General features: G+C 44.5%; 38 protein-coding genes and 1 tRNA gene. 21 read left to right on the top strand and 18 right to left on the bottom strand.

All coding sequences use genetic code 11. The annotated features are described in order from the left end of the window. Nucleotides 1–103: 103 nt before the first annotated feature. Complete coding sequence (locus QUA58_RS24050) at nt 104–415, top strand: transposase (RefSeq protein ID WP_333396394.1); 312 nt, start codon at nt 104–106, stop codon at nt 413–415. A gap of 28 nt (nt 416–443) precedes the next feature. Here the strand turns inward: QUA58_RS24050 and QUA58_RS24045 are convergent, their stop codons facing one another. Continuing rightward, complete coding sequence (locus tag QUA58_RS24045; RefSeq protein WP_333396392.1) at nt 444–1,727, bottom strand: lipid-A-disaccharide synthase; 1,284 nt, start codon at nt 1,725–1,727, stop codon at nt 444–446. A 36-nt stretch (nt 1,728–1,763) separates the two neighbouring features. Between QUA58_RS24045 and QUA58_RS24040 the strand changes: the two genes are divergently transcribed. After that, nucleotides 1,764–2,240 (top strand): ankyrin repeat domain-containing protein, encoded by a 477-nt coding sequence (locus QUA58_RS24040; protein ID WP_333256575.1) that lies wholly within the window; start codon nt 1,764–1,766, stop codon nt 2,238–2,240. A gap of 67 nt (nt 2,241–2,307) precedes the next feature. Here QUA58_RS24040 and QUA58_RS24035 read toward each other — a convergent pair whose 3' ends face one another. The 3 genes from QUA58_RS24035 to QUA58_RS24025 all read right to left on the bottom strand — a co-directional run bounded on the left by QUA58_RS24035 (nt 2,308) and on the right by QUA58_RS24025 (nt 6,737). Further along, complete coding sequence (locus QUA58_RS24035; protein WP_333396390.1) at nt 2,308–3,909, bottom strand: hypothetical protein; 1,602 nt, start codon at nt 3,907–3,909, stop codon at nt 2,308–2,310. A gap of 172 nt (nt 3,910–4,081) precedes the next feature. Next, nucleotides 4,082–5,143, bottom strand: a complete 1,062-nt coding sequence (locus QUA58_RS24030; protein ID WP_333396387.1) for a calcium-binding protein — start codon at nt 5,141–5,143, stop codon at nt 4,082–4,084. 610 nt (nt 5,144–5,753) lie between these two features. After that, nucleotides 5,754–6,737 carry a calcium-binding protein gene (locus tag QUA58_RS24025; RefSeq protein ID WP_333256582.1) on the bottom strand — a complete coding sequence of 328 codons (984 nt, stop codon included), beginning with the start codon at nt 6,735–6,737 and terminating at the stop codon, nt 5,754–5,756. Between the two features lie 533 nt (nt 6,738–7,270). Between QUA58_RS24025 and QUA58_RS24020 the strand changes: the two genes are divergently transcribed. Next, nucleotides 7,271–11,266 carry a magnesium chelatase subunit H gene (locus QUA58_RS24020; protein WP_333396385.1) on the top strand — a complete coding sequence of 1,332 codons (3,996 nt, stop codon included), beginning with the start codon at nt 7,271–7,273 and terminating at the stop codon, nt 11,264–11,266. Nucleotides 11,267–11,437: 171 nt separating this feature from the next. Further along, nucleotides 11,438–12,097, top strand: coding sequence for a Uma2 family endonuclease (locus tag QUA58_RS24015; RefSeq protein ID WP_333396383.1), 660 nt, complete (start codon nt 11,438–11,440; stop codon nt 12,095–12,097). Nucleotides 12,098–12,318: 221 nt separating this feature from the next. Here QUA58_RS24015 and QUA58_RS24010 read toward each other — a convergent pair whose 3' ends face one another. After that, entirely contained in the window at nt 12,319–13,836 is a 1,518-nt protein-coding gene (locus tag QUA58_RS24010; RefSeq protein WP_333396380.1) for an ATP-binding protein, read from the bottom strand. A 42-nt stretch (nt 13,837–13,878) separates the two neighbouring features. On the opposite strand from QUA58_RS24010, the gene QUA58_RS24005 reads away from it, so the two are divergent. From QUA58_RS24005 to QUA58_RS23995, 3 genes are all read left to right on the top strand, one after another. Continuing rightward, nucleotides 13,879–14,139, top strand: a complete 261-nt coding sequence (locus tag QUA58_RS24005) for a hypothetical protein (protein WP_333396378.1) — start codon at nt 13,879–13,881, stop codon at nt 14,137–14,139. 191 nt (nt 14,140–14,330) lie between these two features. Next, nucleotides 14,331–14,513, top strand: coding sequence for a hypothetical protein (locus QUA58_RS24000; RefSeq protein WP_333396376.1), 183 nt, complete (start codon nt 14,331–14,333; stop codon nt 14,511–14,513). 157 nt (nt 14,514–14,670) lie between these two features. Then, complete coding sequence (locus QUA58_RS23995) at nt 14,671–15,477, top strand: YqaE/Pmp3 family membrane protein (protein WP_333396375.1); 807 nt, start codon at nt 14,671–14,673, stop codon at nt 15,475–15,477. Nucleotides 15,478–15,578: 101 nt separating this feature from the next. Here QUA58_RS23995 and QUA58_RS23990 read toward each other — a convergent pair whose 3' ends face one another. The 5 genes from QUA58_RS23990 to QUA58_RS23970 form a co-directional block, all read right to left on the bottom strand. Further along, on the bottom strand, nt 15,579–15,806 hold the full coding sequence (locus QUA58_RS23990; protein WP_333396374.1) for a hypothetical protein: 228 nt from the start codon (nt 15,804–15,806) through the stop codon (nt 15,579–15,581). Nucleotides 15,807–15,907: 101 nt separating this feature from the next. Beyond that, nucleotides 15,908–16,168, bottom strand: coding sequence for a type II toxin-antitoxin system RelE family toxin (locus QUA58_RS23985; RefSeq protein ID WP_333196609.1), 261 nt, complete (start codon nt 16,166–16,168; stop codon nt 15,908–15,910). Between the two features lie 7 nt (nt 16,169–16,175). Beyond that, the gene (locus tag QUA58_RS23980) at nt 16,176–16,379 is read right to left on the bottom strand and encodes a hypothetical protein (RefSeq protein ID WP_333396372.1); all 204 of its coding nucleotides are present in this window, start codon (nt 16,377–16,379) and stop codon (nt 16,176–16,178) included. A 171-nt stretch (nt 16,380–16,550) separates the two neighbouring features. Then, nucleotides 16,551–16,802, bottom strand: a complete 252-nt coding sequence (locus QUA58_RS23975) for a type II toxin-antitoxin system RelE/ParE family toxin (RefSeq protein ID WP_333255826.1) — start codon at nt 16,800–16,802, stop codon at nt 16,551–16,553. Next, the gene (locus QUA58_RS23970) at nt 16,795–17,214 is read right to left on the bottom strand and encodes a hypothetical protein (RefSeq protein WP_333396371.1); all 420 of its coding nucleotides are present in this window, start codon (nt 17,212–17,214) and stop codon (nt 16,795–16,797) included. The genes QUA58_RS23975 and QUA58_RS23970 overlap by 8 nt, the downstream gene beginning before the upstream one ends. Before the next feature lie 70 nt (nt 17,215–17,284). Here QUA58_RS23970 and QUA58_RS23965 point away from each other — a divergent pair, with 70 nt between their 5' ends. Continuing rightward, the gene (locus QUA58_RS23965; protein WP_333255822.1) at nt 17,285–17,860 is read left to right on the top strand and encodes a Uma2 family endonuclease; all 576 of its coding nucleotides are present in this window, start codon (nt 17,285–17,287) and stop codon (nt 17,858–17,860) included. A 38-nt stretch (nt 17,861–17,898) separates the two neighbouring features. Here the strand turns inward: QUA58_RS23965 and QUA58_RS23960 are convergent, their stop codons facing one another. The 3 genes from QUA58_RS23960 to QUA58_RS23950 form a co-directional block, all read right to left on the bottom strand. Further along, a complete protein-coding gene (locus QUA58_RS23960; RefSeq protein ID WP_333255820.1) occupies nt 17,899–18,282 on the bottom strand; it encodes a type II toxin-antitoxin system VapC family toxin in 384 nt (127 codons plus the stop codon). Then, the gene (locus QUA58_RS23955; RefSeq protein WP_333255818.1) at nt 18,275–18,538 is read right to left on the bottom strand and encodes a hypothetical protein; all 264 of its coding nucleotides are present in this window, start codon (nt 18,536–18,538) and stop codon (nt 18,275–18,277) included. Before QUA58_RS23955 ends, QUA58_RS23960 begins: the two co-directional genes overlap by 8 nt. 326 nt (nt 18,539–18,864) lie before the next feature. Beyond that, the gene (locus QUA58_RS23950) at nt 18,865–20,043 is read right to left on the bottom strand and encodes a glycosyltransferase family 2 protein (protein WP_333396370.1); all 1,179 of its coding nucleotides are present in this window, start codon (nt 20,041–20,043) and stop codon (nt 18,865–18,867) included. A 160-nt stretch (nt 20,044–20,203) separates the two neighbouring features. Here QUA58_RS23950 and QUA58_RS23945 point away from each other — a divergent pair, with 160 nt between their 5' ends. The 4 genes from QUA58_RS23945 to glcD all read left to right on the top strand — a co-directional run bounded on the left by QUA58_RS23945 (nt 20,204) and on the right by glcD (nt 25,052). Further along, nucleotides 20,204–20,596 (top strand): transporter, encoded by a 393-nt coding sequence (locus QUA58_RS23945; RefSeq protein WP_333255815.1) that lies wholly within the window; start codon nt 20,204–20,206, stop codon nt 20,594–20,596. A gap of 310 nt (nt 20,597–20,906) precedes the next feature. After that, on the top strand, nt 20,907–22,613 hold the full coding sequence (locus QUA58_RS23940; RefSeq protein WP_333396366.1) for a hypothetical protein: 1,707 nt from the start codon (nt 20,907–20,909) through the stop codon (nt 22,611–22,613). A 9-nt stretch (nt 22,614–22,622) separates the two neighbouring features. Then, nucleotides 22,623–23,507 carry a DUF6671 family protein gene (locus QUA58_RS23935; protein ID WP_333255811.1) on the top strand — a complete coding sequence of 295 codons (885 nt, stop codon included), beginning with the start codon at nt 22,623–22,625 and terminating at the stop codon, nt 23,505–23,507. A gap of 69 nt (nt 23,508–23,576) precedes the next feature. Next, nucleotides 23,577–25,052, top strand: a complete 1,476-nt coding sequence (gene glcD / locus QUA58_RS23930) for a glycolate oxidase subunit GlcD (protein WP_333255809.1) — start codon at nt 23,577–23,579, stop codon at nt 25,050–25,052. Nucleotides 25,053–25,248: 196 nt separating this feature from the next. On the opposite strand, the gene QUA58_RS23925 is transcribed toward glcD, so the two are convergent. Beyond that, nucleotides 25,249–27,066, bottom strand: coding sequence for a PAS domain S-box protein (locus QUA58_RS23925; protein WP_333396364.1), 1,818 nt, complete (start codon nt 27,064–27,066; stop codon nt 25,249–25,251). Nucleotides 27,067–27,620: 554 nt separating this feature from the next. On the opposite strand from QUA58_RS23925, the gene purH reads away from it, so the two are divergent. Together purH and QUA58_RS23915 are read left to right on the top strand one after the other, a co-directional pair. After that, nucleotides 27,621–29,165, top strand: coding sequence for a bifunctional phosphoribosylaminoimidazolecarboxamide formyltransferase/IMP cyclohydrolase (gene purH, locus QUA58_RS23920; protein WP_333396362.1), 1,545 nt, complete (start codon nt 27,621–27,623; stop codon nt 29,163–29,165). Nucleotides 29,166–29,497: 332 nt separating this feature from the next. After that, nucleotides 29,498–30,439 carry a 2OG-Fe(II) oxygenase gene (locus tag QUA58_RS23915; protein WP_333396361.1) on the top strand — a complete coding sequence of 314 codons (942 nt, stop codon included), beginning with the start codon at nt 29,498–29,500 and terminating at the stop codon, nt 30,437–30,439. Nucleotides 30,440–30,698: 259 nt separating this feature from the next. Here the strand turns inward: QUA58_RS23915 and QUA58_RS23910 are convergent, their stop codons facing one another. Next, entirely contained in the window at nt 30,699–32,180 is a 1,482-nt protein-coding gene (locus QUA58_RS23910) for an ankyrin repeat domain-containing protein (protein WP_333396359.1), read from the bottom strand. Between the two features lie 96 nt (nt 32,181–32,276). Between QUA58_RS23910 and QUA58_RS23905 the strand changes: the two genes are divergently transcribed. The 3 genes from QUA58_RS23905 (at nt 32,277) to QUA58_RS23895 (ending at nt 34,034) form a co-directional block, all read left to right on the top strand. Further along, on the top strand, nt 32,277–32,747 hold the full coding sequence (locus QUA58_RS23905; protein ID WP_333255837.1) for a DUF4079 domain-containing protein: 471 nt from the start codon (nt 32,277–32,279) through the stop codon (nt 32,745–32,747). A gap of 188 nt (nt 32,748–32,935) precedes the next feature. After that, complete coding sequence (locus tag QUA58_RS23900) at nt 32,936–33,418, top strand: type II toxin-antitoxin system antitoxin SocA domain-containing protein (protein ID WP_333396356.1); 483 nt, start codon at nt 32,936–32,938, stop codon at nt 33,416–33,418. Next, on the top strand, nt 33,405–34,034 hold the full coding sequence (locus QUA58_RS23895; RefSeq protein WP_333396354.1) for a type II toxin-antitoxin system PemK/MazF family toxin: 630 nt from the start codon (nt 33,405–33,407) through the stop codon (nt 34,032–34,034). Before QUA58_RS23900 ends, QUA58_RS23895 begins: the two co-directional genes overlap by 14 nt. Nucleotides 34,035–34,256: 222 nt before the next feature. On the opposite strand, the gene QUA58_RS23890 is transcribed toward QUA58_RS23895, so the two are convergent. Both QUA58_RS23890 and QUA58_RS23885 read right to left on the bottom strand, forming a co-directional pair. Beyond that, entirely contained in the window at nt 34,257–35,453 is a 1,197-nt protein-coding gene (locus QUA58_RS23890) for a GUN4 domain-containing protein (RefSeq protein ID WP_333396352.1), read from the bottom strand. A 228-nt stretch (nt 35,454–35,681) separates the two neighbouring features. Next, a tRNA-Cys gene (locus QUA58_RS23885) sits at nt 35,682–35,752 on the bottom strand. Between the two features lie 176 nt (nt 35,753–35,928). Between QUA58_RS23885 and cpdA the strand changes: the two genes are divergently transcribed. The 3 genes from cpdA (at nt 35,929) to QUA58_RS23870 (ending at nt 39,593) form a co-directional block, all read left to right on the top strand. After that, the gene (cpdA, locus tag QUA58_RS23880) at nt 35,929–36,708 is read left to right on the top strand and encodes a 3',5'-cyclic-AMP phosphodiesterase (protein WP_333396351.1); all 780 of its coding nucleotides are present in this window, start codon (nt 35,929–35,931) and stop codon (nt 36,706–36,708) included. A gap of 431 nt (nt 36,709–37,139) precedes the next feature. Beyond that, nucleotides 37,140–38,618, top strand: a complete 1,479-nt coding sequence (locus tag QUA58_RS23875; RefSeq protein WP_333255790.1) for an alpha-amylase — start codon at nt 37,140–37,142, stop codon at nt 38,616–38,618. Nucleotides 38,619–38,816: 198 nt separating this feature from the next. After that, on the top strand, nt 38,817–39,593 hold the full coding sequence (locus QUA58_RS23870; protein ID WP_333396350.1) for an SDR family NAD(P)-dependent oxidoreductase: 777 nt from the start codon (nt 38,817–38,819) through the stop codon (nt 39,591–39,593). 163 nt (nt 39,594–39,756) lie between these two features. Here QUA58_RS23870 and cofG read toward each other — a convergent pair whose 3' ends face one another. Beyond that, nucleotides 39,757–40,707, bottom strand: coding sequence for a 7,8-didemethyl-8-hydroxy-5-deazariboflavin synthase subunit CofG (gene cofG / locus QUA58_RS23865; RefSeq protein ID WP_333396347.1), 951 nt, complete (start codon nt 40,705–40,707; stop codon nt 39,757–39,759). Here cofG and QUA58_RS23860 point away from each other — a divergent pair. Continuing rightward, on the top strand, nt 40,691–40,918 hold the full coding sequence (locus QUA58_RS23860; protein ID WP_333255785.1) for a hypothetical protein: 228 nt from the start codon (nt 40,691–40,693) through the stop codon (nt 40,916–40,918). The two genes, cofG and QUA58_RS23860, sit on opposite strands and share 17 nt — an antisense overlap. The last annotated feature ends 224 nt before the right edge of the window (nt 40,919–41,142 follow it).

The following is a 41,142-nucleotide window of genomic DNA, read 5'->3' as shown; positions in this document are numbered from 1 at the left end:
TGTTAGCTGAAGTTGGTCAGATTGAAGATTACAAAAATGCTCGTCAACTGGCAGAGAGATGCAGGTTTGACTCCCTGGGAGCGTAGTTCAGGAACTTCTGTGCGTGGCAAAACTCGGAGAGTCTTGTACAGGAAATGTCCGACTGCGAAAGGCATTGTATATGCCTGCCGTGGTGGCGATGCGTTGTAATCCTTTGCTCACAGCCGTGAGTGAGCGATTATTGGGTCGTGGCTGGCGTCAAAATGCAGGTGATTGGTGCTCTGATGAGGAAGTTGGTGCATTTGGCTTTTGGGATTTTAAAGTCCCAAAAGCCTTTCGATCCAACTTATTTGCTCGCTACCCCTTGACAGATCAAGACAGTATCTACGATATTTGGCTAATTAGGAAATTTGGATTGATTTTGATGTGGATTTGATATTATTTGTGGGGTGGGGCGGGTTTATTTAAATTGTTGGTTGGTGTTCGATATCGATAAAATTGATTTCTTCACAAACCAATTCAGCAATTTTTTTCGCCGCCCCTGATTCTCCTCGAACCGCACGCAAACGATCGCCCATTTGTGCTAATTTTTCAGGATGGATCAAATAGTCGATCGCCAATTGGGCTACAACATCCGGTTCCAGCTTACCAATCAACTCCGGCACAATCTCCTCGCCCGCCCAGATATTCGGCCAAGCATAAAGCTTTCCCTTCCCCAATTGCAAGATTAGCCAATTAATCCCAGTTGCAAAAACAGAACCAACTAACGGCAAATTTGCCAGCAATCCCGGCAAACCATCCCAAGCCTTCATCGCATCCAACTGCTGCGTCGGAATCAACACAATCATCGGTACAGCTAAGGAACCCAATTCCGCAGTATTCGCCCCCACAGTAGTCAAACACAGGCTGCATTCTGATAGCAAATCGTAAGCGGGTGTCTGCGTCCAAAGTTCGACTTGCAAGTTATTTGCTGTCTGCAAAAACGGCGGTTCTGTTAAATGTAGTTCCGCGCTAGCGTTGTCAAATAAATGCAGGCAAGGATTTTGTTTTGGGTCGGCAAAACGTGCTATAGTTTGCACGTCTATGGTAGGCGCAACCGGAATTACAAAGCGAGTTTCAGGGCGGATGCGATGGATCGATTGGGCGATCGCCAAACATAACGGTACACCTAATGCTAATTTGGCGGCTTTAGAACCGGGCAACAATCCAATTAATTCTATTTTCCGTAGGGGCGCTGCCCCATCTTTGGCGTCCGATTTTCGATTACCTACTTCCGCAATCAAATCTCCGACAACTGTAAATTTATTAGCATATTTTTGGGGGACTTTAGCAAAAACTTCTGGTTTCATCGCCGCAAATTTATCAATCCAGCGATACCACCGCGCGTCCCATTCCGCATAAGTAACAGTGCGATATTTTAGCCTTTTGCCAATCACAACCGTAAAAAATTGATCGCCGCCTAAAAATAAAACAACTCCTGTTTCATACCAATCCCAATTTTCAGCAGTTTTGCCCGATAATAAGAATGGAAAAAAATGCTCCGGTGCTTGCACTCTGTCCACTTCTGGGTAGGAAGATGCGATTTGTGCTTCTTTCCCGGTGGCGTGCGGACAAGGGGACAGCACCACAGAGATTCGTGCTTGAGTACCTGCGTTCCCCAATTGTTGGCGCAAAGCTTGCACGGCGGGACGCACCCAAGTTGCCAATTCTCCGGGGCCGTTGGAGAGGATTAAAATATCTACTTCCATAGGATTTAAGATTTGAAAGGATGCAAGGGAGATTTTATGACAGATTTAATTGATGCCGTCAAGACGGGTGATGTTGCGGCTGTAGAAAGTGCGATCGAACAGCGTGCAGATATCAATGCCAAAGATGAGGAAGGCGCGACGGCTTTGACGACTGCGGCTGAGGCTGGCAATTCTGCGATCGTCAAAAAATTGCTGGCTGCAGGTGCGGGGGCCAACAGTCAGGATAAAGACGGGTGGACGCCGTTAATGAGTGCCGCTGCTGCCGGACATAGCGAGATTGTACAGCTTTTGCTGGAGGCGGGGGTGGATGTGAATGCTAAAACTAATTTTGGTTTGACGGCTTTGATGAGTGCTGCAGGTAGCGGGCGCACTCAAGTTGTGGAATTTTTAATCGAAAAGGGTGCTGATATCAAAGCTAAGGATAATAATACTTGGACTGCGTTAATTTGGGCGTCTTCGGAGGGTCACAAAGATGCGGTTGAGGTTTTGAAGCTAGCGCGCGATCGCCATTAAAGACTTAGCAAATTGAGAAACCCGGTTGCTTGGAGCGATCGGGTTTCTCGTTGGTATTAATTGCTTTCTAACCTAGCAGGAAAGGACTAGGCCCAAAGTCGGTGCTAGGAAATGTCTGTTGTTTCAAATTTAATCCAGCACCTCCCTCAAGAATTGCAATTCTATCTCCTGCTTTTGAGATAACTAAATCTGCACCCACTGGAGATATTTGATAGTCACTGAGTGTGCCTGATAGCTGGAGTGCATCTCCCTGACTGGGATTGAAGCCGCGAATGCGCGCCTCCCCCGGGCCTAAATACAATTCTTGAGTGGTGTTGCGGAAGCTGCTACCAGGAGAACCCGAATTATTGTCATAAGCCAAAATAACAGTATCAGCACCTTCGCTACCAATCAACGTATCAAATTCGTTGCTACCGTCGCTCGAATAACTGCCATCAAAAGCAACTCCAATAATTGTCGTTTTTCCCTTACCAAAAGCAGTAACAATATCATTCCCCGAACCCCCCACAAAAGTTGCCGATCGATTGGTTTCAAATTGCCCAACTTTTGTATACTGGTCGATACCTGAATCAAAATTTCCTGCTTGAACCGCCGCAGCAACATCGGGATTGTTTGCTAAATATCCAGCTTCCAAAAAGTTATTCACTACAATAACAGAAATTCGATCAAAAGAAATTAGGCGATCGAGCCCCTGATTTACCAGAAACGGCATATTCGCACCGCCCTCGACTATACCTACCGGTGCAAAAGCCCTAATCGGCACCACGCTAATCCTAAAATCTCCATTAGGAGTATTGTTAAACAGATAGTTGCCTCTCGTTCCCGCTAGGTTGATCTTATCGGCTTGCGGGTTAAAGTTTTTAATCGTAGCGTAGTTGCTGTTGCTAACCCCTCCGTAAAAATTCCCCCCATTCACATCGGCAAAATCCCCAACACCGAGCAAGAAAGTATCAGTACCTTGACCGCCAATTAGGGTGTCATTTACAGGGGGAGAAGGAAAACCGGAAGGTTTTTCATAAACTCGATCGCCCGCTGCATTCAAAGATACTTGAATGCCAATGATTTCAACTTGTCCTACACCAAATCCCGTCACAATGTCAGTGCCTTTAGTGCCGACAAATGTAGCCGGTCGCGTTTGCTCAAATTGTCCAAATTTTCGGTAGTGTTCTCCGCCAGTTTTAAAAACTCCCTCCTTGACTGCTGCTGCTATATCGGGGTTTTTTAGTAAGTATTCTGGTTCAAAAAAGGTGTTCGCGTAAAGGTTTTGTTTTGATCCGAATTGGACAAAATGATCTAATCCTGATTTGAAAGTGCCGTTCTGTACAAACGGCACAAGTACGGGGTATCGTTTTAAATAAATCGCTTCGTCGTAGTCAGGCGATACTTGGGTGCGACCTTCTTCGTAACCAAACTGGATAAAGTGGTCTAAACCAGAGGCAAAAGGCGCGTTTGGATTGTTTGCGGTACGGACAAGGGGAGCAATATCTGGATTTTGAGCTAGATAGGTTTCTTCATCAAAGTAACGCGATACTGCGGTGAGCCCACCAGCTTGACCGTATTTTTCAAAGTGTTCTTTCCCGGAGTTGATAACTCCTGCATCAATGGCTGATTTCAGCCACGGATACTGTGAAAGGTAGTATTGTTCGTCAAAAATTGCGTAGTTACCCACGTTTTTATTCTGCGGATTTAAATAGGTGTTTGTGCAATTTATCAATCATCTGGAACTGAGAAAATCACCCGATCGGGTGATTTTCTTTTTCATTGTCTAATCTCATTTAAGCTCAATTAGCGATCGCACTCCCCAGCAACAATCAGCCAAATCCCCAATAGCTTCGAGATTTCTAGCCAAGTAAAAATCTAAAAACAGTAGATTCTGGTAATACATTCAAATTGAGATTTCCGCCACCTTCAATAACAGCGATCGTGTCAAAGCTACTAATTCCCGGACTTCCATCTGGACGGGAGACGAACAAGCCGTTCGTTTGGATAGCTAAATCTCGATTGTTGTTGATGGGCAATATCAAGAATTGATCTGAGAAAGGTGATAAATTATCTCCTAGCAGGATGCTATCCTCACCTTTCGTAAAGTTCCGAATTGTCGCAAAACCCGGCCCGATATAGAATATTTTGGTTCCGGCCGGATTCCCCTTACTGCCTTCTATAAGGTCTCCGAGTACGAATTTATCGCGGCCGCTACCGCCAGTGAGAGTATCGAATTCATTGCTGCCGTCACCTTCATACACTCGGCCCTCGCCAAAGCCATTACCTGTACCTAAACCTACTTCAGTTCCAATTAATTCGGTATTTCCCACCCCAGCACCGGCAATCGTGTCATTCCCGGAACTTCCGATAAAAGTCGCAGAGCGGCTTGGATCGCTTTTGCCGAAATTGAAGTAGTGTTCCCGACCAGTTTTCAATGCTCCCGATTCGACAAGCGGCCGAATGTCGGGGTTTTTTCCTAAGTATTCCGGTTCCAAGAAAGAAGTCCCAAACTGACCGTCTTTGATGCCGAATTGAATGAAATGCTGGTAGCCGTTTTTCAAAGTTCCATTCTGAATAAACGGCTGCAACTGTCGGTTATTTGCGATATAAAACGCTTCGTTATACTCAGGCGATACGCGAGTGCGACCTTCTTCGTAACCGTATTGGATAAAGTGATCTAGCCCGGTCGCAAAAGGAGCGTTTGGGTTGTTGGGGGTGCGGACTAAGGCAGCGATGTCTGGGTTGCCAGCCAGGTAGGTAGCTTCGTCAAAATACCGCGATACTTTAGTTAAGCCGCCGGCTTGACCGTATTTTTCAAAGTGTTCTTGTCCAGATTTTATAACTCCTGTGTCGATCGCTGGTTTGACCCAAGGATACTGCGAAAGGTAGTATTTTTCGTCAAAAATTGCGTAGTTACCCATGTTTTTATTCTGCGGATTTAAATAGCTGTTTATGCAATTTATCAATCATCTGGAATTGAGACAATCACCCGATCGGGTGATTTTTTTTTCAGTGTCTAATCTCATTTAAGCTCAATTAGCGATCGCACTCCCCAGCAACAATCAGCCAAATCCCCAATAGCTTCGAGATTTCTACCCAAGTAGAAGTAGAGAAGCATTAAGTTGTGGTAATACATTCAACTTGAGATTTGCGCCGCCTTCAATAACAGCGATCGTGTCAAAGCGACGGGTAGTATTGTTCGTCAAAGATATCGTAATTCATTTTTGCTTTTTTAAGTAAGAATAAAAAGTGCGATCGATCAAACTATTTTACGGCACAATTGCCCAACCAATCAAAAGTCATCAATCATCAGCATTAGCTAGTGACTGATGACTGATGACTGATGACTAATGACCAGGGCTGTTTCATTCTCAGGTAAATCATCGTTTTGTAGGGGCGGTGCCCCCGTGCCCGCCCTCCCCGTTCAGGATTTTGTAGGTGTTTCAGAGATTGGGGCAGCCACGGGGGGCGGCCCCTACTGACTAATGACTAATGACTAATGACTAATGACTAATGACCAATGATTAATGACTATCCAATCAAGAAAGTACCGTTACCGTTAGATTCTTGGAAAGTCAAACCCAAGCTTGCTCCTCCTTCAATCACGCCCAGCACATCTCCAAAACGTTGGATTGACAAATTGCTACCAATGGGAGTTAGGCTGTAGCCGTTTAAAGAAGTTCCTTGCAGTTGGATAAAATCGCTTTCTATGTCGAAGTTGCGAATAGTAGCTTGACCGTTAGCCAAATACAGCGGTGTCGGGGTGACATTCCCGGCTGTAGCAGGAACTCCGAGTACGAATGTATTAGTTCCCGGAGCACCAATCAAGACATCGAATTCATTGGTGCCAAAGCTTTCATACTGGCGGTTGCCTTGGGGATCTATACCTACTTCCACTCCTACAATTTCGACATCGCCCACGCCAACACCAGTTAAAACATCGTTGGTACGGGTGCCGACAAAAGTCGCGTCGCGGGCAGGCTCAAATTGTCCAAAATTGAAGAAGTGTTCCCGGCCGGTTCTCAAGTTTCCAGAGTTGACAAACGGCACGATGTCGGGGTTTTCTTTTAAGTATTCCGGTTCAAAAAATGAAGTCCCAAACCGACCTTCTTTGGCCCCGAATTGAACGAAATGCTGGAACCCTGATTTGAAAGTTCCGTTCTGAACGAACGGTTGGAGTTCAGAGTTGTTTGCTAAATAAAAGTTTTCGTTGTATTCGGGTGATACTTGGGTGCGGCGCTGTCCTTCATCGTAACCGAACTGGATAAAGTGATCGAGGCCGGTTGCAAAAGGCGCGTTTGGGTTGACTGTGCGGACGAAAGGTGCGAGATCTGGATTCCCAGCAAGGTAAGCATTTTCGTCAAAATAACGCGATACTTTAGTTAGACCGCCTTCTCGCCCGAATTTTTCAAAGTGTTCTCTCCCAGATGAGATGACTCCTGCGTCAATGGCTGGTTTGACCCAAGGATATGAGGCGAGGTAGAATTGTTCGTCGAAAATTGCGTAGTTAGCCATGTTTTCCCCCTAAGGTTTTGATGAGTTTGAGAGTTTATAGCAATTAGCTTTCCATGAACTCGATCGCCAATCAGGAATTTACACAAAACAGACGTTATGAAATGGTTTTAAATTCCTGGTAAAATATCAATCTTTGTGACTCAGCAATTATCTAAGTCTTGATTCTGCCTTCAGAAGTTATGCCTTTTTTCCTCAGTTAATTGCTCTATCGCAAGTTTAATCAATTCTACAAAACTTGGAACTTTTTTCAGGATTTCTTTCTCAATCCTTGGTTAATTTTTAATTATTTTAATCCAAATCATGATCTGTATACACATACATAAATTTTTGTCAAGTAAATTTTTGTAAAGTAAATTTGGAGTAGTTGCTCAACGAATTTGTCAAATAATGTAACGAAAAATCGCAATAAATTTGTCGAATTGTGTCATGTGCAAGCTCAAATCGCCCAATGGCCAGCGTTTTCTGGTAAAAATGCTTAGGGGATAAAAAAATTCCCGATTGCCGAAAACAGCATCTTAAAGGAGCCTAACCGGATGTTCACTCACGTCAAGCCCACCATTCGCCACATCGCGCCGGAAAACTTGCAGGGGCGATCGCTCATGAAGGTGGTCTATGTCGTACTGGAACCGCAGTATCAAAGCGCCCTGTCCGCAGCGGTTCGAGCGATAAATAACAAAAATCCGAATCTGGCAATAGAAATCAGCGGCTACCTGATCGAAGAACTCCGCAGCCCGGAAAATTACGAGGCCTTCAAGCGGGATGTGGCCGATGCCAACGTATTTATTGCTTCTCTAATTTTTATCGAAGATTTGGCCGAAAAAGTGGTAGCGGCTGTAGAACCGCTGCGCGACAGCTTGGATGTCGCCGTTGTCTTCCCGTCGATGCCGGGGGTGATGCGCCTGAATAAAATGGGCAGTTTCTCGATGGCGCAGTTGGGACAAAGCAAAAGCGCGATCGGCGAATTCATGAAAAAACGGAAGGAAAAATCCGGGAGTTCCTTCCAAGACGGAATGCTGAAACTGCTGCAAACTTTGCCGAAAGTGCTGAAATATTTGCCTCTTGACAAAGCCCAAGATGCCCGCAATTTTATGCTGAGTTTCCAGTATTGGCTGGGCGGTTCCCAAGAAAACTTGGAGAACTTCCTGCTGATGCTGTCACATAAATATGTCTTCAAAGGCCAGTCACAGCCAACTTTCCAAGAACCTGTTGTCTACCCAGACATGGGAATTTGGCATCCTTTGGCATCGTCCATGTTTGAAGATGTAAAAGCATATCTGACCTGGTTTAATGCCCGTACAGATATTTCTGCCGATCTTAAAGATCCCCTCGCACCTTGCATTGGTTTAGTGTTGCAACGCACTCACTTAGTCACAGGAGATGACGCGCACTATGTAGCAATGGTGCAGGAATTGGAGGCAATGGGCGCGCGGGTTGTGCCGATTTTTGCCGGCGGTTTGGACTTCTCTAAACCTGTTGAGACTTTTTTCTTGGAAGTCGGGGCAAAAGGTGTTACACCTCTGCCGATCGTTGATGCGGTGGTTTCTCTGACTGGTTTTGCTTTGGTGGGTGGCCCGGCGAAACAAGATCACCCGAAGGCGATCGAATCTTTGAAAAAATTAAATTGCCCTTACATGGTGGCTTTGCCGCTGGTTTTCCAAACGACAGAAGAGTGGGAAAATAGCGATTTAGGTTTGCACCCGATTCAAGTTGCTTTGCAGGTTGCGATTCCTGAGTTGGATGGTGCGATCGAACCGATTATTGTGTCGGGACGCGATGGTGCAACTGGCAAGGCGATCGCCCTGCAAGATCGAATTGAAGCAATTTCCCAGCGCGCCATGAAATGGGCAATGCTGCGCCGCAAACCAAAATTAGATAAGAAAGTTGCGATCACAGTTTTCAGTTTTCCTCCCGATAAAGGCAACGTCGGAACAGCCGCTTATTTGGACGTTTTCGGCTCGATTTACGAAGTATTGAAAGCCTTAAAAGGTAACGGTTACGACTTGCCAGAATTGCCGGATTCCGCCGAAAAACTGATGCAGGAAGTCATTCATGACGCAACAGCCCAATACCAAAGTCCCGAATTAAATATTGCTTACCGGATGTCCGTAGCCGAGTATGAGGAATTCACTCCTTACTCGGAACGCTTGCAAGAAAATTGGGGCCCGCCTCCGGGACATTTGAACAGCGACGGACAAAATTTGCTGATTTTCGGCAAACATTTCGGCAACGTGTTTATCGGAGTGCAACCTACTTTTGGATACGAAGGCGATCCGATGCGGTTGTTATTCTCTCGTTCCGCCAGCCCGCACCACGGTTTTGCTGCTTACTACACATATTTGGAGCGCATTTGGGGTGCGGATGCGGTGCTGCACTTCGGCACTCACGGTTCCCTAGAATTCATGCCCGGTAAGCAGATGGGAATGTCTGTGGATTGTTATCCCGACAGTTTGATCGGCAAAATTCCCAACCTCTATTATTACGCCGCCAACAATCCCAGCGAGGCAACAATTGCCAAGCGCCGCAGTTATGCTGAAACAATTTCTTACTTGACTCCTCCGGCGGAAAATGCTGGTTTGTACAAAGGTTTGCAGGAACTCAGCGAGTTGATTGCTTCTTATCAAACTTTGAAGGATACGGGCCGGGGCGTGCCGATTGTGGATGCGATCGTGGAAAAATGCCGTTTGGTAAATTTAGACAAAGATATCGCCTTACCTCCCGAACAGGAAAGAGGCGTTGCTGCGGGGATGACTGCGGAGGAACGGGACAATTTAGTTGGCTTGGTTTACCGCAAGTTGATGGAGATTGAATCGCGGTTGTTACCTTGCGGTTTGCACGTTATCGGTAAGCCGCCGACTGCGGTCGAGGCGATCGCAACTTTGGTAAATATCGCCAATTTAGACCGCGAAGAAGACAACCTGCTAAGCTTGCCGCGAATTATCGCTAACAGTCTGGGACGCGAGATCGAGGAAATTTACACAAATAGCGATCGAGGCATTTTAGTTGATGTCGAATTGCTGCAAAACATCACCCTAGCCTGTCGGGATGCAGTCAGCGCTTTGGTGAAGGAACAAACCGACGCTGAAGGCCGAGTTTCCCTAGTTTCCAAGTTGAATTTCTTCAACATGGGCAAGAAAACACCTTGGATTGATGCCTTGCACGCCGCCGGTTACAAAAAAGTCGATCCAGAACCGATTAAACCGCTGTTTGAGTATCTGGAATTCTGTTTGCAGCAAGTTTGCGCCGACAACGAATTGGGCGCTTTGTTGCGCGCCCTAGAAGGCGAATACATTATCCCCGGGCCCGGCGGCGATCCGATTCGCAACCCAGATGTTTTGCCGACTGGCAAGAATATGCACGCTTTAGATCCGCAGTCAATCCCGACGACAGGGGCGGTCAAGTCTGCTAAAGTTGTCGTTGACAGACTATTAGAAAGACAGCGCACCGATAACGGCGGAAACTATCCCGAAACCATCGCCGTTGTACTCTGGGGAACCGACAACATCAAGACTTACGGCGAATCCCTCGCCCAAGTAATGTGGATGGTGGGAGTGAAGCCAGTACCCGATGCTTTGGGCCGGGTAAACAAACTGGAATTGCTGTCTTTAGAAGAGTTGGGACGGCCTCGAATCGACGTAGTAATTAACTGTTCCGGCGTATTCCGCGACTTGTTCATCAACCAAATGAATTTGTTAGATAAAGCCGTGAAAATGGCAGCGGAAGCAGACGAACCTTTAGAAATGAACTTCGTCCGCAAACACGCATTGAAGCAAGCGGAAGAAATGGGAATCAACCTGCGACAAGCAGCAACCCGCGTTTTTTCCAACGCTTCCGGTTCCTATTCATCTAACGTCAACTTGGCGGTGGAAAACAGCACTTGGGAAACCGAAGCCGAGTTGCAGGAAATGTATTTAACCCGCAAATCCTTCGCCTTTTCTTCCGACAATCCGGGAACTATGGAACAAGACAGGCAGATTTTTGAGTCATCCTTAAAAACTGCTGATGTCACCTTCCAAAACTTAGATTCTGCGGAGATTTCGCTAACCGACGTGTCGCACTATTTCGACTCCGATCCGACTAAATTGATCGGCAGTTTGCGCGCCGACGGGAAGCAACCAACATCCTTTGTTGCTGATACGACGACAGCCAACGCGCAGGTGCGGACGCTATCGGAAACCGTGCGTTTAGATTCGCGGACTAAGCTGCTGAATCCGAAGTGGTACGAGGGGATGTTGTCCCACGGTTATGAGGGCGTGCGGGAGATTTCTAAGCGTCTGGTGAACACGACTGGATGGAGTGCGACTGCGGGTGCGGTGGATAATTGGGTGTATGAGGATGTGAACGGTACGTTTATCCAAGATGAGGAGATGCAGAAGCGTTTGCTTAACTTAAATCCTCATTCGTTCCGCAAGATTGTCAGCACTTTGCTTGAGGTGAATGGCCGGGGTTATTGGGAAACTTCGGAGAGTAATTTGGATCGCTTGCGCGAACTTTATCAGGAGGTGGAAGACCGGATTGAGGGGGTAGAATAGTTCTAAGATTTATGGGGCTGGCAGAAATGTCAGCCTCAACAACTTCTGTAACTAACTGTCTATCTTAGGACTTAGGGAATGTAAACAGGTTTTGGATACGGTCAAGGGCGATCGATCTAATTAAATTAGATCCATTTATAATAGGGTTAAAGTTCTCGTGGAGTATTTACAATGGTTCAAACCCTGGCATACAGTAAAGAAGAGCTTGCAGGTTCTCACCTGGTTTTACAGGATATCAGTTGGGAAACCTACGAACAGTTGTTAGAAATATTTGCGGAACGTTCAACGCCGCGCATGACTTACTATCAGGGAACTTTAGAACTCATGGTACCTTTACCAGAACATGAGAGGTATAGCTGGACTCTCGGTCGGCTAATTGTAGCGCTGTCTGAGGAAATTGGGATTGAAATTATCGGATTAAAATCATCTACTTGGCGTTCGGAACCCAAAAAAGCTGGAAAAGAAGCTGATGAATGTTTTTATATCCAAAATGAAGCTTTAATGCGGGGAAAGTTAACTATCGATCTCAAGAAAGACCCGCCACCAGACTTAGTTGTAGAAATGGATTTGACTAGCTCATCTATCAATAAAATGGCAGTTTATGGGGAACTTAAAGTGCCGGAAGTTTGGATTTGGAAGAAAGGAAAACTAATAATTAACATTTTAACTGATGCGGGTTATGTCGAGTCCGAAACCAGTTTGGCATTTGCCTCGTTTCCTGTCAAAGAACTGGCACAGTTTATGCACCTAGACTCAGAAAAGGGAGAGAATGCGAGAATTAGAGAGTTTCGGGAATGGGTGCGATCGCACTTACAGAACCAGCGACGGTAGGGAAACGGCAGTGCCATTTCCTAGGGATACGGAAACGGCAGTGCCCTTTCCCTACGGATATCGCGTTTATCAACCTGATTTGATATCAATACGGACACGGACACGGCAGTGCCCTTTCCCTACGGATATCGCGTTTATCAACCTGATTTGATATCAATACGGACACGGACACGGCAGCGCCCTTTCCCTACGGATATCGCGTTTATCAACCTAATTTGATATCAGTTAGAAAGATACTGAGTTTTCACATACTGTTTCAGCACCGGATTTAAACTAAACAAAGTTATCTGTTCCTGTTCCTGCGTATCCAATAAAAACCGATTTCCAAGAGATCGCACTGCATTGACTATTTCTGACGGCGAAAAAGGTATTTTGTTGAAAATTTGCGACACAGCAACGGGTTCAGGTTGATTAGCCAGGTGAACCATCACTGCCAATTCCGGCGGAGTCAAACGCCCAAAAGGTTGAGATAACTGAGATTGCAACCCTTCATCTAAAATCGGCATCTCGCACTGCAAAAACTCAGAAACTCTTCCCCCAAACAACTCTTGAATCAGCGTTGCAGTCAACTCCAACCACAGAGGATTTCCTTGATAAATATCAATCAAAGTTGACCATGTTTCCTGATCGGATAACTTTTGTGAGTTCAAAATCTCTTTAGCTGCTACTCCTAAGCTTCCCAATACAAAACATCGCACGGGATGATTATCTTTTGATAATCTGGCAATTTCTCTGGGTTTTTCCCAACTATTCAATATCAAACAACTTTGATGACAAACTTCGGCAATTAGTTTAAAAAATAACTGATAATCTTCATATCCAGTTTTATATGGTCCCGCTAGTTGTCCGCTGCCCAAAAGCATCTGCACGTCATCGAGGACAATCAGACATCGGTATTTTCGCAGGTAATCGAGGATGTGGGAAATTTTTGTTTCGATGTTTTGGGGAATTTCTGATGGTTGGGAAAAGATTTGCAGCAGGTTGGTGAGGGTTGCATCGAGGGTTGGGGAAAAGCGGAGGCTGCGATAGAGGACGTAATCGAATTGGGTTTTGATGCGATCGATCAGGCTTAGGGAGAGGGTTGTTTTGCCGATTCCGCTGATTCCGAGGAGTGCGATCAGGCGTGTGTGTTCCTGTGTTATCCAGTTTTCGAGGGTGGAGAGTTCAGAAGTGCGATCGAAAAAGGTGAATATTTCCGGTGCGTCGCCTAAGTCAATTTGGGGTTGTTTAGAAGTTGGTTGGGGGTTTTGGGGTTCTGTTGGACTTCTCGCCCTTTCTTGACAAATGTTGAGGTTGTTAATCGCTACATAATCTCTACCTACTCTACCGATAGCTGATGAAAAGTTATCAAATTTCGCTTTTTCTAATATTGCTCTAAAATTTCTTTTAGTAATATCTTCTCCCAATCCCTCTGAGAATATTTGCCATAATTCCGAACCGATATCTCTTGTATGGCCTTCACTGGAATGAGTCGCTTCAGCAATTTCTGGGTATGTTCGACCTTGGAATGTCCCTTCAAGGATAGCTTTTTGCAGATAGTCTATATGTTCTCCCGTCTTGGCGAAGATTAGCTCGTCTGCGAGTTTTAATACTTCTGCGATTTCCATAGGTCTGTCGTGTGCGGGGATTTGTCGTATTATATCCGATCTTTCCGACATTTCCGACAAGATTCCGACATTTCCGATCTGCTTGTCTGGTGAAAGTGCCGACATTTCCGATTTTACCAAATCTTTTGGCATAGTACACTGATGTATCAGATGAGTAAAAAGTAATCAAAAAATATGAGCCAAACGTGGGAACCGGCGGGAGATGGTGTGCATGAGTACCAGCAAGCAAATAATCCAAAACCGGATGGTACTTACACAATTGTAGTACGTCCAATCGATCAATCAACTAGATATCCCCACGTCACCTTTGAATATAATCCAACAACTGGTGACATAACTTATGACCATTTTTCTTTGAGTAAGAAAAAGCGTAGTGGAACAGAAGAAAATGTACAAATTGCAATAGCCTACTTAAAAAATGAAGGCATTTTATAAAGGTGCGTTAGTTATATTCTCTATAAATAGCTAGTAGATATCTAACAGGATGCGATCACACTTTCGAATCTACTATTCGGTAATGGGAAGAATGGGAGAGGGTGCAGGGGTGATGCTTCACCAAACCTGCTAGTCAGAGTTCAGTTAATACTGAGATTGAGTTGAATATTACAAATATCAATGGAGTAGTTATGGCTAGAAAACACATGGGTACAGTTAAAACGCCGACAGATTCTTCTTACGATTATTATTGGGACGAGGATACTGGGGAAGTATATGTTAGCAATGAATCTGCTGGTAGAGCCTCATCCGCTGAGGAAGCTTGGCGTAAAGCGAATTTCTACGCAACTACGCTTCAGAAATTCAAGGATTGATTGAGAAAAGTTGCGATCGCCCACATTTACAGGAAAAGTTAAAGGTTGGGCGATCGCTCCCTCGAATCTACTATGCGGTAGTGGAAAGGATGGGAGAGGGTGTAGGGGGCGATGCTTCATCTCAGTATTATTAATAATTTAAAATTGGAGTATAAACATGAGCGATCTTAAGAAAAGACCCGTTCAGACTAGCCACGTAGTCGCTGCGATTTTTTTCCCCCCGCTGGCCGTATATTTGACGGTTGGGCTTGGCACTCAGTTTTGGATAAACCTGGTGCTCACATTCTTTTTTACATGGATTCCCGGAGTTATCCACGCTGTTTGGCTGATTTTTAATCACAATGCCTTAGTTAATAAAAATGAAAATGAAACTTCTAGTCTTCCTAATCGTAATGAAATAAGATACCCGACTATTGATGAAAGTCAACTGAATGACGATCTGAGTTCAGCAGTAGGGATAGATTATCGAAACCTGCGGAATTGTCTAGCAGTTAAAGATTTTGAATCCGCTAATAAGGAAACTAAATCTATTTTTGAAAAAATTTCCTATACAGACCTTAACCTACGCGATCCCGATCCTGAAAAAACGAAAATACCAAGAATTCCTTGCACAGATATATGTACTATAGACAGGCTGTGGGTCAAATACAGCGAAGGACGTTTTGGTTTTAGTGTTCAATTTATAATTTGGAATGATATTTATCTTCGTCTTTACAATGAGAAAGAAGAATTTAACAGGCGAGAAAAAATTGAAAGTAGCGACGGCGAACTTAACTTCTTAGCTCAGTTCGATGCCTTGCGTAAATTCTATGACATAATAGGATGGGAATCAGACAATTATCGTCTAATTTATCAAGAGTCAGCACCAAAGGGTCATTTACCCGCCATATTCTGGCATAGTAATACAAATCATTACTATACTATGGTAGGCTTGTTTATTCGACTTATGAGCTGTCTTGAGTAGAAAAAAAGATACCTAGGCTCACTCAACACATCGCCCAACTTAATCAAATGGAGTCAACATTCTTAACCCATCAACGCGCTTAAAATCCTCAGCATTGCGAGTTACCAAGACGCTTCTCTAAGTTGCAACTGGAATTCCAAAGCATCCACACGATACGGCAAAAAACCTCGCCATCTCTTTAAATTTTTCCTGGGCAATCTTTCACTGCTACCCTGAGTCTGGGTTGTTACCCGATCGCGCATCAAAGCTGACAATACTTCTAAAAGCTGCTGTTGCTCGTCAGGAGTGAGACTTTGAGCCTGACTCAGTACCTCGTTATAAGTAGACATAGGCTTTATGTTGAGATTTTTTGGCTGATTGTTATTATAGCAATTTAGGATCGAAGGAAGCGCGATCGCCCTTTTCGTCATAAAGTGCGATCGCCCTTCAGTTAATCATAAATTTCTCTCCGGTGTCCAATCTGGTGAATAGTAATCACATTTAAATCATCATCAAAAGAATAAATTACCCGATAATCACCCACTCTTAACTTAAAGAAACCTGCCAGATTAGCCGACAACGGCATAGGAGTAATTTGTTCAAAATTTTCAGCCAACCAATTGATTTTATTACCTATACGCTCCCGCACAGGCTGAGTCAATCTTTCTTGGTTAACCAGAGCTTCTGCTGTCAACTCAACCAAATAGCTCATTACGCCTTCATGCCGAGTTTTTGATAAACTTCCCCAGCTTCGATGCTGCTTTCTCTTGCTTGCGCTTCATTGACTCTAACAATTTCAGCTTGACTTCTTCCTTAACTTCTAAACCTGCATCAGGATCGCCCAAATATTCTTCTAAGCATTGTTCAACGGTATGCCGAATCAAGTCCCGCAGTTGCTCAACTGTCATATCTTTGACTTGCATATTAATCTCCTAGTCTGTGGGATTATCGATAAATTATAGCAACTTTAGGAGCGCCAAACCCAATCAAACTGATTTTGGCTCAAAGAAAGTGCGATCGACCATTTCTTACCAAAGTGCGCCCATGTCTTGCCAAAGCGCGATCGCCCTTATCGTCCTAAAGTGCGATCGCCCTTATTTATAGATATCACCGCGAGAACCAATCAGAGTCACAATATATACCTCATTATCCGTATCTTCTACAAAAAGTATCCGATATTTACCCACTCGCAGCCAGAACTCAAGACGACCTTTGAGAGGCTTAATGTCAAGTCCTGTCGAGTCTGTCACCAGCGCATCTAAAGCCTTAACAATACGGACTCGATCGTCCAGTTGCATCAGTTGTAAATACCGCTGTGCTGATTTTAGGAGAATGTAGTCAGTCACTTTTTTCTCCGAACAGCTTCAACTTAAGTTCTTTTGATGAGATTCCCCGATCGCGCCCCGCGAAATAATCTGCCAATGCTGCTTGACTTTCCGCTATTTCTTCTGCTGAAATCACATCATCATCGCCTTCAACTTCAACCCCCTGATGAATGATCTTTCTCAATTCCTCTAATAATCGGAGTTGGTCAGTCAGTGCGAGGCGTTGAACTTGAGTTAGTACCTCATTATAAGTCGGCATAGACTTTTTGCTGGTATTTTTTAGCTCTAATTCTAATATAGACTGATTTTGGCTGGAAGTGCGATGGTCTTTTCTTCCCAAAGTGCGACCTTTTCTTCCCAAAGTGCGAGCGCCCTTTTCTTCCCAAAGTGCTCGCGCCCAAACCGACCGCTCAATTTTGATTAGATAGAACATCGCCCTCAAGACTTACTTGATATGCTACAATCCTTAATAAAGGTCGTTTAGCCCACGATAAAATACCGCTATGACTACCCTCACCCTCAACCTCAACCCCATCATTAAGCTGACAGACGAACAGTTTTTTCAGCTTTGTCAGGAAAATGAGAATATTAGACTGGAACGAACAGCGAAAGGAGAACTAATTATCATGTCACCAGCAGGAGGAGAGACTGGAAACAGCAATGCAGGATTAACAGCACAGACTTGGATTTGGAACGAGCAAAATAAACTCGGTAAAGTGTTTGATTCCTCAACTGGATTCAAACTCCCTAATGGTGCAAATAGAGCGCCTGACGCTGCATGGGTCACATTAGAACGCTGGAATGCTCTTACTGCCGAACAAAAAAATAAATTTCCTCCCATTTGTCCTGATTTTGTAGTCGAGTTAATGTCTCCGAGCGATAGTTTGAAAGAAACTCAGGATAAGATGAAAGAGTATCGAGATAATGGTGCGCGTTTGGGTTGGTTAATTAACCGCAAGTCTCGACAAGTTGAAATTTATCGTCAGGGCGCAGAAGTTGAATTGCTGTCGTCGCCTGCTACTTTATCAGGTGAAGATATTCTTCCCGGATTTATGCTGAGTCTTGAGTCGATTTGGTAAAGGGCGATCGCCCTTATCTTCCTAAAGTGCGATCGCGCTTAACTACCTAATTCAGCCTCAAACGGGTTAATCAGAGTCAGTTCAGCAATCCATTGAAAATCCTCTATATTTCGCGTCACTAGAGTCAAACCGTACACCAAAGCGGTTGCTGCAATAATAGCATCGCCAAGTGTCATCTTCCTCATTTGTCGCAGTGTCACAGCGCGATCGAGTACAGCTTGGGAAATAGGTAAAACCTCAACCACCCCAAAAAATTCCTCAAAGTATAGGCGAGACTCTTGAGTTAGTCGGTGATAGCCGAGAACTTCAACATAACTAACTGCTGATAATGCTATTTCGATCTCGCGAATAAACTGCCGAATCTGGGTGTGTTCTGGTTGAGAAGCGTAGATAATAATGTTACTATCAGTAGCATCATTCATCCCTACCAGGAAGCGGACGATCTTGACGCATCTCTCGCGGCCACGCAACCGGAGCTGTGACTTCAGCAAAAGTCTGACTCGCCGCCAGTTTTTCCAATATTTCAACTATTTTTTGACGGCGACATTCTGCACTTATACTAGACTTTTCCTTTAACAAAGTCACATAAACTTTCAGCGGGCGATCGCTCTGTTGCGGAGCATCGTTCGTCCACTCTAACAGCTTTCCTTTCAGTAGAGCCTCAAATGTGCGTAGCATAATCGATACCAGCTTCTCTCTGACTTTTATATCATAGCTCTCTGACGGAATTTTTCGCAAATCTCAGTCTGTGTGGCGCGTGAAGCGAAGCTATCCCCTAGGGAATCGCCCTTTTCTCCCAAACAGCCTGAAGCGCTGCTATCCCGTAAGGAATCGCCCTGCCATCAATCCTAAATATTCCCTAGCCTTCAACTCAATTTTTTTCCGATTCTGACTCGGTTGACTCCTGCCAAATCTCACACAGCATTCTTGGCACTCACACCTTAATTTTATATCATAAATTACCACCAAATAATGTATAACTTATCGACAAAATTGATTTTCTTCTATCGCCGTTTCAAACTCAGCACACTGAGAAAAAAGCTCGATAGCACCATCTGCAAGCCCACAGTCAGGCAAGTGAGCGAAGGAATAACTAAACGCAGAGTTTTAGAAGGATCGAGAGAACCGAAAGCTGTTTCGCTCCAGATAGTTAATGACAAAAACGACCCAACTATGCCAATTAAAATTAGCGTGACTCCGACCATCAATCCGGTCTCTAAGCTAACATATCGAAATATTTTATTTAGTTTCGGGTCTTCGGGCAGCAGTTTCTCGCTGATGGCGAACACTTTGGTGAAGAAAGCGAAAGTTACTGCTTGAAAACCGACGATAATTGCGATCGAACTATAAAGCAGCGTGTGTACGTCAAAGCTGATTCCTCCGATTTTTTGAGTACCGGGCAACAGCCAAATGCTAACAATTAGGCCCAAAATCATCAGCGCAGTACCGGGATACAGAAACAGCCACCGGGGACTGTAAAGCAGCAAAAATCGGAGGTGGCGCCAGCCATCTCGCCAAGTTCGCAGGTGCGGCGGGCGCGAGCGGCCGTCGGGAGAGAGTACCGTTGGGACTTCAGCGATCCCCAACTTGTACAGAGAGGCTTTGACAACCATTTCGCTAGCAAATTCCATCCCCGTTGTTTGCAAGTCCAGTTTCAAAATAGAGTCTCTCCTGAAACCCCGCAACCCGCAGTGAAAGTCGCCGGCCGGACTTGAGAAGAATAGCTGCCCAACCCACGTCAGCACCGGATTTCCTAAATATTTGTGCAGCGGCGGCATTGCCCCCGGTTTGATGCCCCCTTGAAAGCGGTTTCCCATCACTAAATCGCACCCTCCCCGCAATTTTTCGACAAAAGCGCCGAGGTTGGAAAAGTCGTAGCTGTCGTCAGCGTCGCCCATGATAATATAGACTCCGCGCGCCCCTATGATGCCTCCCATCAGGGCGCTGCCGTAGCCTTTGGCTGCTACGGGTATGACTCGGGCCCCCATTCTGGTGGCGATATCTTGAGAACCGTCAGTGCTGCCATTGTCTGCTATGATGACTTCGCCGGCAATATTAAGGTCGCGCAGAGACTTCTGTGCCTTCTCTATGCAGATTTCTAAAGTTTCTGCCTCGTTAAGGCAGGGCATGAGTATTGAAAGTTCGAGGGTGTATTCCGTGCTGATGTTGGTCTGCTCTGCCATAGGTTTTTTCCACTGTTGCTGGCGATCGATAATACTTGCTTTTCCAGTATGTATGCTTAAAATAGGGGTGGCTAACAAAATTCAATAAAACTTAATCAAAGCTGTTAAGGCGAGTTTTTTGTCGGCAATTTTCGCGCTGTCGTATTAGGTATGTGAATTCATGAATAGAGGCGTTTTTCTGGTTTTGCTCGCTGCTATTTTGTGCAGCGTTGTGGGTCAATTTAGTCTGAAGGCAGGAGCTAAAATCTTAGGGCCCATCGGCGCTGCTAATTTAGTAGAAAAAGTTATGGCAATGGCAACTCAGCCTTTGATAGTTGCAGGTCTGTGTTTGTATGCAGTTTCTTCGATCGGCTTTATCGTAGTTTTGTCTCGCGCCAACATTAGCATAGTCTCGCCTTTACTGTCAATTAGTTACTTGTTTACTGTTTTGGGCGGCAAAATTGTATTTAACGAGCCTTTGCCGCCGCTGCGGTTAGTAGGCGTGGCCCTGATTATGACGGGAGTAATTTTTGTACTCAGAGGTCAAGCTGGGGGAGTGGCTGGGGGCAGTTAGCAATTTGTCGCTTGTGACGACACTTGAGTGCTGAGTTGATAATTTATTAAGTCAAAGGGTGCGTCTGAGCGTTACCTTCTAAATCGATACTGAGGTCACAATTATGAATTCATACTTTCTCTCCTTTGCATGGGGAATTTTCATTCTGATCTCCCTCATCGGCTGGGGTGGAGCAATCAATCGCATCCTTTTTCCCAAGCATAGGGTTGACTGGGGACAAAGAGCCGCTTGGGGGATGGCTTGGAGTATGTGCTTTGGGGGAGTATTGAATGTTACTTGGACTATTTCGCAAACCACAGTTTTAATTTACTTGGCGTTAGGATTTATATATTGGCTGAGCGATTTTTACAATATTAGAAATTTATTCATCAATTCGCTATCTGAGATTCGGTTAGATCGTAGCCACTGGCTATTTATTTTAGGTATTTTTGCAGTCGTATTTCTGAATCTTTGGCACTATGCAGGCTCGGTTTACAGTCTAAATTTCCAAGGCTTAGACGATTACCATGCCTATTTTGTATATCCACATAAGATGCTACAAATGGGATCTTTGGGCCCAGATCCGTTCAGCGAAAGAAGGCTGTCTTCCCTGGGAGGACACCCTTTCTTGCAGACCTTCGTTCTCAGCGCGCTCGGAAACGAAAATCTCCATCTAATCGATCCCGGCGTTTCCTTCCTAATATCAGTAGGACTTCTTTTAGGTTATTTCAAGGATAAAAATCTTCGCAAAGAAGCAGCAATTTTATTGCTTTTTATTTTCCTTTGCATATATTATCCTCAGTTAAATACCAGCAGTACAGTAACGGGAACAGCAATGTTTTTAAGCTTGTTCAGAAGTCTTGACTGGGAAGAGATGGAGAGCAGCCGCTGGATTCCTAATGCTTGTATTGTAGCTTTAGTCACAGCGGGTGTCTGGTCTTTGAAAACCAGCTTGATTCCGGCTTGTACCATTCTAGTTATTGCAAGCTACTTTTTTTACATTTTAGGAGCAAAGGGCGATCGCCGAACTGCTGCCTCCGAATGTTTACTAGCTGGAATATTAACTTTACTGCTGCTTTTGCCCTGGATGATTTCCATGTACCAATCATCAGGAACTTTACTTTACCCGCTATTGGGCAAGGGATATCACGGATCGGCTTACGGAACTTATTTACACAAAAATTTTACGCTCGTGCAAGCGTTAAAAGTTAGTATTGGCTCGGTAATAAATGTGTACGGAGTTTCGGTAGGATTGCTGGGTTTTGCTATCCTTCGCTGGCGCAATTGGACAATATCCGGTCGCGAAGCACCTCTATCTTTTTTGATAAGTGCTGCGGTCGTAATGCCTATTATAGGGTTGTCTACTGGAGGAACTGACAGTTATCGGTACGGGTTTCCTGTTATTTCGGCAGCAATAATTGTATTGATGACAGGAGCTTTTATTCAAACTGAAGCGGGAGAAAAAAGCAAATTATCTAATACTGCTCCTGTACTGATTGCTATGGTTGTGGCTGGCATAATGATTGGCAATAACAGCAACAGCCTTAAATTGAGATATTCGGAATTTGCAGGTAACATTAAATCCGGCATAAATAATGTAGCTTTGGTATCTGATCAGCAGATTGCTCAACATATCAAAATGCAGCAGTCAATTGCTGAAGGAGAAACACTTTTAACAAGACTTGAAAGACCTTTTTTACTGGATTTTAAGCGGAATAAAATCTTGCTGGCAGATTGGCCGGGCGGAGCGAGTCCTCCCCCCGGTATGCCGTTATTCAAAGGCAGTGAACCCTTGGCTGACTATTTAACTTCACAATCTATTAGATATGTAGCGTATTCTTATGCAAAGGAAGCAGCATATTCAAAAAGTTTTCTTTCATCAAGTATTAGTACCGAAAATACTTGGCTGAGAAATCAAGCGGAGAACGCTTGGGATTTTCAAGCAAATTTAAAAGAACTAGGCAATAATCGCCAAAGATTATATGACGATGGGGATATTTTTGTTCTGGATTTGTTAAGTCGTAAAAAACTCAAATAATCGGATTATATGTCTAATATTTCTGAGCCTGTGAATTCCCATCAATTATTGAGCGATCGCACGGCTGTTATTGCTACAATGCACCAAAAAGAACGGGTGATTACTCCCATTTTGAAACGAGAATTGGGCGTAAATATCCTAGTACCTGCGGAGCTTGACACGGACGCATTCGGCACCTTCACCAGAGAAGTTAAACGCTTAGGAACTCAAATAGAAGCGGCTCGCCATAAAGCACAAAAAGCCCTAGAAATTGCGGGCGAAACTCTTGCCTTTGCCAGCGAAGGTACTTTCGGCCCTCACCCGATGATGCCGTATCTGCCAGCTAATAGAGAAATTGTGCTGTTATTAGATCGAGCCAACAATCTAGAAATAATCGGCGAATCTTTGTCCGTGGAAACTAACTACAGTCACCAGTTAGTTTCTAGTATCGAAGAAGCAGATGATTTTGCTAAAAAAGCTGGATTTACCGAACACGCAATGGTGGTTATAGTGGGCGACGCTGCTAAAGGAAATGGAGAAATTATTAAGGGAATAACTACTGAAAAGCAGTTGTTTGACGCGGTGACAGCAGGCTTAAGAAAATCGTCAACCGGCCGAGTTCACATCGAAACAGATATGCGGGCGATGTACAATCCAACTCGGATGAAAAACATCGAAAATGCAACTCTGGATTTAGTTAAAAAATTCAAGCAATTCTGCCCCGATTGCGGTTGGCCGGGATTCGATATTGCTGAGACGAAAATCGGATTGCCCTGCGGACTTTGCTATTTTCCGACTCAGCTAGCGCGATCGGCAATCTATAAATGCAAAAACTGCGGTTATACTAAAGAAAAACTATTTCCAGACGGTCGAGAGACTGCCGATCCTTCCCTGTGTCAATATTGCAACCCTTAGAAAAATAATTGCACAAAAATAGTAAAGTTTGCAACAATATTATTGAGAGTTCCCTAATAAAAGTTACTAATGATAGCTGTAGAAACCGAACGCAACTGGAAACCCGTTATTAAAGAATTCGAGGCTGTAGTCGGCAAAAACGGCGTGGTAAAGCGCCGCGAAGAATTGATTGTCTACGAGTGCGACGGGCTAGCCAGCTACCGCCAGCGGCCAGCTTTGGTGGTATTGCCGCGCACTACCGAGGAAGTGGCAAATGTGGTCAAAATATGCGATCGCAATTCCATTCCCTGGGTAGCCAGAGGCGCAGGCACCGGGCTTTCTGGCGGCGCTTTACCCGTAGAAAACTGCGTGCTGATTGTCACAGCCCTGATGCGAAAAATCCTGAAAGTAGACTTAGAAAACCAGCAAGTAGTCGTACAACCGGGAGTAATTAATAACTGGGTAACGCAAGCAGTTAGCGGTGCAGGTTTCTACTACGCACCAGATCCTTCCAGTCAAATTATTTGTTCGATTGGCGGCAACGTTGCCGAAAATTCTGGCGGCGTTCACTGCCTTAAATATGGAGTAACAACCAATCACGTTTTAGGATTAAAATTGGTACTTCCTGACGGTTCAATTGTCGATGTCGGCGGCGAAATTCCCGAAATGCCTGGTTACGATTTAACAGGTGTATTTGTCGGTTCCGAAGGCACTTTAGGCATCGCCACGGAAGTTACTTTGCGAATCCTGAAAGCGCCGGAATCGATTTGCGTTCTGTTGGCGGATTTTCCTAGCATAGAAGCAGCGGGCGAATCGGTTTCCGATATTATCAGCGCTGGGATTATTCCAGGCGGCATGGAAATCATGGACAATATCAGCATCAATGCTGTAGAAGATGTAGTAGCAACAGGATGTTATCCCCGCGATGCGGCGGCAATTCTGCTCGTAGAAATCGACGGTTTAGAAGTGGAAGTAGCTACAAACAAACAGCGAATTGCTGATATTTGCAAGCAAAATGGAGCGCGAAATATCACTACGGCCCATGACCCGGAAACGCGGATGAAAATTTGGAAAGGGCGGAAAGCTGCTTTTGCAGCGGCGGGTCATCTCAGCCCGGATTATTACGTGCAAGACGGCGTAATTCCGCGCACGCAAATGGCTTATGTTTTGAAAGAAATTGAGGGTTTGAGCGAGAAATACGGCTACCGGATTGCGAATGTATTTCACGCGGGAGATGGTAATTTGCACCCGCTGATTCTGTACGATAACTCGGTAAAAGGTGCGCTGGAAAAGGTGGAAGAATTGGGCGGGGAAATTCTCAGGCTTTGCGTGAAAGTTGGGGGAAGTCTTTCCGGGGAACACGGCATCGGCGCTGACAAGAAGTGTTTTATGCCGGATATGTTTTCGGAGGTAGATTTGGAGACGATGCAGTGGGTGCGTCAGGTGTTTAATCCGAAAGGTTTGGCGAATCCTGGGAAGATGTTCCCGACGCCGAAGACTTGCGGGGAAGCGGCGAGGGCTAAGGTTGAAACTTTTAAGAAGTTGGAGGGTGCAGAGGTTTTTTAATTCGCTATTTATGCGGGTAAGGTGAGCCGAAAAGCACCTGACAATTCTCTCTACAATGGGGATGCAAAGCCTCTAAGTATGCGTTACCAGCCTGATTCGGGTAACGAGAAAAAACGATTTTTCTCGTTTTTTAGGAGTGCGATCGTCCGGCTTGCTTATAGAGCAAGTTGGTAAGGCCCGCAATGGGGACGCCGTGCTAATGTGCGATCGGCATTTTGATAGTAAATTCCGTGCCCTTGCCCAATTCGGAACTACAATATAGTTCGCCGTTGTGTCTTTCTACAATAATTTGATAGCTAATTGACAAACCCATTCCCGTGCCTTTGCCAATGGGTTTGGTAGTAAAAAAGGCATCAAATATGCGCTGCTTGATTTCCTCAGTTATTCCCGGGCCGTTGTCGGCAATTTTAATTTCTACAAAATTGCCGACAACTTCCGTAAAAATCCTAATTTGGCTGACATTTTCTGGCATTTCTTGACAAGTTCGCCTACTGTTCGCATCATCTAAAGCATCCATCGCATTGCTGAGAATATTCATAAAAACTTGATTGATTGGCCCCGCAAAACACTCAACAGGCGGCAATTCTCCGTATTGTTTTACAATTTGAATAGGTAACATTTCTCCATTTCCTTTCAAACGGTGATTGAGAATTAACAGCGTGCCGTCAATACCTTCGTGGAGGTTAATGGGTTTCATCTGTGAATCGTCGTGCCGTGAAAAGTTCCGCAGCGACTGCACAATCTGGCAAATTCTATCGACGCCAACGCTCATTGAAGACAGTATTTGGGGTAAATCTTCAGCTAAAAAATCGAGATCTTTTTCTTCTCTTTCCTGTTGAATTTCCTCGACTGGATTAGGATAGTGATGTTCGTACAGTTCGAGGTGGTGAAATAAGTCTTGAGTATAATTTTTGAGATGAGCGAGATTGCCGTGAATGAAGCTCACTGGGTTGTTGATTTCGTGAGCGACGCCGGCAATTAGCAATCCCAAACTCGACATTTTTTCGCTCTGAACTAATTGGGAATGAGTGGTTTTAAGTTTGTTAAGTGCGGCGGCTAGTTGAGCTGCTTGTTCTCTGCTTTGTGCTTCGGAATTATGCAATGCTTCTTCGGCTTGTTTGCTCTGGGTGATGTCTCTCTGTACGCCAATAAAATGAGTTAATTTGCCAGTTCTATCGCGCACGGGAGATATTGAGAAACAATTCCAGAAAGTTGTTCCGTCTTTGCGGTAATTCTTTAATATTACCTTGCATTCGCTCTTTGTTTGCAAGGCTTGGCGAATTATTTCTACTGCCACCGGATCGGTATCGCTTCCCTGCAAAAATTGGCAGTTTTTACCGATAATTTCCTGCCGCCGATAACCTGTCATGCTTTCAAATGCGGGATTGCAATAAATAATTGGATGTTCTGGGTGAGTGGCGTCAGAAATCGTAACTCCGGTGCTAGTAGCTGCTATAGCTCGATCGTACAACCAAAGCATTTCTTCTGCGCGCTTGCGATCGGTAATGTCCCGCAGCGTAGCTAAATAAGCCATTTCTCCATCCCATTCCGTTTCCACCACCCGCATTTCTACTACAGCATTTGCTTTTTGCTTGCGAATAGCTTCAACTTCTGTTTGCACGACGCGAGTTCCTGGTGCTTCTGTTTTTCCAACTTGGGGAATAATATCCGTCGCCATCTCAATGTCGCAAGCTGAAACTTCTACTACTAAATTGCCAAAAAATGCTTGCCCTAGAAGTTCCTCTGCGGTGCAGTTAAACAGTGCTTCTGCTGACGGGTTGGCAAAACAAATAAGTCCTAGCTTGTTGACGATTGCGATGCCGTCAGCATTTTTTTCGATCACATTCCGAAACCGATATTCGCTAGCTTTCAAATCCTGCTGTAGCTGTTCCATTGCTCGCTCCATCTGCTGCATTTCGCACAGACTAAGACTATAAGCTTCTGAAATGTTGGCCTGTGTCGAGTTCTCGGCTGATTTTTTGGGCATTTCTTGGTAGTTTGTTCTATTGGTCATGTTTGTAGCCATGTTTTTCTGGTTCCTGCTAATATTACTGAGCTTATTTTCTGGATCGGCTTCTTGAAAAAACCTATTTAAACCTACCAAATTATTTTTTAGATTAAGGTATTGCGATCGCCCAATTTTCCGAAAAATTTAGGGGTAGAGCAATTTACACCCGATGCTAGGCTAGCACATTACTTTTAGAATTCATCATAAAACATCATTAAAATTCAAGAGCGATCGCCATACATTTATCTATTAAGTTTTATTAAGTAATTTCAACAACATTGACACTTACGTAGCGACACGAACTGTGCAAGCTGGATATGGCTTCAATCCCCCTCGCACTCACAAAATAACCAGTTCCACGCGCAAGTTCTACATATTTAGAAGCCACTGGTCAGTATAAAATATTATATAAGTTTGACAAAAAATATAGTCAAAAATAAGCGAACTCATCTTTGTTTCATGAAAAATAATCATAATTAGCCATTACCAAATCATCTCCCTGCGGGCAGATGTGATATAGAATATAACCTATCTATTTTTGCGATCGTAATTTCAAACCAATGGCACGTCTAGCACTTCTGAGCGTATCCAACAAAACCGGGCTAATCGACTTAGCGCGCAGTCTAGTAGAACAATTTGAATTTGACATAATTAGCAGCGGCGGGACAGCAAGCGCCCTCAAAGAAGCCGGAATCCCAGTTACAAAAGTTGCGGAATATACTGGTTCCCCCGAAATTTTGGGAGGGCGAGTTAAAACACTTCACCCGCGAATCCACGGAGGTATTTTAGCGCGCCGCGATGTAGCGCAAGATATCGCAGATTTAGCCGAAAATCAAATTCGGGCGATCGATCTAGTTGTAGTCAATTTGTATCCATTTGAAGAGACAATTTCTAAACCAGGAGTTACTCTAGCAGACGCAATTGAGCAGATAGATATCGGCGGACCAGCAATGTTGAGAGCTTCCGCCAAAAACCACGCTCATTTGACAGTTTTGTGCGACCCAGAACAGTACAATACTTATTTAAAAGAACTGCGGAAAAATGGCGGTGAAGCATCCTTGAAATTCCGGCAAAAATGCGCGCTGGAAACCTTCAAACATACAGCCAACTACGACAGCGCGATCGCAAATTATCTCAGCAGCCAATCCGCTGAAGAATCTTCGCTACCACAGCAGTTTAATTTATCAGGAAAAGAGTTGCAAACTCTCCGCTACGGCGAAAATCCCCATCAAGCCGCCACCTGGTATCAAAGCGGAAGTACACGGACAGGCTGGACGACTAGCACCATCCTGCAAGGCAAAGAATTAAGCTACAATAATTTAGTAGATTTAGAAGCAGCAAGGCGGCTAATCGTAGAATTCCCCGACACACCCGCCGCCGCTATTCTGAAGCATACAAATCCTTGCGGCACAGCCTTGGGAAAAACTATTTCTGAAGCTTATCAAAAAGCCTTCGACACGGATTCCGTCTCAGCTTTCGGTGGCATTGTCGCCCTAAATCGCCCGATTGATGCTGCTACTGCCACGGCGTTAACCAAAACTTTTTTAGAATGTATTGTCGCGCCGGGGTGCGAACCAGAAGCGGAAGAAATTATCAAGAAGAAGGCGAAAGTTCGAGTCTTGATTTTGCCGGATTTGACTCAAGGGCCGCCGCAAACTGTTAAAATTATTGCAGGTGGTTTGCTGGTTCAAGAGTCAGACAATGCAGTAGAAGAAACTAGCAAATGGCGGGCAGTTACTGAGAAACAGCCGACGGCGGAAGAGTGGGAAGAATTGCTGTTTGCTTGGAAAGTAGCGAAACACGTCAAATCAAATGCGATCGTTGTGACGCGCGATCGCACTACAATCGGTGTCGGCGCCGGACAAATGAATCGCGTCGGTTCGGTTAAACTAGCATTAGAACAAGCAGGAGAGAAGAGCAAAGGAGCGATTTTGGCTAGTGACGGTTTCTTCCCCTTCGACGATTCAGTCAAAACTGCGGCTGAGGCTGGAATAATTGCGATCGTCCAACCGGGCGGAAGTATGCGCGATAAAGATTCCATTGAAGCAGCCAACCAACTCGGAATCACAATGGTTTTCACCGACATCCGCCACTTTTTGCATTAGGAATAATACCTAGCAATTTTCAATTGTGTATCATAGGGTAGGGATACAATAGTGTTCGGGGGTGTCAATAAGCGCCTAAATCTTTTGTATCCCTCGTTGATAGCAGAGTCTCGATCCCCCCTAAATCCCCCTTAAGAAGGGGGACTTTGAGAATACTCTTATCCCGTCTTAAGAGGGGAGACTATGACACTCTTATCCCCTACTAAGACGGGAGACTATGACACTCTTGTCCCCCCCTTTTTTCAGGGGGGCTAGGGGGGGATCAAAAAGACTGTGACACCAATCAAAACTGTTATATCCTAACGACTTGCCAGTTGCGTCCTTAAAAAAATATGACTTACACTCAACAACAAATTAAACCCCAAGACGTAAAAGTTAAAATCCTCCTCACCGGCGGACATCAGTGCACCATTACGCTCAAATCCGACACACCATTATTGCACAGCCTAGTCAAAACATTAGTCGATCGCACCCAACCCACAGTAGGTTTTTCCACCTTATTTCAAATCCCCATAGACGACGGGCGTTCCGCCCTTTCTTTTCCCAGCGAACACCTAGTCGGATTAGTTACTGAACCCCCAATTTACTTGCAGCAACTGCAACCGCAGCAGCCAGCAACTCCCGCAGAAATTCCCATCGAAATTCCCGCAGAAATTCCCGCTCCTCCGCAGCCTGTAAATGACGACTTAATATCTCGCTATGCCCAAATAGACAACTTTTTGACACCAGCCGAAAAGAACAAACTAATTAAATATGTTTTAGCAAAAGAATCAGAATTTGTGAGTACCAGCACCTCCACAAATGCCGAAGATTACCGCCGTTCGATGGTCCTCCACTCATTCCCGGAATTTTCAACACTGATCCTGAATCGCATCAAAGGAATTCTCCCCGACGTGCTGCGAAAATTAAATATCCAATCATTTGCGCTTGGTGATATAGAAGCTCAGCTAACCATGCACAACGACAACAACTTTTATAAACTTCATAACGACAGTGGTTCTCCAGATACGGCCAGCCGATTTTTTACTTATGTTTACTATTTCAATCGAGAACCAAAAGCTTTTTCAGGTGGGGAATTGCAAATTTATGACAGCAAAATCGAGAACAATTTTTATGTAGCGGACGAGACATTTAGAACCGTTGAGCCTCGTAATAACAGCATTGTATTTTTTCTTAGTCGGTATATGCACGAAGTTTTGCTAGTTAGCTGTCCCTCGAAAGCTTTTGCTGATAGTCGTTTTACTATTAATGGCTGGGTGCGTAAAGCGGATTGAGACTTGTTGCATAAATTTTTTATGAATAGCAAAACCACAGATTTAAGGCAGATAAACGGAGATAAACGCAGATATTTTCAAGAGAGGACGTACGGTTGAAACCGCGCCTACAAAAACAAAACCCGCCGACGCGGGTTGAAGAATGGATGGTTAACATTACGTTTTTTATTGACACCGCATTTTCCTCAGTTCGCGGAGGCAGACTTGGTTTGTGTAGACGCGGTTTCAACCGCCGTTTACGTCTCCCGCGATGCTATATTTACTCCAGTGCTCCAGCACTTTTTAGCAATTTCACCACACTGGAATAACTCTTAAACTCAGCCAGCATTAAAGCTGTATAATTTCCCGGATTTTTGTGGTTTAGCTCTGCACCAGCATCAATTAAAATTTTTACGGCCTCAGCATAACCCCGATGTGCGGCCCACATTAAAGCAGTTGCGCCCGAATCATCCAGCAAGTTGACATCCGCACCTTTTTCGACTAATATTTGGACGATCGCCATATAACCGCGATCGCACGCCTTCATTAAAGCAGTTTTCCCCAAATCCGCCGGGACATTGGGATCAGCACCGCCGTCAAGTAAAACTTTCACCGTCTCGGTATGTCCGTGAAATGCAGCCAGCGTCAAAGCCGTCTCCCCAAAGTTTTTCGCATTCAGAAACTCAGCCTGATTTGAGTTTACTTTTTGCAGCAAAGCTGATACGATCGCACTATGGCCGTGAACAGCCGCCACCAGCAAAGGCGTATCGCCCAACCGATTTCTCGCACCGACACTAGCACCTCGGTTTAAGAGCAATTCCACCACATCTTCGCAGCCTTCAACCACCGCAAAATTCAACGCAGTTTCATCATCTTTATCCTTAGCGTTGATATCCGCGCCAGCATCGAGTAAGATATGTGCGATCGGCAAATTTCCCCCAGCCGCAGCGGCCATCAAAGCCGTGCCCCCATCTCCATTTTTCACATTCGCATTAGCACCCGCAGCAAGCAAAATTTGCACCACATCAGTATTGCCGGAATCTGCAGCCAAAGTTAAAGCAGTTTCGCCCTCTTTGTCGCGAATTTCGACATCAGCACCAGCAGCCAATAGCGCCTCGACAACAGCCAAATTTCCCACCGTCGCAGCTAGCATCAAAGCAGTTTTGCTCTCTAGATTTTTAACATTAGCATCCGCGCCGCAATTGAGCAAAATTCGCACAATTTCAGCGCTACCTTGACGCACAGCTAAAAACACCATAGAATTGTCAGCAACCGCACCCGCATTTACCAAAGCTTTAACAACAGCTAGATGACCGGAGAAAGCAGCTATTTTCAGAGCAGAATCTCCATCTTTATCTCGCACATTTACATCAGCATTAGCATCAAGTAACATCCGCACAACATTGATATCGCCCTTGAGAGAAGCCGCCATCAAAGCCGTACTTCCATCATCATTTTTAGCATTAACATCAGCACCAGCAGCCAGCAACAGCCGCACAGAGTCAGCCTGTTTGTGAGCCGCCGCCAGCATCAAAGCCGTTAGCCCAAAACGCCTGCTCACCTGGTTGACATTAGCGTCATTGTTTAGTAGAGTACGCACGATTTCTGTATAGCCCTTTTGGGCAGCAAACATCAAAGCCGTCGTCCCCTCAGAGTCTTTGGCATTAGCGTCAACGCCCTTAGCGAGTAAAGCTTGGACGTGAATAATGTTGCCAGTCTTGGCGGCTTGAATCAATACAGCGTCTTGTTTAGTGGCAGGCATAATAGTGTCTCGTTCTGTATGTTTTTACCATCACATGAGAGGGACTTACTGGTATACTAAGTTTTATGAAGTATGTTTGCTAATCCTGAGAACACCATGAACCTCGAAATTCCGCAGTCAGTGAAAGTTTGGAGCCAATTCTTCCACCCAGTTTTAATGTGGGTATTGCTAGCAATCTCCTTTTATGCTTTGTATCTCGGCCTGCAAATCCGCCGGACTAGAAGTGCCGAAGGCGAAGTCAAAAAAGAGTTAATTAAGGGCAAATTCAACATTAAACACCACCAGATGGGCTCTTTGCTGCTAGCCTTGATGGTAACGGGGGCGATCGGCGGAATGGCCGTCACCTACATCAACAACGGCAAATTGTTCGTGGGTTCCCACTTGCTCGCAGGGTTGGGAATGACGGCAATAATTGCGATCGCAGCCTCGCTAACTCCTTTGATGCAAAAAGGCAACAATTTGGCCAGAAACGCCCACATTTTTCTAAATGTTGTGCTGTTAGGGCTGTTTGGCTGGCAAGCAGTAACAGGCGTGGAAATCGTGCAGAGAATTATCAGCAAAATGTGATAATTTGGGCAAGATTGCTAATTGCTAATTGCTTTGGGGCGATTGGTGATTAGCAATTAAATTGTCATATTTTTTAGTGGTTTAAGAACCCAGCTTACCTTTGGATGATATAATAGACTCAAGTTAAATTGAGCTAATAATTTATAAGATTAATTAGGGAGCTTTTTGAAATTAAAAGAAGCAAAGCCATGCTAGAAAACCTGATCAAATACTTTGTCTACGCAACAAAAGGCTATATTACAAAAACGCAGTTAATCAAGTTTTTGTATTTGGCCGATCTTTATGCGGTCAAATGGACAGACAAGCAGCTGACTGATTTAGATTGGCGTTATTATTACTATGGGCCTTGGAATGAAGGCATAGACGCTATTTTAAATCAAATGAATGGCAAAGAGATTGTTCAAGAATCTCAGGGAGAAAGTAGATTCATCAGACTTGGTGAGGGAGCTGGCAATGTGGATGATTTAAAGTTACCTTTAGGTCTGAAGCTCATGCTTGACAACATCAGGAGAGAATGGGCGGGTGCAGGAGAGGATAAACTGAACCAGTTACTAGAATATGTGTATAGCACTGCTCCCATGCTTGAGGTTAAATATAGCCACGAACCAGAGGAACAGGTGAGACTTAATCTGTACAAAGAAAGAGAAAAGTTAATGAGTGAATTGGGGTGAGCGAGTGGCTGGACAAAAACCGCGTCAAGGTTGGATTTATTTTATCAATCCCTATAAAGTATCTCTTCGTTGCAAACTCGGTCATCATCATATTTATGAGATAAATGAACCAGGGGAAATTGAGTGCAAGACAATTTATTGCACTGAGGTGATTAATTCGAGTCTGGTTTTTCGGGGAGAGCATCCTTATATTGTTTGGACAAGTGACCAATTTCAAGATCAATCTAAATACATCCAAACTTTGACGCTGATTCCGTTGACTTCACAAGAAACCTATAAAGGTTTGCCAACTGTATATCCGATTAATTCTACAAGCACAAATGGTCTTTCTAATAATTCCTTCACTCTAGTGCATCAGATATGTACTGTTGATGCTAACTGTTTTAAAGATTCGGAAGGGGATTGGCTTAAGCGAGTTGGACAACTGGATAAAGCAGATAAGGAAGCGATAGAGGAACGTTTAAAGTATTTTTTGAATCTTGGGGATAATCCGGGTGAAGATTGGTTTATTAAAAATGCGTCTATAGAACTTTTGCAGAAAGTGTTTGAGCTTCTACCGGATGAAACCACAAAAAGTATGGCTATAGAAAAACTGATCGACGATTTGCGATCGTAGTCAATAGACATTTCCAAAAAATCAAATATCGCGTAGGAGTACGATCCCATAGCCTGGGGAGGATGAAGCATTTGCGGATAAAATCGCCCGTTTTCAACATAAATTGTCGCCCCTGGGTGTACTCCTTAAATCTCGCTCAAAAACTTGAGATTATTTGTTGGAGATGTCTAGTCAAACAGTGTCGGCGGACTTCATTTTAAACCTACATAGGCTGGTTTTGTTCTAAATAAACCAACCACACTGCTTGCAACGCGATATAAGGGCATCTTTGTCAGGCAAATCAGATTGATTTTTGGGGAGGTGTTTCATTTGATTATTGTGCAGTTTACCATAAGAGGTGTGCCGTAAGGTAGGTGCAACGTACACAATGAGGTTTTCTCTATCATCTGGATAGTGATTACCTGGAGCAATAGCAATTAGGTTGAGGTCAAAAAGTGTATGTATATCCGCTCGCAAGAGCAACCCATTATAGATAGTATTATCTTCAGTCTCACAGTAAGGGATGATATGAGCAGCTTCTAGGGCTTCTTCGGCGTCGCAGCCAGTAATAGCACAGCAATAGCCGTAAGCCTCAAGTAAATCTTTACGAAACTTTGGCTGTCCTCGTCTTTGAGCGATAGACCGTGAAACTCGCTCTCTTGCTTCCTCTCGACTTTTTGGGGTGAAGTCCCCTTCAGTATCCAGATGTTCACCTATAGATTCAAGCTCCTCATTTTCGAGAGCAACTGTATAGTTAATTGAGTCTTGATTATTTTGATTGTACTCTAAATCAACGATTGTTTTAAGAGTTTTGTGTTCTATTTCACACATCCCTAAGCGAGAGAAAAAGCTTTTAAGAACAAGAATTTCACAGTCTTTATATTGAGTGCATAATGCTGCATTTACACTAAGCAATCCTTCTGTGTAAATTCGTACTCTTGAATTCAAGGCTTTGAGTCCTTCTAATCCGGGTTTCCAAACTACTTCCAAGGTTAGGGGAAGCATTAATAAACCCCAACGAGGAAAATGCCCATCAGGAATTTCCTGCAAGTCTAGAGTTATTTGATTATTAGTAAGCCAGCCTTCTTCAGGAAGCCACCATTTTAGGTAACCAGCACCTAGTTCACTGAAGGTAGAGAAGCTTGCTTTAGCCCGTCTTTCCTGACAAATTATTTTCCATAGCCTATTTTGAATACTAAAACCAAACTTCGTATCACTGTAATACTGCCATAGTAAATCGATTGTGCATAAATCTGTGCAAGGGAATTTCTCAATATCTTCAATTGTTAAGGATTCATAATCTCTCTGATTTTTTCCACTAATCGTTAAGATTAATTTTGTTGTCTCAGCATCAGCTCGTAGCCAATTCTTTTTAACTAACAAGTCGTGTAGCTTGGTGTAATCTGCATCAACTTCAGATAAAAGTTGAATTTCAGCCATAGTATATACCTATTCGATCTATGATTACCTTTGATATTAGAAGATTGTCCTACTGAACTGAGTCAATCAAATCAATCCGCAATTTCACCATTAATCTCATCAATCAGCGCTTCTAGTCCATCTGAATTATGCACCAACCGAGCCGGCCGCTGTTATAAAGCCAAAACTCAAGAGGGTTTTCTCGATCGCCCAAACGGCATTTTAGCCACATCTAACAAAAATTAAAAAAGGCGGCACCCAGATTTGAACTGGGGGTGGAGGTTTTGCAGACCTCTGCCTTACCACTTGGCTATGCCGCCGTCACGTCTTAAATTTGACGTTTTCTTATAGTACACCAAATCTAGAAAATTTTAACATAGCTGTCAAAAATTTCGTAAAGCGCAGCTATCCCGTAGGGAATCGCCCTTTTTTCCCATATCCCCAAAACCCATCCGAGGCTATTCTAGAACTACATCGATCGCGCGCAACACCAGCCATGACACCAGTTTCTCCCCTACTCGTCGCCCAAATCACCGACACTCACTTGTTTGCAGAGATCGATCGACAATGGAAAGGGATCTCGACAGCCCGCACCCTCGAAACAGTTCTCGATCGCCTGCAACAGATACAGCCGCCGCCCGACTTACTCCTGCTGACAGGGGACTTATCCCAAGACGAAACACCCGAATCCTACGAGCTCCTCGCCTCCCTCATCGCCCCCCTAGGAATTCCCGCCTACTGGATACCTGGGAATCACGACAACATCCCAGTCATGCAGCAAATATTAGATAAGCCGCCCATTTCCCCAGAAAAATCATTTCACCTAGGAAACTGGCAGTTTCTGCTGCTTTCGAGTGTCGAAGCCGGATGCGACGGCGGGCGGCTTTCCCCAGAGACTTTGGATTGGCTGGACTCTCAACTGCAACAAACGGGCGATCGATTTGTTATGATTGCTTTGCACCATCATCCGCTGGCGATCGACTGTGAAATCATGGACAGCATGATGCTGCACAATGCGGATGAATTTTTTGCAATTGTCGATCGATACCCTCACATAAAAATCGTCCTTTGCGGCCACATTCACCAAGAATTTCAACAACAGCGAGGTTTAGTTGCTTATTTGGGCACACCCAGTACCTGCATCCAACTGTTACCCAAAACCTCTCCGATTGTCCTCGACACCATCGGGCCCGGATTTAGATTGCTCGAATTGGCGATCGACGGTACTTGGGATACTAAGATTGAGCGAGTAGCCGGAGAACCTGCAATATCTTGATTTTTACAGTTAAGAGGTCGTTGTGCGATCGACCCAATCGAAGAATTATCTTATTTCCCGTAAAATAACCGTTACCAAGTTCGATCGTTCGGACTTGTGTGCGCCTCAAAACTCAGAAGACAGAAGTCCTCACTACCAACCATTTATCCTCACTGCAAACCGATTTAATAGTCTGCGTTCAAGGTGACATGATATCAAGCAGGTTTGCGATCGTACAATCACAAGTCCTAGAACATATTTTTTGCGCTGTTACATATGCTAAAAAATATTTCTCTACAATATACAAAATTGTCAATCTGTCAAAAGATATATTTTATTATTCATTCATATATTTTATCATTCGTAATGACCGTAGATTGCAGAAATAGCGAGAGCGATCGGCAACTAACAACAATAGATCGGGCAACTTTAAAAAACAGGAAAAACTTAATATGTCTGAAGTCAATGGCGTCATGATGCAGTATTTCCACTGGTATACCCCCGATGACGGAAACCTGTGGAATCAGCTAGCCGAATCTGCAAAAGATTTAGCTAAAATTGGCGTTACATCTCTGTGGTTGCCACCCGCCTATAAAGGAACGGGCGGCGGTATGGATGTGGGCTATGGCGTCTACGACTTGTTCGATTTAGGCGAATTCGACCAAAAAGGGTCAGTACGCACTAAATACGGTACAAAAGATGAGTATTTGCGCGCAATCAAAGCTGCACAAGATGCTGGAATTCGGATTTATGCCGATGTTGTCTTCAACCACAAATTAGGTGCCGATGCCCAAGAAGAAGCCGAAGCCACACCCTTCAATCCAGACAACCGCAATGACACCGTAGGTGAATATCAAAAAATCAAAGCTTGGACGCATTTTACTTTCCCTGGCCGCGACAAAAAATATTCCAGTATGGAGTGGCATTGGTGGCATTTTGACGCCATTGATTACAACGTTTACGACACTGACAACCATGCCATTTACCTGCTAAAAGGCAAAGAATTTGATGAGGGAGTAGACCTAGAAAAAGGCAATTTTGACTACCTCATGGGTTGCGACTTAGATATGGACAACCCAGAAGTCACTGGGGAATTAAAATACTGGGGCGAGTGGTATGTGGATACAACAAATGTTGACGGATTTCGTTTTGATGCCGTCAAACACGTAGCAGCAGGATTTTTCCAAGAGTGGTTGGAACACGTCCGCAACTATGCCAAACGCGACCTATTTGCGGTAGGTGAATATTGGTCTTACGAAGTGGAAGCTTTGCATTACTTCATCCAAGCAACGGACGGTAAAGTATCCTTATTTGATGCGCCCCTCCACTATAACTTCCACGCTGCTAGCAAGGCCGGCAACAGCTACGACTTGCGAACAATTTTCGACGGCACCCTCGTTCAACAGCAACCAACTCTAGCCGTTACTTTGGTTGACAACCATGATTCTCAACCCTTGCAATCGTTAGAATCAGTTGTCGAATCTTGGTTTAAACCCCTTGCTTACGCTTTAATCCTGCTGCGGAGTGAAGGATATCCCTGTATTTTTTACCCGGATTATTACGGTGATCACTATAAAGATACAGCAAATGATGGCAATGAATACGAGATTTGGTTAGACAAACATCAGTGGATTCTAGATAAATTGCTGTTTGCGCGCCAAACCTATTCTTACGGGAATCAATACGATTACTTCGACCACGCTAACACAATTGGCTGGACGCGACTAGGAAACGAAGAACACCCTGGTGGCATGGCTGTGGTACTAAGTAATGGAGGCGATGGCACTAAGTTTATGGAAGTCGGACAACCCAATCGAACTTATATTGACATCATGGAACACGTCAAAGAACCCATCGTAACAAATGACGACGGTTGGGCAGATTTTAGGTGTAACGCCGGTTCAGTTTCTGTCTGGGTTCCGCAGCAGTAAGCATGACCGCAATTTTGACGGAATCCTCTGTCTAAAGTAGGGTGCGCTAGGCGCACCTTACCGCTACAATTATCGCATTAAACAAATTTTTACTTAGCTGTTTTTGATGACTCAAGCCTATTCGTAGTGATGACTTCAGTCCTATATCTCTATACTTATATTTATAAAAATAGCCCAAAATAAATTACATAAAAAAATATGAAACTTGCAGAAAAAGTTGCCGTTATTACCGGCGGCGGGTCGGGAATTGGTCGTGCAGCAGCAATTTTAATGGCCAAGGAAGGCGCAAAAGTTGCTATTATCGATCTAAGTTTAGAAACGGCGCAAGAAACAGTCCGCAAACTAATCAATGAAGGAGGCAGCGGGCTGGCAATTGCCGCAGATGTGGGTCATTCTGGGCAAATGCAGCAGGCATTTCAAACAATTTTTGACGAATATCAAAGAATTGATATTGTGTTCGCCAATGCGGGGATTAACGGTATCTGGTCGCCGGTTGAAGAAATAGGACTCGATGAGTGGGAACGGACAATTAACACCAATCTGACGGGAACATTTTTGACTGTAAAATATGCAGTTCCTTATCTAAAAAAACAAGGAGGTTCGATTGTGATTACCTCATCGATTAATGGCACCAGAAGCTTCAAAAAAGTTGGCGCTACAGCTTACGCTTGCAGCAAAGCTGCCCAGGTAGCTTTAGCAAAAATGCTGGCGCTAGAACTTTCTCCGAGTCACATCAGAGTCAATGTTATCTGTCCGGGCGGGGTGCTGACTGGGATCAATGAAAGCACTGTTAAGCGCCATCTCGATCGCATTCCAGTTGACCGCGATTGCCTTCAAGATATGATTCCTTTGACTGATAATACCGCTGGTTCGAGCCTAGATATCGCGAAATTAGTGTTATTTCTGGTATCGGATACCTCCAGTTTTATCACGGGTACTGAAGTCTGGATTGATGGCGGCGGTTCTTTGGTTTAAAAGTTCAATAGTTGATTAGATCGAATACGGTTGCATGGGAATTATTATGTAGAGATAATTCGGCGGTTGAAACCGCGTCTACACAAACGATGTCGGCCTGCGCCGACGAATTCATAAAGGGGAGTCCCAACCCGGATTTGGTATAATCACTAATGACCAATGACTAATGACTAACTCTCCATTGTTTGACAGCAGTTTGTAATGTTGGCGGCAGCCAGTTATCATACTGAGGATAAACAGGCAAACGTTGCACGAGTTGCCATCCGGCTGCTGCTAAAATTTCTGTTAAAGTTTGATGTTGCAGGTGAGGATAATCGGGATTAACTTCATCCAATGGCCCGATTCCGCCTAAATCTGTCGCACCTGCTTCTAAACAAGCCAGCAATATATCCGGTTGTGCAACTAAATTTGGCGGGATTTGCAGGGAGATTTCTGCAGGTAAAATGCTGCGGGCGATCGCAATTACTTGCGGCATTTTTGTAGCATCAAAAACTTCACCGTCCCAACTTTGCTGATTTCCGGGGCTGTGGGGCTGGAGGATAACTTCTTGAATGTGATTGTAGCGCGAATGAATCCGGGCGATCGCCTCCAAAGTCTCAATCCAATCAGCCTTACTTTCCCCGATTCCCAACAGCAAACCAGTCGTAAACGGAATCTGTAATTCCCCAGCCCATTCTAACTGTTGCAGCCGCAGCGCCGGCACTTTACTCGGTGCGTGTCGGTGAACAGTTTGTAACAAATCGGGGGACAACTGTTCTAGCATCAGTCCCATTGAAACATTCACATGTTTTAACTGCGCCATCTCCTCAAAGCTGAGCGGCCCTACATTAGTATGCGGCAAAAATCCGAGACTAAGTGCCAGTTGGCACAAATCGTAAATCCGCTGAAACCAAGCTTTTCGCCGTTGACTATTGGGATGTACTTCGCCGCTGAGGATCAGAATTTCAATTACACCTTGAGGAAGCAGCAACTCAAGCTGTGTTTCGGCTTCTGGGAGTGTCAGCCAAGGACTTTGCAGCGGTTGGGCCCGAAAATTGCAATAGGTGCAGCGGTTGAAACACTCGTAGGTGGGAACTAGAGTATAAGCGGGGCTGTAGGTGACGGTGCGGGACATTCCTTGGGATTTTGAGCGATCGGACTCGATCGACAGCTATATATATAAGTGCGAGTTTTGCGGTTGGCGATCGCACAACTTCATGTATCTTAACACTCATGCCTGTCCCGAATCTCGTTACCAGCTAGATTATGAAAATTATTTTTTTCGTGCGATCGCCCGTAAACTCCGCACTCGGCTGTTTAAAATCCCCATACAGCAAGCATTATAGCTTCAAATAAGATTTGCTTATAACTGTAATCACAAAAACTGTGCTTAAAACCCCTTTACAAACTGAAATAAAAGGTTTATGTTATTTACATGGCGGAACACAAAGCCGTCACGAACATTGAAAACCAAATAAAGCAATCATAAACAAATGACAACAACCTTACAGCAGCGCGAAAGCGCCAACGTCTGGGAACGCTTTTGTGAGTGGGTCACAAGCACCGACAA

This window comes from Microcoleus sp. N9_A1, from assembly GCF_036701795.1.
In the GTDB taxonomy this organism is placed as follows: Bacteria; Cyanobacteriota; Cyanobacteriia; order Cyanobacteriales; family Microcoleaceae; genus Microcoleus.
The sequence above is the reverse complement of the archived record's forward strand: the minus strand, read 5'-3'. Positions and strand labels throughout refer to the sequence as shown.

Coding starts and splice junctions, on each gene's coding strand:
- glcD (WP_333255809.1), top strand. CDS start 23,577: ATGATAGCTGTAGAAACCGAACGCAACTGGAAACCCGTTATTAAAGAA.
- QUA58_RS23900 (WP_333396356.1), top strand. CDS start 32,936: ATGCTAGAAAACCTGATCAAATACTTTGTCTACGCAACAAAAGGCTAT.
- QUA58_RS24040 (WP_333256575.1), top strand. CDS start 1,764: ATGACAGATTTAATTGATGCCGTCAAGACGGGTGATGTTGCGGCTGTA.
- QUA58_RS23935 (WP_333255811.1), top strand. CDS start 22,623: ATGTCTAATATTTCTGAGCCTGTGAATTCCCATCAATTATTGAGCGAT.
- QUA58_RS23995 (WP_333396375.1), top strand. CDS start 14,671: ATGAGCGATCTTAAGAAAAGACCCGTTCAGACTAGCCACGTAGTCGCT.
- QUA58_RS24010 (WP_333396380.1), bottom strand. CDS start 13,836: ATGCCAAAAGATTTGGTAAAATCGGAAATGTCGGCACTTTCACCAGAC.
- cpdA (WP_333396351.1), top strand. CDS start 35,929: ATGACACCAGTTTCTCCCCTACTCGTCGCCCAAATCACCGACACTCAC.
- QUA58_RS23875 (WP_333255790.1), top strand. CDS start 37,140: ATGTCTGAAGTCAATGGCGTCATGATGCAGTATTTCCACTGGTATACC.
- QUA58_RS24015 (WP_333396383.1), top strand. CDS start 11,438: ATGGTTCAAACCCTGGCATACAGTAAAGAAGAGCTTGCAGGTTCTCAC.
- cofG (WP_333396347.1), bottom strand. CDS start 40,707: ATGTCCCGCACCGTCACCTACAGCCCCGCTTATACTCTAGTTCCCACC.
- QUA58_RS23990 (WP_333396374.1), bottom strand. CDS start 15,806: ATGTCTACTTATAACGAGGTACTGAGTCAGGCTCAAAGTCTCACTCCT.
- QUA58_RS23870 (WP_333396350.1), top strand. CDS start 38,817: ATGAAACTTGCAGAAAAAGTTGCCGTTATTACCGGCGGCGGGTCGGGA.
- QUA58_RS23960 (WP_333255820.1), bottom strand. CDS start 18,282: ATGAATGATGCTACTGATAGTAACATTATTATCTACGCTTCTCAACCA.
- QUA58_RS23950 (WP_333396370.1), bottom strand. CDS start 20,043: ATGGCAGAGCAGACCAACATCAGCACGGAATACACCCTCGAACTTTCA.
- QUA58_RS23985 (WP_333196609.1), bottom strand. CDS start 16,168: ATGAGCTATTTGGTTGAGTTGACAGCAGAAGCTCTGGTTAACCAAGAA.
- QUA58_RS23925 (WP_333396364.1), bottom strand. CDS start 27,066: ATGACCAATAGAACAAACTACCAAGAAATGCCCAAAAAATCAGCCGAG.
- QUA58_RS24005 (WP_333396378.1), top strand. CDS start 13,879: ATGAGCCAAACGTGGGAACCGGCGGGAGATGGTGTGCATGAGTACCAG.
- QUA58_RS23970 (WP_333396371.1), bottom strand. CDS start 17,214: ATGTTCTATCTAATCAAAATTGAGCGGTCGGTTTGGGCGCGAGCACTT.
- QUA58_RS23915 (WP_333396361.1), top strand. CDS start 29,498: ATGACTTACACTCAACAACAAATTAAACCCCAAGACGTAAAAGTTAAA.
- QUA58_RS23945 (WP_333255815.1), top strand. CDS start 20,204: ATGAATAGAGGCGTTTTTCTGGTTTTGCTCGCTGCTATTTTGTGCAGC.
- QUA58_RS23910 (WP_333396359.1), bottom strand. CDS start 32,180: ATGCCTGCCACTAAACAAGACGCTGTATTGATTCAAGCCGCCAAGACT.
- QUA58_RS23980 (WP_333396372.1), bottom strand. CDS start 16,379: ATGCAAGTCAAAGATATGACAGTTGAGCAACTGCGGGACTTGATTCGG.
- QUA58_RS24030 (WP_333396387.1), bottom strand. CDS start 5,143: ATGGGTAACTACGCAATTTTTGACGAAAAATACTACCTTTCGCAGTAT.
- QUA58_RS23965 (WP_333255822.1), top strand. CDS start 17,285: ATGACTACCCTCACCCTCAACCTCAACCCCATCATTAAGCTGACAGAC.
- QUA58_RS24020 (WP_333396385.1), top strand. CDS start 7,271: ATGTTCACTCACGTCAAGCCCACCATTCGCCACATCGCGCCGGAAAAC.
- QUA58_RS24045 (WP_333396392.1), bottom strand. CDS start 1,727: ATGGAAGTAGATATTTTAATCCTCTCCAACGGCCCCGGAGAATTGGCA.
- purH (WP_333396362.1), top strand. CDS start 27,621: ATGGCACGTCTAGCACTTCTGAGCGTATCCAACAAAACCGGGCTAATC.
- QUA58_RS24000 (WP_333396376.1), top strand. CDS start 14,331: ATGGCTAGAAAACACATGGGTACAGTTAAAACGCCGACAGATTCTTCT.
- QUA58_RS23905 (WP_333255837.1), top strand. CDS start 32,277: ATGAACCTCGAAATTCCGCAGTCAGTGAAAGTTTGGAGCCAATTCTTC.
- QUA58_RS23890 (WP_333396352.1), bottom strand. CDS start 35,453: ATGGCTGAAATTCAACTTTTATCTGAAGTTGATGCAGATTACACCAAG.
- QUA58_RS24025 (WP_333256582.1), bottom strand. CDS start 6,737: ATGGCTAACTACGCAATTTTCGACGAACAATTCTACCTCGCCTCATAT.
- QUA58_RS23955 (WP_333255818.1), bottom strand. CDS start 18,538: ATGCTACGCACATTTGAGGCTCTACTGAAAGGAAAGCTGTTAGAGTGG.